Origin of the sequence: Streptomyces sp. NPDC051636 (assembly GCF_044453765.1) — a bacterium.
Lineage (GTDB): Bacteria > Actinomycetota > Actinomycetes > Streptomycetales > Streptomycetaceae > Streptomyces.
In genome coordinates this window covers 417,462-473,859 of record NZ_JBITDA010000001.1, presented here as the reverse complement: position 1 = coordinate 473,859, position 56,398 = coordinate 417,462, and the positions used below count along the sequence as shown (strand labels likewise).

Annotated in this window: 51 protein-coding genes and 1 tRNA gene (1 of these 52 running past the window's edge); 26 read left to right on the top strand and 26 right to left on the bottom strand. The window is 71.6% G+C overall.

The features are described 5' to 3' along the window. The 6 genes from ACIBBH_RS02235 to ACIBBH_RS02210 form a co-directional block, all read left to right on the top strand. Positions 1-435, top strand: the 3' portion of a protein-coding gene (locus ACIBBH_RS02235) for a PaaI family thioesterase (RefSeq protein ID WP_399401025.1). It extends 36 nt beyond the left edge of the window; 435 of the gene's 471 nt are visible here — the last part of the coding sequence; the start codon falls outside the window, past its left edge; its stop codon occupies positions 433-435. A 443-nt stretch (positions 436-878) separates the two neighbouring features. After that, positions 879-2,087, top strand: coding sequence for a branched-chain amino acid ABC transporter substrate-binding protein (locus tag ACIBBH_RS02230; protein WP_399401474.1), 1,209 nt, complete (start codon positions 879-881; stop codon positions 2,085-2,087). A gap of 109 nt (positions 2,088-2,196) precedes the next feature. Continuing rightward, positions 2,197-3,135 (top strand): branched-chain amino acid ABC transporter permease, encoded by a 939-nt coding sequence (locus ACIBBH_RS02225; RefSeq protein WP_399401023.1) that lies wholly within the window; start codon positions 2,197-2,199, stop codon positions 3,133-3,135. A gap of 5 nt (positions 3,136-3,140) precedes the next feature. Further along, the gene (locus ACIBBH_RS02220) at positions 3,141-4,922 is read left to right on the top strand and encodes a branched-chain amino acid ABC transporter permease (protein ID WP_399401472.1); all 1,782 of its coding nucleotides are present in this window, start codon (positions 3,141-3,143) and stop codon (positions 4,920-4,922) included. Positions 4,923-4,928: 6 nt separating this feature from the next. Further along, positions 4,929-5,837 (top strand): ABC transporter ATP-binding protein, encoded by a 909-nt coding sequence (locus tag ACIBBH_RS02215; protein ID WP_399401021.1) that lies wholly within the window; start codon positions 4,929-4,931, stop codon positions 5,835-5,837. After that, the gene (locus ACIBBH_RS02210) at positions 5,834-6,550 is read left to right on the top strand and encodes an ABC transporter ATP-binding protein (protein WP_399401019.1); all 717 of its coding nucleotides are present in this window, start codon (positions 5,834-5,836) and stop codon (positions 6,548-6,550) included. Before ACIBBH_RS02215 ends, ACIBBH_RS02210 begins: the two co-directional genes overlap by 4 nt. Before the next feature lie 72 nt (positions 6,551-6,622). On the opposite strand, the gene ACIBBH_RS02205 is transcribed toward ACIBBH_RS02210, so the two are convergent. After that, positions 6,623-7,279 (bottom strand): ANTAR domain-containing response regulator, encoded by a 657-nt coding sequence (locus tag ACIBBH_RS02205; protein WP_399401017.1) that lies wholly within the window; start codon positions 7,277-7,279, stop codon positions 6,623-6,625. A gap of 98 nt (positions 7,280-7,377) precedes the next feature. Between ACIBBH_RS02205 and ACIBBH_RS02200 the strand changes: the two genes are divergently transcribed. Continuing rightward, positions 7,378-7,452: transfer RNA gene (locus tag ACIBBH_RS02200), tRNA-Leu, on the top strand. A gap of 116 nt (positions 7,453-7,568) precedes the next feature. Further along, on the top strand, positions 7,569-7,802 hold the full coding sequence (locus ACIBBH_RS02195; protein WP_399401015.1) for a hypothetical protein: 234 nt from the start codon (positions 7,569-7,571) through the stop codon (positions 7,800-7,802). Positions 7,803-7,823: 21 nt separating this feature from the next. On the opposite strand, the gene pyk is transcribed toward ACIBBH_RS02195, so the two are convergent. Together pyk and ACIBBH_RS02185 are read right to left on the bottom strand one after the other, a co-directional pair. Continuing rightward, positions 7,824-9,260, bottom strand: a complete 1,437-nt coding sequence (gene pyk, locus ACIBBH_RS02190; RefSeq protein ID WP_399401013.1) for a pyruvate kinase — start codon at positions 9,258-9,260, stop codon at positions 7,824-7,826. A gap of 226 nt (positions 9,261-9,486) precedes the next feature. Continuing rightward, positions 9,487-10,170, bottom strand: a complete 684-nt coding sequence (locus tag ACIBBH_RS02185) for an SIMPL domain-containing protein (RefSeq protein ID WP_399401011.1) — start codon at positions 10,168-10,170, stop codon at positions 9,487-9,489. Positions 10,171-10,319: 149 nt separating this feature from the next. Between ACIBBH_RS02185 and ACIBBH_RS02180 the strand changes: the two genes are divergently transcribed. Further along, complete coding sequence (locus ACIBBH_RS02180; RefSeq protein WP_399401009.1) at positions 10,320-12,125, top strand: bifunctional metallophosphatase/5'-nucleotidase; 1,806 nt, start codon at positions 10,320-10,322, stop codon at positions 12,123-12,125. 130 nt (positions 12,126-12,255) lie between these two features. Here the strand turns inward: ACIBBH_RS02180 and ACIBBH_RS02175 are convergent, their stop codons facing one another. Continuing rightward, entirely contained in the window at positions 12,256-13,677 is a 1,422-nt protein-coding gene (locus ACIBBH_RS02175; RefSeq protein ID WP_399401008.1) for a lysine N(6)-hydroxylase/L-ornithine N(5)-oxygenase family protein, read from the bottom strand. Continuing rightward, positions 13,674-15,032 carry a pyridoxal phosphate-dependent decarboxylase family protein gene (locus tag ACIBBH_RS02170; RefSeq protein WP_399401007.1) on the bottom strand — a complete coding sequence of 453 codons (1,359 nt, stop codon included), beginning with the start codon at positions 15,030-15,032 and terminating at the stop codon, positions 13,674-13,676. The genes ACIBBH_RS02175 and ACIBBH_RS02170 overlap by 4 nt, the downstream gene beginning before the upstream one ends. 170 nt (positions 15,033-15,202) lie before the next feature. On the opposite strand from ACIBBH_RS02170, the gene ACIBBH_RS02165 reads away from it, so the two are divergent. Continuing rightward, positions 15,203-15,751, top strand: a complete 549-nt coding sequence (locus tag ACIBBH_RS02165; protein ID WP_399401005.1) for a GNAT family N-acetyltransferase — start codon at positions 15,203-15,205, stop codon at positions 15,749-15,751. A gap of 16 nt (positions 15,752-15,767) precedes the next feature. Here the strand turns inward: ACIBBH_RS02165 and ACIBBH_RS02160 are convergent, their stop codons facing one another. From ACIBBH_RS02160 to ACIBBH_RS02145, 4 genes are all read right to left on the bottom strand, one after another. Then, positions 15,768-16,601 carry an NAD(P)H-binding protein gene (locus ACIBBH_RS02160; protein ID WP_399401003.1) on the bottom strand — a complete coding sequence of 278 codons (834 nt, stop codon included), beginning with the start codon at positions 16,599-16,601 and terminating at the stop codon, positions 15,768-15,770. Positions 16,602-16,714: 113 nt separating this feature from the next. After that, a complete protein-coding gene (gene pepN / locus ACIBBH_RS02155) occupies positions 16,715-19,204 on the bottom strand; it encodes an aminopeptidase N (protein ID WP_399401001.1) in 2,490 nt (829 codons plus the stop codon). Positions 19,205-19,318: 114 nt separating this feature from the next. Continuing rightward, complete coding sequence (locus tag ACIBBH_RS02150; protein ID WP_399400999.1) at positions 19,319-19,864, bottom strand: two-component system response regulator; 546 nt, start codon at positions 19,862-19,864, stop codon at positions 19,319-19,321. 115 nt (positions 19,865-19,979) lie between these two features. Then, a complete protein-coding gene (locus ACIBBH_RS02145) occupies positions 19,980-20,330 on the bottom strand; it encodes a chorismate mutase (protein ID WP_399400997.1) in 351 nt (116 codons plus the stop codon). 161 nt (positions 20,331-20,491) lie between these two features. Between ACIBBH_RS02145 and ACIBBH_RS02140 the strand changes: the two genes are divergently transcribed. Next, positions 20,492-21,373, top strand: coding sequence for a hypothetical protein (locus ACIBBH_RS02140; protein ID WP_399400995.1), 882 nt, complete (start codon positions 20,492-20,494; stop codon positions 21,371-21,373). A gap of 53 nt (positions 21,374-21,426) precedes the next feature. Here ACIBBH_RS02140 and ACIBBH_RS02135 read toward each other — a convergent pair whose 3' ends face one another. Further along, on the bottom strand, positions 21,427-22,863 hold the full coding sequence (locus ACIBBH_RS02135; protein ID WP_399400993.1) for an MFS transporter: 1,437 nt from the start codon (positions 22,861-22,863) through the stop codon (positions 21,427-21,429). A 117-nt stretch (positions 22,864-22,980) separates the two neighbouring features. On the opposite strand from ACIBBH_RS02135, the gene ACIBBH_RS02130 reads away from it, so the two are divergent. After that, positions 22,981-23,475 (top strand): MarR family winged helix-turn-helix transcriptional regulator, encoded by a 495-nt coding sequence (locus ACIBBH_RS02130; protein ID WP_399400991.1) that lies wholly within the window; start codon positions 22,981-22,983, stop codon positions 23,473-23,475. A gap of 6 nt (positions 23,476-23,481) precedes the next feature. On the opposite strand, the gene ACIBBH_RS02125 is transcribed toward ACIBBH_RS02130, so the two are convergent. Beyond that, the gene (locus ACIBBH_RS02125; protein WP_399400989.1) at positions 23,482-24,387 is read right to left on the bottom strand and encodes an SDR family oxidoreductase; all 906 of its coding nucleotides are present in this window, start codon (positions 24,385-24,387) and stop codon (positions 23,482-23,484) included. Positions 24,388-24,389: 2 nt separating this feature from the next. Then, positions 24,390-25,130, bottom strand: coding sequence for an SDR family oxidoreductase (locus tag ACIBBH_RS02120; protein ID WP_399400987.1), 741 nt, complete (start codon positions 25,128-25,130; stop codon positions 24,390-24,392). A 122-nt stretch (positions 25,131-25,252) separates the two neighbouring features. Here ACIBBH_RS02120 and ACIBBH_RS02115 point away from each other — a divergent pair, with 122 nt between their 5' ends. Genes ACIBBH_RS02115 through ACIBBH_RS02100 form a run of 4 tightly spaced genes read left to right on the top strand, consistent with a single transcriptional unit; the run spans position 25,253 to position 28,649 of the window. Further along, complete coding sequence (locus ACIBBH_RS02115; protein ID WP_399400985.1) at positions 25,253-26,011, top strand: enoyl-CoA hydratase family protein; 759 nt, start codon at positions 25,253-25,255, stop codon at positions 26,009-26,011. After that, positions 26,012-26,860: a CoA transferase subunit A gene (locus ACIBBH_RS02110; protein ID WP_399400983.1), complete on the top strand. Its 849-nt coding sequence runs from the start codon at positions 26,012-26,014 to the stop codon at positions 26,858-26,860. Further along, positions 26,857-27,600, top strand: coding sequence for a CoA-transferase subunit beta (locus ACIBBH_RS02105; RefSeq protein WP_399400981.1), 744 nt, complete (start codon positions 26,857-26,859; stop codon positions 27,598-27,600). Before ACIBBH_RS02110 ends, ACIBBH_RS02105 begins: the two co-directional genes overlap by 4 nt. Continuing rightward, entirely contained in the window at positions 27,600-28,649 is a 1,050-nt protein-coding gene (locus tag ACIBBH_RS02100; RefSeq protein ID WP_399400979.1) for an NAD(P)H-dependent flavin oxidoreductase, read from the top strand. Before ACIBBH_RS02105 ends, ACIBBH_RS02100 begins: the two co-directional genes overlap by 1 nt. Positions 28,650-28,653: 4 nt before the next feature. Here ACIBBH_RS02100 and ACIBBH_RS02095 read toward each other — a convergent pair whose 3' ends face one another. Genes ACIBBH_RS02095 through ACIBBH_RS02085 form a run of 3 tightly spaced genes read right to left on the bottom strand, consistent with a single transcriptional unit; the run spans position 28,654 to position 31,261 of the window. After that, positions 28,654-29,811, bottom strand: a complete 1,158-nt coding sequence (locus ACIBBH_RS02095; RefSeq protein WP_399400977.1) for an acetyl-CoA C-acetyltransferase — start codon at positions 29,809-29,811, stop codon at positions 28,654-28,656. A 23-nt stretch (positions 29,812-29,834) separates the two neighbouring features. After that, positions 29,835-30,446 carry a TetR/AcrR family transcriptional regulator gene (locus ACIBBH_RS02090; RefSeq protein WP_399400975.1) on the bottom strand — a complete coding sequence of 204 codons (612 nt, stop codon included), beginning with the start codon at positions 30,444-30,446 and terminating at the stop codon, positions 29,835-29,837. Between the two features lie 26 nt (positions 30,447-30,472). After that, a complete protein-coding gene (locus ACIBBH_RS02085; protein ID WP_399400973.1) occupies positions 30,473-31,261 on the bottom strand; it encodes an SDR family oxidoreductase in 789 nt (262 codons plus the stop codon). A gap of 47 nt (positions 31,262-31,308) precedes the next feature. Here ACIBBH_RS02085 and ACIBBH_RS02080 point away from each other — a divergent pair, with 47 nt between their 5' ends. Further along, positions 31,309-32,448 (top strand): acyl-CoA dehydrogenase family protein, encoded by a 1,140-nt coding sequence (locus ACIBBH_RS02080; protein ID WP_399400971.1) that lies wholly within the window; start codon positions 31,309-31,311, stop codon positions 32,446-32,448. Then, positions 32,448-33,404: an acyl-CoA dehydrogenase family protein gene (locus ACIBBH_RS02075; RefSeq protein WP_399400969.1), complete on the top strand. Its 957-nt coding sequence runs from the start codon at positions 32,448-32,450 to the stop codon at positions 33,402-33,404. Before ACIBBH_RS02080 ends, ACIBBH_RS02075 begins: the two co-directional genes overlap by 1 nt. Before the next feature lie 12 nt (positions 33,405-33,416). Here the strand turns inward: ACIBBH_RS02075 and ACIBBH_RS02070 are convergent, their stop codons facing one another. Further along, positions 33,417-34,139: a vWA domain-containing protein gene (locus ACIBBH_RS02070; protein ID WP_399400967.1), complete on the bottom strand. Its 723-nt coding sequence runs from the start codon at positions 34,137-34,139 to the stop codon at positions 33,417-33,419. Between the two features lie 149 nt (positions 34,140-34,288). Between ACIBBH_RS02070 and ACIBBH_RS02065 the strand changes: the two genes are divergently transcribed. Then, the gene (locus ACIBBH_RS02065) at positions 34,289-35,200 is read left to right on the top strand and encodes a rhomboid family intramembrane serine protease (protein ID WP_399401470.1); all 912 of its coding nucleotides are present in this window, start codon (positions 34,289-34,291) and stop codon (positions 35,198-35,200) included. Between the two features lie 156 nt (positions 35,201-35,356). Here ACIBBH_RS02065 and ACIBBH_RS02060 read toward each other — a convergent pair whose 3' ends face one another. From ACIBBH_RS02060 to ACIBBH_RS02050, 3 genes are all read right to left on the bottom strand, one after another. Further along, on the bottom strand, positions 35,357-36,820 hold the full coding sequence (locus tag ACIBBH_RS02060; protein ID WP_399400965.1) for a glutamate synthase subunit beta: 1,464 nt from the start codon (positions 36,818-36,820) through the stop codon (positions 35,357-35,359). After that, positions 36,813-41,411 carry a glutamate synthase large subunit gene (gltB, locus tag ACIBBH_RS02055; protein WP_399400963.1) on the bottom strand — a complete coding sequence of 1,533 codons (4,599 nt, stop codon included), beginning with the start codon at positions 41,409-41,411 and terminating at the stop codon, positions 36,813-36,815. The genes ACIBBH_RS02060 and gltB overlap by 8 nt, the downstream gene beginning before the upstream one ends. A gap of 377 nt (positions 41,412-41,788) precedes the next feature. Then, entirely contained in the window at positions 41,789-42,520 is a 732-nt protein-coding gene (locus ACIBBH_RS02050) for a VIT1/CCC1 transporter family protein (RefSeq protein ID WP_399400961.1), read from the bottom strand. Between the two features lie 252 nt (positions 42,521-42,772). Between ACIBBH_RS02050 and ACIBBH_RS02045 the strand changes: the two genes are divergently transcribed. The 7 genes from ACIBBH_RS02045 to ACIBBH_RS02015 are packed head-to-tail and all read left to right on the top strand — an operon-like array spanning position 42,773 to position 50,410. After that, positions 42,773-43,855 carry an ADP-ribosylglycohydrolase family protein gene (locus tag ACIBBH_RS02045; RefSeq protein WP_399400959.1) on the top strand — a complete coding sequence of 361 codons (1,083 nt, stop codon included), beginning with the start codon at positions 42,773-42,775 and terminating at the stop codon, positions 43,853-43,855. Beyond that, a complete protein-coding gene (locus ACIBBH_RS02040; RefSeq protein ID WP_399400957.1) occupies positions 43,852-44,967 on the top strand; it encodes an ADP-ribosylglycohydrolase family protein in 1,116 nt (371 codons plus the stop codon). Before ACIBBH_RS02045 ends, ACIBBH_RS02040 begins: the two co-directional genes overlap by 4 nt. Before the next feature lie 8 nt (positions 44,968-44,975). Further along, positions 44,976-46,151 (top strand): ADP-ribosylglycohydrolase family protein, encoded by a 1,176-nt coding sequence (locus ACIBBH_RS02035; RefSeq protein WP_399400955.1) that lies wholly within the window; start codon positions 44,976-44,978, stop codon positions 46,149-46,151. Beyond that, entirely contained in the window at positions 46,139-47,521 is a 1,383-nt protein-coding gene (locus ACIBBH_RS02030; protein WP_399400953.1) for an ADP-ribosylglycohydrolase family protein, read from the top strand. Before ACIBBH_RS02035 ends, ACIBBH_RS02030 begins: the two co-directional genes overlap by 13 nt. Next, entirely contained in the window at positions 47,518-48,411 is an 894-nt protein-coding gene (gene rbsK / locus ACIBBH_RS02025) for a ribokinase (protein ID WP_399400952.1), read from the top strand. Before ACIBBH_RS02030 ends, rbsK begins: the two co-directional genes overlap by 4 nt. Further along, positions 48,408-49,601 (top strand): CaiB/BaiF CoA transferase family protein, encoded by a 1,194-nt coding sequence (locus ACIBBH_RS02020; protein ID WP_399400950.1) that lies wholly within the window; start codon positions 48,408-48,410, stop codon positions 49,599-49,601. Before rbsK ends, ACIBBH_RS02020 begins: the two co-directional genes overlap by 4 nt. Further along, positions 49,598-50,410, top strand: a complete 813-nt coding sequence (locus ACIBBH_RS02015) for an HpcH/HpaI aldolase/citrate lyase family protein (protein ID WP_399400948.1) — start codon at positions 49,598-49,600, stop codon at positions 50,408-50,410. The genes ACIBBH_RS02020 and ACIBBH_RS02015 overlap by 4 nt, the downstream gene beginning before the upstream one ends. Before the next feature lie 54 nt (positions 50,411-50,464). On the opposite strand, the gene lgt is transcribed toward ACIBBH_RS02015, so the two are convergent. The 7 genes from lgt to ACIBBH_RS01980 all read right to left on the bottom strand — a co-directional run bounded on the left by lgt (position 50,465) and on the right by ACIBBH_RS01980 (position 56,232). After that, positions 50,465-51,427, bottom strand: a complete 963-nt coding sequence (lgt, locus tag ACIBBH_RS02010; protein WP_399400946.1) for a prolipoprotein diacylglyceryl transferase — start codon at positions 51,425-51,427, stop codon at positions 50,465-50,467. A gap of 114 nt (positions 51,428-51,541) precedes the next feature. Further along, complete coding sequence (locus ACIBBH_RS02005; protein WP_399400944.1) at positions 51,542-52,318, bottom strand: DsbA family protein; 777 nt, start codon at positions 52,316-52,318, stop codon at positions 51,542-51,544. Between the two features lie 88 nt (positions 52,319-52,406). Continuing rightward, positions 52,407-53,225 (bottom strand): tryptophan synthase subunit alpha, encoded by an 819-nt coding sequence (gene trpA, locus ACIBBH_RS02000; RefSeq protein WP_399400942.1) that lies wholly within the window; start codon positions 53,223-53,225, stop codon positions 52,407-52,409. Further along, on the bottom strand, positions 53,222-54,505 hold the full coding sequence (gene trpB / locus ACIBBH_RS01995) for a tryptophan synthase subunit beta (RefSeq protein ID WP_399400940.1): 1,284 nt from the start codon (positions 54,503-54,505) through the stop codon (positions 53,222-53,224). The genes trpA and trpB overlap by 4 nt, the downstream gene beginning before the upstream one ends. Positions 54,506-54,636: 131 nt before the next feature. Continuing rightward, complete coding sequence (gene trpM / locus ACIBBH_RS01990; protein WP_399400938.1) at positions 54,637-54,807, bottom strand: tryptophan biosynthesis modulator TrpM; 171 nt, start codon at positions 54,805-54,807, stop codon at positions 54,637-54,639. Between the two features lie 22 nt (positions 54,808-54,829). Next, positions 54,830-55,639 (bottom strand): indole-3-glycerol phosphate synthase TrpC, encoded by an 810-nt coding sequence (trpC, locus tag ACIBBH_RS01985; RefSeq protein WP_399400936.1) that lies wholly within the window; start codon positions 55,637-55,639, stop codon positions 54,830-54,832. Between the two features lie 143 nt (positions 55,640-55,782). Further along, a complete protein-coding gene (locus tag ACIBBH_RS01980; RefSeq protein ID WP_399400934.1) occupies positions 55,783-56,232 on the bottom strand; it encodes a DUF2752 domain-containing protein in 450 nt (149 codons plus the stop codon). Positions 56,233-56,398 lie beyond the last annotated feature (166 nt).

The following is a 56,398-nucleotide window of genomic DNA, read 5'->3' as shown; positions in this document are numbered from 1 at the left end:
GTCCTCGACGAGTACGCCGCGCTCGGCATCGACCTGCAGGCTCTGTTCTCCGCAGGGCACCTCGGCACGCGGATGGGCGTGCAGATCACCGAGGCATCGGCCGACCGGGTCGTGGGGACCATGCCGGTGGAAGGGAACACACAGCCGTACGGCCTGCTGCACGGAGGCGCCTCCGCGGTGCTGGCGGAGACACTGGGCTCGGTCGGCGCCATGCTGCACGGAGGCAGCTCGAAGATCGCCGTGGGCGTCGACCTCAACTGCACGCACCACCGGGGCGTGCGCTCCGGGCTGGTGACCGGCGTGGCAACACCGGTGCACCGGGGGCGGAGCACCGCGACGTACGAGATCGTGATCAGCGACGAGAAGGGCCGACGGGTGTGCAGCGCACGGCTGACCTGTCTGCTCCGGGACGTCCCGGGAGCCGAAAAGTCGTGAGTGCCCCACCGACCGAACGTCCGTGAACACGGATCCTACCCCCTTGACGGCGTAACGCTGCGTAACACAGGTGCAATACAGCGACAGGCCATCACCCGTGACGGCAGGCCGTCCCCGGGCCCGTCCGGACCGCTTCCAGGGGCCTGCGACCAGGCAGGCCCCTCCGCCGAGCCCACGGCCGAGCGGAAGTGCACGTTCTCAAAATGTGGACCGAGAGGAAATTCCGCCAAAACGGCCGAGACGCTCCAGCGCCCGACTTCACCGTCCACCTCGTCATAACAAGAAAGTCACAAGCCAGCGCACTGCGATGCCCATGTCTACACACCGGGCTTAGAGTCACGGCCAGTCACCGCTCCATCGGGAGTTAGGTACCGGCACCGCATCCCCCGTCCCCGCAGGGGCGGACGTGCCTGCGGAAAGGACTGATTGTGCGACAGCGTTCTCTGGTGATTCTTACCTCCGTGCTGACCACCGGAGCTCTGACTCTCACCGCCTGCGGCTCCCGCGACGACAACAGCAAGAGCGGCGACAGCGGCAACGTCACCGTCACCATCGGCGTCGACGCCCCGCTGACCGGTCAGAACTCCGCCACCGGCCTCGGTATCCAGTACGGCGCGCAGATCGCCGTCGACGACGCCAACAAGAACAAAACCGTCCCCGGCGTCACCTTCAAGATCAAGGCCCTGGACGACAAGGCGATCCCCGCCACCGGCCAGCAGAACGCCACCCAGCTGGTCTCCGACAAGGACGTGCTCGGCGTGGTCGGCCCGCTGAACTCCGGCGTCGCGACCCAGATGCAGCAGGTCTTCGCCACCGCCAACCTGGTGCAGATCTCCCCGTCCAACACCGCCCCCGAGCTGACCCAGGGCAAGAACTGGCAGACCAAGAAGGTCCGCCCGTTCAAGACCTACTTCCGCACCGCCACCACCGACGCCCTCCAGGGCGCCTTCGCCGCCGACTACGCCTACAACGGCCTCAAGAAGAAGAAGGCCTTCGTCGTCGACGACAAGCAGACCTACGGCGCCGGACTCTCCAAGATCTTCAAGGAGCAGTTCATCAAGCAGGGCGGCAAGGTCATCGGCACCGACCACGTCAGCGTCGGCGACCGCGACTTCTCCACCCTCGTCACCAAGATCAAGAACTCCGGCGCCGACCTGCTCTACTACGGCGGCCAGTACGACGAGTCCGAGGTCCTGACCAAGCAGCTCAAGGACGGCGGCGCCGACATCCCGCTCTTCGGCGGCGACGGCATGTTCACCCCGACCTACATCAAGACCGCCGGCAAGGCCGCCGAAGGCGACCTCGTCACCTCCATCGGCGTCCCCGTCGACACCCTGCCCGCCGCCAAGGACTTCGTCGCCACCTACAAGGCCAAGAAGTACCCCGGCGACTACGGCACCTACGGCTCGTACTCCTACGACGCCGCCACCGCCATCATCAAGGCCGTCGGCCAGGTCGTGAAGGACGGCAAGGTCCCCTCCGATGCCCGCGCCCAGATCGTCGACGCCGTCCAGAAGACCGCTTTCGACGGCATCTCCGGCAAGATCGCCTTCGACGAGTTCGGCGACACCACCAACAAGCAGCTGACCGTCTACCAGGTCACCAAGGGCGAGTGGAAGTCCGTCAAGAGCGGCGTCGCCAACCCGAAGTAGCCGATCCCAGCACTCCGCACCACCAGGGCCGCGCGGCGCAGACCACCGTCACCGCGCGGCCCGCCTTCTACCTCCCCCTTGACTCTCCCCACCACATGGAGGCCATGCGGTGAACACCCTGCCGCAGCAGCTGGCCAACGGGCTGTTCCTCGGCTCGATGTACGGTCTGATCGCCATCGGCTACACGATGGTGTACGGAATCGTCCAGCTCATCAACTTCGCCCACGGCGAGATCTTCATGACCGGCGGCTTCGGCGCGCTCACGGTCTACCTCGCCCTCCCGGACGGCATATCCATGTGGATAGCGCTGCCACTGATGCTCCTCGGCGGCGCACTCGTCTCCGTCCTCATCGCGGTCGGCGCCGAACGCTTCGCCTACCGGCCACTACGCGGAGCACCACGCCTCGCACCACTCATCACCGCCATCGGCCTCTCCCTCGCCCTGCAGCAGGCCGTCTTCAACTGGTACAACTACCACGGCGACGCCAAGTCCGCCCGCGTCTTCCCCCAGCTCCCCTTCGGGCCCTACCACCTCGGCTCGCTCACGATCCAGAGCGGTGACGTCTTCCTCATCATCGCCGCCCCCATCTGCATGGCCATCCTGGCCTTCTTCGTCCGCCTCTCCCGCACCGGCCGCGCCATGCAGGCCACCGCCCAGGACCCGGACACCGCGCAGCTGATGGGCATCGACACCAACCGCATCATCGTGATCGCCTTCGCCATCGGCGGCTTCTTCGCCGCCGTCGCCGGCCTCTCCTACGGCCTGAAGTACGGCTCCGTCGCCTACGACATGGGCTTCATCGCCGGCCTCAAAGCCTTCACCGCCGCCGTCCTCGGCGGCATCGGCAACATCTACGGCGCCATGCTCGGCGGCCTCGTCCTCGGCCTCGCCGAAGCCATGGCCACCGCCTACATCGCCGACATCCCCGGCATGCAGCAGCTCGGCGGACAGGGCTGGGCGGCCGTGTGGGCCTTCGTCCTCCTCATCCTCGTACTCCTCTTCAGGCCACAAGGCCTGCTCGGCGAACGCGTCGCGGACAGGGCGTGAGCAGCATGACCGACACCACCACCAACACCACGGCCGCGGCCGGGCGCGGGCCCGTCCCGCTGCCGCAGTCCGCCGCCCGCCTGCTCATCGCGGCCGGCGCCGCCGGCACCATCGCCAGCACCTTCCTCAGCTGGACCTGGACCCCCGACTTCCCGGGCGACCTGACGGTCTACGGCTACCCCGCGGGGCTCCAGATCCTCGCGCTCGTGGGCGGTGCCCTGACCCTCCTGTTCGCCCTCACCCTGTGGGACGTGCCGGGACTGCGCTGGCTGAACCCCGGGAAGGCCACCTCCCCCGTCCTGCTGACGGCCCTGTCCGCCTTCGCCGTCTGCTGGTTCACCGCCATCGCCATCGCCGTCGACCTCGGCGGACTCGTCAACCTCGAACCCGGGGCCTACGTGGCGGCCGTGGCCTCCGCACTCCCCGTCGTGGGCGCCCTCGCGCTGCCCCACCCCGACCCCGAGGCCGGCATCCGCGGCTACCTCAGCAAGCCCGACCAGCCGCGCCCCGGCACGCTCTCCCCGCTCGCCGAGCGCGCCGTCATCACCACCGGCACCGCCCTCGCCCTGATCGCCTTCACCTACGGCATCGGCATCGACAACGACGCCAGCGAGACCTTCATCGGCTACATCCTCCTCATCCTCTTCGCCGCCTGGGGCCTCGTCCACACCGGACTCCTGGACCGCTATGCGACGATCTCCGCCCGGCACAAAGGTTTCGCCGCCGCGCTCGCCTTCGCCGCCGCCGTGATCTTCCCCTTCACCCAGAGCGACGACCACAACGCCAACATCGGCGCGAACATCCTCATCTTCGCCACCGTCGCCCTCGGCCTGAACATCGTCGTCGGCCTCACCGGCCTGCTCGACCTCGGATACGTCGCCTTCCTCGGCGTCGGCGCCTACGCCGCCGCCCTCGTCTCCGGCTCCGAGTACTCCCGGTTCGCCGGCGTGCACTTCCCGTTCTGGGCCGCCGCCCTCACCGGCATGGCCGCCTCACTTGTCTTCGGCGTCCTCATCGGCGCGCCCACCCTGCGACTGCGCGGCGACTACCTGGCCATCGTCACCCTCGGCTTCGGTGAAATCTTCCGCATCACCGTCAACAACCTGGACGGCGACTCCGGCCCGAACATCACCCGAGGCCCGAACGGAATCACCCAGATCCCCGACCTCAACATCTTCGGGATCAACCTGGGCGACTCCCACGACATCGCCGGATTCACCCTCGGCCGCTTCGCCAACTACCTCTTCCTGATGCTCATCGTCACGGCCATCGTCGTACTCGTCTTCACCCGCGCCGCCGACTCCCGCATCGGCCGCTCCTGGATCGCCATCCGCGAGGACGAGACCGCCGCCACCGCCATGGGCATCAACGGCTTCCGCGTCAAGCTCGTGGCCTTCGCCCTCGGCGCCTCCCTCGCCGGACTGGCCGGCACCGTCATGGCTCACGTCAACTACAGCGTCAACCCGCAGCCCTACCAGTTCGCCGGCGCCGCCCCGCCCAACTCGGCCTTCCTGCTGGCCGCCGTCGTCCTCGGCGGCATGGGCACCGTCAGCGGCCCCCTCCTCGGCGCCAGCGTGCTCTACCTGGTCCCCGAAAAGCTCCAGTTCCTGCAGAACTACGAGCTCTTCGCCTTCGGCCTCGCGCTGATCCTGCTGATGCGCTTCCGCCCGGAGGGCATCATCGCCAACCGCCGCCGCCAGCTCGAATTCCACGAGACCGGCCAACTCGACGTACCAGAACAGACGACGCTGACCGACGAACCGGCCGTCACCAAGGCAGGGGCGTAAAGAACGATGACAACCACGTCCACTCCCGTACTCGAAGCCCGTGACGTCACCATGCGCTTCGGCGGCCTCACCGCCGTCCGCTCCGTCGACTTCACGGTCAACAGCGGCGAGATCGTCGGCCTGATCGGACCGAACGGCGCCGGAAAAACCACCTTCTTCAACTGCCTCACCGGCCTGTACGTACCGACCGAGGGCACGGTCTCGTACAAGGGCACCGTCCTGCCGCCCAAGCCGCACCTGGTGACACAGGCGGGCATCGCCCGCACCTTCCAGAACATCCGGCTGTTCGCGAACATGACGGTCCTCGAGAACGTCCTCGTGGGCCGCCACACGCGGACCAAGGAAGGCCTCTGGTCCGCCCTGCTGCGCGGGCCCGGCTTCCGGAAGGCCGAGAAGGAATCCGAGGCGCGGGCCATGGAACTCCTGGAATTCGTCGGCCTGGCCGCCAAGCGCGACCACCTCGCACGCAACCTGCCCTACGGCGAGCAGCGCAAGCTGGAGATCGCCCGGGCGCTCGCCTCCGAACCGGGCCTGCTGCTCCTCGACGAACCGACGGCCGGCATGAACCCGCAGGAGACCCGGGCCACCGAGGACCTCGTCTTCGCCATCCGGGACAAGGGCATCGCCGTCCTCCTCATCGAGCACGACATGCGCTTCGTCTTCAACCTCAGCGACCGCGTCGCCGTCCTCGTCCAGGGCGAGAAGCTCGTCGAGGGCACCTCCGACGTCGTCCAGGCGGACGAACGCGTGATCGCGGCCTACCTCGGCGAGCCCTTCGAGGGCGACCCCGGCCAGGCCGAGGTCGCCGAGGTCGAAGCCGCCGAAGCCGCCGCCGAGACGGCACCGGCCGACACCGACACCGATGCGGAGAGCACCAACAGCAGCACCAGCAGCACCAAGGGAGAAGCCCAGTGACCGCTCTGCTCGAGGTCGAGGACCTCAGGGTCTCCTACGGCAAGATCGAAGCCGTCAAGGGCATCTCGTTCAGCGTCGAGGCCGGCCAGATCGTCACCCTCATCGGCACCAACGGCGCAGGCAAGACGACGACCCTGCGCACGCTGTCGGGCCTGCTGAAGCCCACCTCCGGGAAGATCGTCTTCGACGGCAAGCCGCTCAGCGGCGTCCCCGCCCACAAGATCGTCGCCCTCGGGCTCGCCCACTCCCCCGAAGGCCGGCACATCTTCCCGCGCCTCACCATCGCCGAGAACCTCCAGCTCGGCGCCTTCCTCCGCAAGGACAAGGAAGGCATCGAAAAGGACATCCAGCGGGCGTACGACCTCTTCCCGATCCTGGGCGAGCGTCGCAAGCAGGCCGCGGGCACCCTCTCGGGCGGTGAGCAGCAGATGCTGGCCATGGGCCGGGCGCTGATGTCCCAGCCCAAGCTGCTGATGCTGGACGAGCCGTCGATGGGCCTGTCCCCGATCATGATGCAGAAGATCATGGCCACCATCGCCGAGCTGAAGTCCCAGGGCACCACGATCCTGCTGGTCGAACAGAACGCTCAGGCGGCGTTGTCACTGGCCGACCAGGGCCACGTCATGGAGGTCGGCAACATCGTCCTGTCGGGCAGCGGGCAGGACCTGCTGGTCGACGAGTCCGTGCGGAAGGCGTACCTCGGCGAGGACTAGCCCCCACACGCGCGTACGACGAGGCCCGCCCTCCGAAATCGGAGGACGGGCCTCGTCCACGTACCGGGCCGGTCAGCCCCTGGCGGCCTTCTTCTCCTCGCTGTCCGCGATGACCGCCTCGGCGACCTGCTGCATCGACATCCGGCGGTCCATCGAGGTCTTCTGGATCCAGCGGAACGCCGCCGGCTCGGTCAGCCCGTACTCCGTCTGGAGGATCGACTTCGCCCGGTCCACCAGCTTGCGCGTCTCCAGCCGCTGGGTGAGGTCGGCGACCTCCTTCTCCAACTGCCTGAGCTCGTTGAACCGCGAGACGGCCATCTCGATCGCCGGGACGACATCGCTCTTGCTGAACGGCTTCACCAGGTACGCCATGGCACCGGCGTCCCGGGCCCGCTCCACCAGGTCGCGCTGCGAGAACGCGGTGAGCATCAGCACCGGCGCGATGGACTCCTCGGCGATCTTCTCCGCCGCCGAGATGCCGTCCAGCTTCGGCATCTTCACATCCAGGATGACCAGGTCGGGCCTGTGCTCGCGGGCCAGCTCCACGGCCTGTTCCCCGTCCCCGGCCTCGCCCACGACGGAGTACCCCTCCTCCTCCAGCATCTCTTTCAGATCGAGCCGGATCAGGGCCTCGTCCTCGGCGATGACGACACGGGTCGTCAGCGGAGGCACGTGCGACTTGTCGTCGTCGGGCACGTCTACGGGCTGGGGCGACTCGGGGGCGGTCACGGGGGCTCCTCGTTCAGGGGCAGGTACTGCTGACAAGAGCCTACCTAGCTGCGGTAAGGTAGTGGGCACGGAGTCGGGGTTGACCTTCGATTCCTTGGGCCCCGGTAGTCCAATTGGCAGCAGACAATGGTCTCAAACACCATACAGTGTGGGTTCGAGTCCCACCCGGGGCACTTTTCTTTCGATTCCAAGGTTGCGGATCAATAAGCGGATGTCCACATTCTCGTGAACATCCGCTTTTCGCTGCGTGTCACCGCGATCACTCTCACAGAGTGGCCGCATGTACGACGTGAGCACACGCAAGCGAGCTCTCGCCCTGGTCCCAGGGCCCCGCATGGCGCCCCCAGACCCTGGACCACCTTCCGACAAGTCGGACGACATCCGGAAGCTGTTCACGGACACCCTCGACAAGGTCGGCGTCGAGTGGACCACTCTCGCTCGCGGCAGCGACCCCTTCAACATCCCCGTCGCCCGCAAAGCCTCCGTGACCCTCATGGGCACCCACGTAGGCCCCAGGCACTGAAAGGCCTGGGGCCCGCGCCCCCTACTCGGGGCTGTCGTCCTCGCCGATGTGGTGCACCCGGACCATGTTCGTCGAACCGGAGACGCCGGGCGGCGAGCCGGCCGTGATGACCACGATGTCGCCCTTCCGGCAGCGGCCGTACTTCAGCAGCAGCTCGTCCACCTGGTCGACCATCGCGTCCGTGGCGCCGGCGTTGGGGCCGAGGAAGGTCTCGGCGCCCCAGGTGAGGCTGAGCTGGGAGCGCGTCGCCGGTTCGGGGGTGAAGGCGAGGAGGGGAATGGGCGAGCGGTAGCGGGAGAGGCGGCGGGCGGTGTCGCCGGACTGGGTGAAGGCGACCAGGTATGTGGCGCCGAGGAAGTCGCCGATCTCCGCGGCGGCGCGGGCGACCGCTCCGCCCTGGGTGCGGGGTTTGTTGTTCTCGGTCAGCGGGGGCAGTCCCTTGGCGAGGAGGTCCTGCTCGGCCGCTTCGACGATCTTGGACATGGTCCGGACGGTCTCCACGGGGTATGTGCCGACGCTGGTCTCGCCGGAGAGCATCACCGCGTCGGTGCCGTCGATGACCGCGTTGGCCACGTCCGAGGCCTCCGCCCTGGTGGGGCGGGAGTTGTCGATCATGGAGTCGAGCATCTGTGTCGCGACGATCACCGGTTTGGCGTTGCGTTTGGCGAGTTTGATCGCGCGTTTCTGGACGATGGGGACCTGTTCCAGGGGCATCTCGACGCCCAGGTCGCCGCGGGCGACCATGATGCCGTCGAAGGCAGCGACGATGTCGTCGATCGCGTCGACGGCCTGTGGTTTCTCGACCTTGGCGATGACCGGGAGGCGGCGGCCTTCCTCGTCCATGATCCGGTGGACGTCCGCGATGTCCTTGCCGCTGCGGACGAAGGAGAGGGCGATGATGTCGAAGCCGGTGCGCAGCGCCCACCGCAGGTCGGCCTCGTCCTTTTCGGAGAGCGCGGGGACGGAGACGGCGACGCCGGGGAGGTTGAGGCCTTTGTGGTCGGAGACCATGCCGCCTTCGACGACCGTGGTGTGAACGCGCGGGCCGTCGACGGCGGTGACCTCCAGGCAGACCTTGCCGTCGTCCACGAGGACGCGTTCACCGGGAGTGACGTCGTCGGCGAGGCCGGAGTAGGTGGTTCCGCACTGGTGGCGGTCACCCTCGGCGTCCGGTTCGACGGTGATGGTGAAGGAGTCGCCGCGTTCAAGGAGTACGGGGCCTTCGGTGAAGCGGCCGAGTCGGATCTTCGGGCCCTGAAGGTCGGCGAGGGTCCCGACGCTGCGGCCGGTCTCGTCGGAGGCCTTTCGCACGCGCTGGTAGCGCTCCTCGTGCTCGGCGTATCCGCCGTGGCTGAGGTTGAATCGGGCGACGTCCATTCCGGCCTCGACCAGTGCCTTGATCTGGTCGTATGAGTCGGTGGCGGGTCCCAGGGTACAGACGATTTTTGCTCGGCGCATGAATCGAGCCTAGGCCTTACCCGCTGGTAGAGAATTCGTGGGGGTGTGACTACTGAACGACCCTTGGATGAAGGTCTGTTGACAAGTGTTGAATTGTGCGACCGGCTGCTCGGATGAGCATTTTGAAATCCTGGAAAGGGTTACCCACGGCCATGGAGAATGAGCGGCCGGTCACTCGTGCGGGCGTTTTCGGGTAGCCGTGCTCCGCTGTCCTGAAACGCCTGGGTCACAACTGCGGTGGTGTGATGGTGAACTGGGCGCTGACCTGAGCGGTGACGTGGAGGCGCTGCGGTTCGAGGTCGAGGGGTTCAGCGGGCTCGGTGGCGGCGGAGAGGGCGACGCGCTGGGCGCTGCGCGCGAAGGCGGCTCGGGTGGGGCGGGGGCGTTCGGTGCCGGTGTCGGCGAGTTCGATCAGGGCGGCGAGGGTGGTGCCGAGGGCGTCGGCGTATTCGCGGGCGCGTTGGACGGCTTCGCGGACGGCTTGCCGGCGGGCTTCGCGGTGTACGGGTGAGTCGGGGCGGAGCGCCCACCAGGGGCCGTCGACGCGGGTGAGTTCGTGGTCGGCGAGGCGGGTGGTGAGTTCGCCGAGGGCGGTGAAGTCGGTGAGTTCGGCGGTGTGCTGGACGCGGCCGTGGTAGGCGCGGACGCGTTCGCCTCGGCCGTGTTCGGTGAGTTCGGGTGTGAGGGTGAAGGCTCCGGTGGCGAGGTGTTCGACGGCGTTTCCGTAGGACTTGATCAGGTCGAGGACTGCGGTGTTGCGGCCGGTGAGGTCGTCGAGGGTGGTACGGCGGTCGCGGCCGCGGGCGCTGACGGTGACGCTGATGCGGGCGATGTCGGGCTCGACTTCCAGCTCTGCCTCGCCGCGGACGGTGAGGAGCGGGGTGTCCGGGGTGCCGTGGGGGGTGGCCATACGTCCCACTCTGTCATGTCTTTCCTGGTTGGGGGCTTGGAGTTGACCGATTAGGTCACCGGATCGAAACCTCCCGGACCTGTTGTGGCCGGTCATGAGCAGGTCAGAATCTACGCGCGTCATTGACCATTCGCCGAGGAGAACGAGACATGCCGTTGAACCGCCGGAAGTTCCTGAAGAAGTCCGCCGTGACCGGGGCGGGGGTGGCGATCGCCGGCGCGGCGGCGGCTCCGGCGGCGGAGGCGGCCGAGGGGCGGAAGCCCGGGAAGCGGCCCAAGCGTTACTCGCTCACCGTCATGGGTACGACGGACCTGCACGGGCACGTCTTCAACTGGGACTACTTCAAGGACGCGGAGTACTCCGACAAGGCGGGCAACGCGATGGGCCTGGCCCGTATCTCGACCCTGGTGAACCAGGTGCGCGAGGAGAGGGGCCGCTGCAACACGCTGCTGCTGGACGCGGGTGACACGATCCAGGGCACTCCGCTGACGTACTACTACGCGAAGGTGGACCCGATCACCGCCGAGGGCGGCCCGGTGCACCCGATGGCGCAGGCGATGAACGCGATCGGCTACGACGCGGCGGCCCTGGGCAACCACGAGTTCAACTACGGCATCGAGACGCTGCGCCGGTTCGAGGAGCAGCTCCGCTTTCCGCTGCTGGGCGCGAACGCGCTGGACGCGAAGACGCAGAAGCCGGCCTTTCCGCCGTACTTCATCAAGGAGTTCCGTGTGCCGGGTGCGCCGCCGGTGAAGGTGGCCGTCCTGGGTCTGACCAACCCGGGTATCGCGATCTGGGACAAGGCGTATGTGCAGGGGAGACTGACGTTCCCGGGTCTGGAGGAGCAGGCGGCGAAGTGGGTGCCGAAGCTGCGTTCGATGGGCGCGGACGTGGTGGTGGTGTCGGCGCATTCCGGTTCCTCGGGTACGTCGTCGTACGGTGACCAGTTGCCGTACGTGGAGAACGCGGCCGCGAATGTCGCCAGGCAGGTGCCGGGCATCGACGCGATCCTGGTGGGGCACGCGCACGTGGAGATCCCGGAGCTGAAGGTCGTCAACGAGGCCACCGGGAGGACGGTCGTGCTGTCGGAGCCGTTGTGCTACGCGGAGCGTCTCACTCTCTTCGACATCGAGCTGGTGTTCGGCAAGGGTGGGTGGGAGGTGGAGTCGGTGGCCGCCTCGTTGCTGAACTCCAACTCGGTCGCCGACGACCCGAAGATCACCAGGTTGCTGACGGACGAGCACGCGAAGGTCGTGGAGTACGTCAATCAGGTGGTCGGTACCGCGACCGAGACGCTGACCACGGCCGAGGCCCGCTACAAGGACGCCGCGATCATCGATCTGATCACCAGGGTTCAGGAGGACGTGGTCAGGGCGGCGCTGGCGGGCACGGAGTACGCCTCGCTGCCGGTGATCGCGCAGGCCTCGCCGTTCTCCCGCACGTCGGAGATCCCGGCCGGTGACGTGACGATCCGGGACCTGTCCGGTCTGTACGTGTACGACAACACGCTGGTCGCGAAGTTGATGACGGGTGCGCAGGTCCGGGCGTATCTGGAGTACTCGGCGGAGTACTTCGTCCGGACGGCCGCGGACGCGGCGGTGGACGTGGAGAAGCTGACCAACGCGAACGGCCGCCCGGACTACAACTACGACTACGTCTCGGGCCTGAAGTACGAGATCGACATCGCCCAGGCGGCCGGTTCGCGGATCAAGAACCTGACCTTCAACGGGGCCGCTCTGGAAGACGCCCAGCAGTTCGTGCTCGCGGTGAACAACTACCGTGCCAATGGCGGTGGCGCGTTCCCGTACGTCGCCTCGGCCAAGGAGCTGTGGTCGGAGTCGACGGAGATCCGTACCCGGATCGCGGAGTGGGTGACCGCGAAGGGTGTGCTGGATCCGAAGGACTTCGCGTCGGGGGACTGGAAGCTCACGCGGAACGGCACGCCTGTCTTCTAGGCGGTCACGGTTTCAGCAGGGACGGGTCGACGGCGGCGGCGATGTCGCCGACGACCTGGTCCCCGGCGGGGCCGTCCGCGAGAGCAGCGCAACACGGTTGCCGCCCCGCGTCTTCCGCGGTTGGTGATTCTTACCGTTCCTCGACGAGGGGGGTGAGGGTCCGCTCCGGTTGACGTGCGGCGGCGACCTGGGGCTGCGGGTCGAGGCCGAAGGTGGTGAAGGCCGTGCGTGTGGGCAGCGGGTAGGGGTCTTTGCCGGTCAGGGAGTTGAGGATGGTGGCGCTGCGCCAGGCGGCGAGGCCGAGGTCGGGGGCGCCGACGCCGTGGGTGTGGAGTTCGGCGTTCTGCACGTACACCGATCCGGTGACGCAGGGGTCGAGGACCATGCGGAAGTGTTCGTCGATGCGCGGGCGTTCGGCGCTGTCGCGGCGCAGGTAGGGGTCGAGGCCGGCGAGGAGGCGGCCGAGGGGGCGTTCGCGGTAGCCGGTGGCGAGGACGACGGCGTCGGTGGTGAGGCGGGAGCGGGTGCCTTGCTGGATGTGTTCGAGGTGGAGTTCGAGCTTGCTGGTGGCGATGCGTCCGGCGGTGCGGACGTGGACGCCGGGGGTGAGCACGGTGTCGGGCCAGCCGCCGTGCAGGGTGCGGCGGTAGAGCTCGTCGTGGATGGCGGCGATGGTGTCGGCGTCGATGCCCTTGTGGAGCTGCCATTGGGAGGCGACGAGCCGGTCGCGGACGGGTTCGGTGAGGGTGTGGAAGTAGCGGGTGTAGTCGGGGGTGAAGTGTTCCAGGCCGAGCTTGGAGTACTCCATGGGTGCGAAGGCCTCGGTGCGGCCGAGCCAGTGGAGGTGCTCGCGGCCGGCGGGGCGGTGGCGGAGCAGGTCGAGGAAGACCTCGGCGCCGGATTGTCCGGAGCCGACGACGGTGACGTGGCCGGCGGCGAGGATGGTGTCGCGGTGGTCGAGGTAGTCGGCGGCGTGGATGACGGGGACGCCGGGGGCCTCGACCAGGGGTTTGAGCGGGTCGGGTACGTGGGGTGCGGTGCCGGTGCCGATGACGATGTTCTTGGTGTGGGTACGGCCGAGGGCCTGGGCCTCTCCGTCGGTGTCGAGGTGGGTGAAGTCGACCTCGAAGACGTCGTGTTCGGCGTTCCAGCGGACGGCGTCGACCTGGTGGGAGAAGTGCAGTCCGGGGACGTTCTCGGAGACCCAGCGGCAGTAGGCGTCGTATTCGGCGCGCTGGATGTGGAAGCGTTCGGCGAAGTAGAAGGGGAAGAGCCGGTCGCGGGCTCTGAGGTAGTTGAGGAACGTCCAGGGGCTGGCGGGGTCGGCGAGGGTGACCAGGTCGGCGAGGAAGGGGACCTGGATGCGCGCGCCGTCGATGAGCAGGCCGGGGTGCCAGTCGAAGCCGGGGCGTTGTTCGTAGAAGACGGTGTCGAGTTCGGCGAGCGGGTGGGCGAGGGCGGCGAGGGAGAGGTTGAACGGTCCGATGCCGATGCCGACCAGGTCGCGTGGTGCTTCGGGCTCGTGGCGTGGGGGGATGGGCGTCGGGCTCATCGGGGGGTGGTTCCTTCCACGAGCTTCAGGAGGTGGGTCAGGTCGTCGGGCCCGGTGTGGGGGTTGAGGAGGGTGGCCTTGAGCCAGAGGCGGCCGTCGAGGCGGGCCCGGCCGAGGACGGCCCGGCCTTCGTGGAGCAGTCTGCGCCGTACGTCGGCGACGGCGCCGTCGGTGGCCGTCGTGGGCCGGAACAGGACGGTGCTGATGACGGGCCGGTCGTACAGTTCGAAGCCGGGGTGGTCCTGGACAAGGGCGGCGAACTGGCGGGCGCGGGCGCAGACCTGGTCGGTGAGGGCGCCGAGGCCGGTGCGGCCGAGGGTCTTGAGGGTGACGGCGATCTTGAGGATGTCGGGGCGGCGGCTGGTGCGCAGGGACCGGCCGAGCAGGTCGGGGTGGCCGGCTTCGGTGTCGTCGTCGGCGTTGAGGTAGTCGGCGCGCTGGTGCAGGACGGTGAGGTCGCGGGGGCGGGCGACGGCGAGGAGGCCGGCGGCGACCGGCTGCCAGCCGAGTTTGTGCAGGTCGAGGGCGACGGTGTGGGCGGCTTCGAGGCCGGCGAGCTTGTCCCGGTGCCGGTCGCTGAAGGCGAGGCCCGCGCCATAGGCGGCGTCGATGTGCAGGCGGGCGCCGTGGGCGGCGCACAGGCCGGCGATCTCGGGGAGCGGATCGATCAGGCCGGCGTCGGTGGTGCCGGCGGTGGCGGCGACGAGCAGGGGGCGCGGGAGCCGGGTGAGGGCCTCGTCGAGGGCGGCGGGGTCGAGGGTGCCGCCCGGGGCGGGGACGACGACCGGGTCGGGCAGGCCGAGCAGCCAGGCGGCGCGGGGCAGGGAGTGGTGGGCGTTGGCGCCGTGCACCAGCCGGACGCTGCCGCCGTGCGCCTCGCGGGCGAGGAGCAGGGCGAGTTGGTTGGCCTCGGTGCCGCCGGTGGTGACGAGTGAGTCGGCCAGGCCGATCTCCTGGGCGAGGGCGCGGGTGACGAGGGCTTCGAGGGCGGAGGCGGCGGGGGCCTGGTCCCAGGAGTCGAGGGAGGGGTTGAGGGCGCTCGCGGCGAGGTCGGCGGCGGTGGCGACGGCGAGGGGCGGGCAGTGCAGGTGGGCGGCGCACAGGGGGTCGGCGGGATCGGCGGAGCCTGCGGCGAGGGCGTGTACGAGGGTGCGCAGGGCGTCTGGGTCGCCGTCGTCGGGCAGGACGTCGCCCATGGCGTCGGTGATCCGTGCGGCGACGGCCTCCGGTCCGCCCGCGGGCAGCGGGCCGCCGCGCGACCGGCCGCCCTGGTGCAGGGCGTCGAGGACGGTGTCGAGCAGGGGGCCGAGGGCGGCGGGGCCGTCGGGTCCTGAGGCGAGGGGCGGCAGGCTCATGGGCTCTCCTCCGGGGCGCGGGCGAGGGGGCATCCGCGGCGGTGGTTGCAGCGTGTACGCGGATGGGGCGGCGCGTCCGAAAGGCCCAACGATCGATGCCCGGAAGTGGGTACTCCCGTGCGGGGAAAACGTGTTGGGGGTGGGGTCGGAAGGTGGGTGGCTTCGGTCGGATGGTTGACGTGTGGATGGTGGGTGGTCCCGGTGAGCGGGTGGTCGTCCGGGAGCCGGAGCCTTCGGACGAGGCGCCGCTGCCGGCCCTGTTCGAGGCGTGCGAGGACTGGTTCGTGGCCGCGACGGGGCTGCCGTCGGCGCCCGGAGACGTGCAGAGCCTGTTCTACTCGCTGCCGGACGGGGCCCGCCCCGAGGACAAGGTGCTTCTGGTCGTGGAGCGGGACGGTGCGGTGACGGGCCTGGTGGAGGCGGTGCGGGACCATCCGGAGCCCGGCGTGGTGGCGGTGGGGATGTTCCTGCTGGCGCCCTGGGCGCGCGGCCGGGGCCTGGGCCGGGCGCTGGCCGGCTCGCTGCCGGCGCGCGCGGAGGGCGTCACCCGGGTGACGGCGACGGTCCCGCCCGGCTGGCGGCCCGGTGAACGCTTCCTGGAGCGGCTCGGGTTCGCGCTGGACGAGGGGTCCGCGGTGGGCGCCGAGGTGGGCAACCGGCGGGCGGGACCGCGGGAGGGCGCCGTGCGGCGGGCTGAGTTGCGCGTCGGCCGGAGCTGACGCGCGCCCGGTGCGCTCAGCTGCGGAAGTCGTCCGCGTGGTCTTCGGCCCACCGGGCGAAGGTGCGGGCCGGGACGCCGGTGAGCTTCTCCACGGTGGTGGTGATCTCCGGGGGTACGCCGACGGCGGCCTCGAAAGACTTCAGGAGTCCCTTGACGATCTCCGGCGGAACGTGCGGGAACAGTTCGGGGCCGGCCTCCTCAGGCGGTGTCTCCACGAACCGCAGGTCGCGGCCGATCACCCGGCCGATCGCGGCGATCTGCTCGGTGTTGGTGACCGCCTCGGGGCCGGTGAGGCGGTGGACGGCGCCCTCGTGTCCGGGGTCGAGCAGGACGCGTTCGGCGACGGCGGCGATGTCGTCCTCGTGGATGGGGGCGGTGAGCATGCCCGCGTAGACGCCGCGGACCGTGTCCGACGTACGGATCTGGGGGGCCCACTGCAGTGCGTTGATGGCGAAGGCGTTGGGCCGCAGGAAGGTCCACTCCAGGCCGCTGTCGCGGATCTGCTGTTCGGCGGTGGCGTGCATGACGTGGATGGGGTGGGTTTCGTCGGAGCCCTCCTGGATGATGCCGGAGGAGAGCAGCGCCACGTGCCGGACGCCGGCCGTGCGGGCCGCGTCGAGGAGGGCACCGGTCCGGGCGCCGCCGGCCTGTACGTACAGGAACAGCTTCGAGGCGCCGTCGAACAGGGCGGCGCCTTCGTCGGGGTCGAACCGCACCACTTCGGCCCCCTCGGGGAGCCCGGCCCGCTGGGGGTCGCGCGTGAGCGCCCGGACGGGGCGGCCCGCGGCCACGAGCCGTTCCACCAGGGCGCGGCCGACGTTCCCGGTGGCACCGGTCACTACGATCATGGTCTTCTCCTCGGAGGCTGGGGCCGATCGTCCTTTGACTCCGCCGAGCCTAGGAAGGACGACCGGCTCGCCGCATCGTCGGCAGGGACCAGACGCGGCCTACGTCCCCGGTATTACGCCTGCCGCACCTTCAACGCCCTTGCCAGGTCGTCGAGTTCGTCGGCAAGCTTGCGGCGCAGGGCGGTGATCGGGGCGGCGTCGCGCAGGCAGGCCTCGCCGAGGCGGAGGTTGTCGGCGTCGACGGCGTGGGCGGGGAACGCCCAGCGGCCGGTGGCGACGGCGATGGCAGGGCCGCGGCGGGCGGCGACGGCGACCGCGTCGTCGTAGTAGCGCGGCACGTACGCGCGGACCAGGTCGGCCTGTTCGGGCTGCCAGAAGCCCTGGGCGGTGGCCGTGAAGAGGTAGTTGGAGAGGTCGTCGGTGGCGAACATCGCCTCCCAGGCCCGGCGCTTGGCCTCGGGGTCGGGCAGGGCGGCCCGGCAGCGGGCGGCGCCCTCCTGGCCGCTGGCGCTGGGGTCGCGCTGCAGCTCGGCGGCGATGGCGGCCTCGTCGGTGGCGCCGAGGACGGCGAGCCGGCCCAGGATGCGCCAGCGGAGCTCGGGGTCGAGTTCGGGGCCGCCGGGGACGGTGCCGTCGGCGAGCCAGGCGGCGATGGTGTCGGGGTGGGCGGCGACGTCGATGAAGTGGCGTACGGCGATCAGGCGCAGGCCGGGGTTGTCGCCGTCCTCGGTGCGGCGGATGAGGTCGCGGCACAGCGCGGTCAGGGTGGCCAGGGCGACGGGCCGTTCGTCGGGCCGCAGGTAGCGGTCGGCGACCTGGGTGGAGGCGAAGGCGAGCACGCCCTGGACGAGGGCGAGGTCGGTCTCGTGCGGGAGGTGGGCGCGGGCGGTCTCCAGGTAGGCGGCGGGTGGGAGTTCGCCGTCGCGGACGGCGTCCCTGAGGGCGTTCCACACGACCGCGCGGGTGAGCGGGTCGGGCAGGCCGGAGAGGCTGGTGCGGACCGTCTCGAAGGACTGGGGGTCGAAGCGGACCTTGGCGTAGGTCAGGTCGCCGTCGTTGAGGAGGAGCAGCGCGGGGCGTTTGCCGATGGGCTGCGGGGCGGTCTGCGGCACCTCGACGTCGACGCGTTCACGCAGGGTGAGGCGGCCCTCGTCGGTGAGGTCCCGGTCGTACAGGCCGACGCTGATCCGGTGCGGGCGGCTGCCGGTGCCCTCGACGGTCAGGGCGCAGGTGCCGTCGGCGGTGGTCAGGCGCGGAGTGAGCGTGTCGACGCCGGTGGTGCGCAGCCAGGCGTCGGCCCAGGCGTGGACGTCGCGTTCGGTGGCGCTGGCGAGGGAGTCGATGAAGTCGGCGAGGGTGGCGTTGGCGAACCTGTGGCGGGCGATGTGGGTGTTGATGCCGGCGAGGAAGTCCTTCTCGCCGAGCCAGGCGACGAGTTGGCGCAGGGCGGAGGCGCCCTTGGCGTAGGAGATGCCGTCGAAGTTGAGCAGGGCGGCTGCGGTGTCGTCGACGGCCTCGGGGGCGACGGGGTGGGTGGAGGGGCGCTGGTCGGCATCGTAGCCCCAGGACTTGCGGGCGACGCCGAACTCGACCCAGGGTTCGGTGAAGCGGGTGGCCTCGAGGGTGGTCTGGTAACCCATGTACTCGGCGAAGGACTCGTTGAGCCAGATGTCGTCCCACCACTTGAGGGTGACGAGGTCGCCGAACCACATGTGGGCCATCTCGTGGGCGATGACCATGGCACGGGTCTGCCGCTCGGTGTCGGTGACGGCGGAGCGGTAGACGAACTTGTCGCTGAAGGTGACCAGTCCGGGGTTCTCCATGGCGCCCGCGTTGAACTCGGGGACGAAGGCCTGGTCGTAGGAGTCGAAGGGGTAGGGCTCGTCGAACTTCTCGTGGTAGCGGTCGAAGCACGCGCGCGTGACGTCGAGGATCTCGTCGGCGTCGGCGTCCAGGTAGGGGGCGAGGGAGCGGCGGCAGTGGATGCCGAAGGGCAGCCCGCGGTGCTCGGTGCGCACGCAGTGGAAGGGGCCGGCGGCGACGGCGACGAGGTAGGTGGACAGCGGCGGGGTGGGGGCGGCCTGCCAGCGGCCGTCGCCCAGGTGTTCGGTGATGCCGTTGGCCAGCACGGTCCAGTTCTCGGGGGCCTTGACGGACACCTCGAAGACGGCCTTCAGGTCGGGCTGGTCGAAGGCGGCGTAGACACGCTGCACGTCGTCCAGGAACACCTGGGAGTAGACGTACGTCTCGCCGTCGGTGGGGTCGGTGAACCGGTGCATGCCCTCACCGGTGCGCGAATAGCGCATCTCGGCGTCGACGCGCAGTTCGTGCTCGCCGGGGGTGAGGTCCTTCAGCGGCAGCCGGTTCTCGTCCAGGGTCCCCGGGTCGAGGGACTGTCCGTCGAGGGTGACGGAGCGCAGCTCGGCGGGCTTGACCTCGACGAAGGTGTCCACGGTGGCGCTGTCCGACCGCACCGCGAACCGGATCACGGTGCGCGAGGCGAAGGTCTCGTCCCCGGTGGTCAGGTCGAGGTCGATCGTGTAGCGGTGGACGTCGAGAATCTGGGCACGGGTCTGCGCTTCGTCGCGCGTCAGTACGGACATGCACGACATGCTGCCTGATGTCACCGACCGGGCACAGAGGCGGATCGGTACGCGGCCTTTGTTCGCTTGGCGCCGGTCGGTGTGCGGGCGTGCGCCGGGTGGGGGGCCGGTCGGTCAGGGCCGGTCCCGTGCCGCGCCGGTGCGGTGGGCGTCGCGCTGGGGTGGGACGTGGGTGTCGGGGTGGGGCGGGGAGGGGTGCGGGGTGTGTTCGTGGGCTTCGGTGGGGTCCTTGACCAGGGCGCGCAGTTCGCGTATCTCCGCTTCCAGGGCGAGGCGTTGCTGGTGGGCGTTGTAGAGGTAGCGGACCTTGGTGCGCAGGGCCCAGGGGTCGACGGGCTTCAGGACGAGGTCGGCGACGCCGAGGGCGAAGGCGGTGGCGGTCAGTTCCTGGTCGGGGCCGAAGCCGGTGAGCAGGATGACCGGTATGTGCTGGGTCTGCTCCAGGCGGCGCAGGTAGCGCACCACGTCGAGGCCGCTGACGCCGGGCATGCGCACGTCGAGCAGCAGGAGACCGACCTGGCCACGCAGCACCTGCTTGAGCGCCTCGTCGCCGCTGGTGGCACGGCCGAGCCGGTAGCCCAGCGGGGCCAGGGCGCTCTCCAGCGCGTACAGCGTGTCCTTGTGGTCGTCGACGATGAGGATCTTGGCATCCGACGGCATGGCCCGACGTCCCTCCCACGTGGACAACCAGCTTACGTCCCGGCACTGACACCGGGTGCTCGCCGGTTGACGGGGAGTGCGCGCCGGCGGCCCGGCCCGTCTGGCCCGCCGGAGGTCAGTTCGGGCTGGATGCCTGGTGGTTGACGGTGTCCTCGGCGATGCGCTCGTGGTGCCTGATCACCTCGGCGATGATGAAATTGAGGAATTTCTCGGCGAACGCGGGGTCGAGCTTGGCGTTTTCGGCGAGGCTGCGCAGCCGGGCGATCTGCCGCGCCTCGCGGCCCGGGTCGGCCGGCGGCAGCTGGTGGACGGCCTTGAGGCGGCCCACCTGCTGGGTGGCCTTGAAGCGCTCGGCGAGCATGTGGACGACGGCCGCGTCGATGTTGTCGATGCTGTCGCGCAGCCGGTCGAGCTCCGCGCGGACGGAGGGGTCGACGTCACCGGTACCGGTGTTGCGGGTGGTCATGGGCGTCAACCCTAAGGGTCGCCAGGGTCTTCGCTTGTCGGTGGACCGTCGGGGCCGGGCGACGCGGCGGGCGAACAGGCGCCGGCCGCGATCCGGGACCGTGATCGGCCGGACTGGTCCTAAAGTGGAAGGGAGTCCCGGGCGTCTTTGGGGGTACGGACGTGGCGAACGGCGGACCGGTCGAGCACGGCTACCCACACCTGGAGACGGTGCGGGCCGCGATCACCGCGCTGTACAAGCGCCTCTCGTACGACACCATCCAGACCTTCTCCACCAGCGTGGCCCCCGCCGACGTGGCCTTCTGCGACACCGACGACCTCTATGCGGGCGCCCAGCGGGTGGCCCGCGAGATGGTGCGGCACTTCCGGCTGCCGGACGCCCGCCTGATCGTGACCTTCCGGGAGATGACCCACGCGGCGAACGTCGAACTCGCCGCGGGCCCCGAGTACTTCATGGAGCTGAACGACCGCTTCCGCACCCACCGGCGTGACATCGGCGCGGCCCTCGCCCACGAGGTGACGCACGTCTATCTGCACCGTCTGGACCTGTCCTTTGCCAGCACGGCGGAGAACGAGATTCTCACGGACACGGCGGCGACCTATCTGGGCGCGGGGTGGCTGCTGCTGGACGCCTACCGGGAGGACTCCGTGACGTCCCAGAAGCTGGGCTACCTCACCCCGGAGGAGTTCGGCTATGTGCTGGCCAAGCGCGCCCTGGTCTTCCACGAGGACCCCTCCGTCTGGTTCACCAGCCCGCAGGCCTACACGGCGTACGTCAAGGGCATGGCCGAGGCCCGCCGGGACGAGCAGCAGCCGCCGCTGACGGGCGCGGGCTGGGCGGGTCGCCGCCGTTACGCCCGCGACCGCCGCCAGGCCCCCGGCCCGCAGCCGGGCATCGCCTACACCTTCTCCCCCGACGGCGGCGGCCGGCTGCGTGTCTCCTTCCCCTGCCCGACCTGCCACCAGCGGATCCGGGTGCCGGTGCGGGGGCGGGTGCGGGCGCGGTGCTCGCTGTGCCGGACCGTGCTGGAGTGCGACACGTAGGGCGAACGCGGGTGGCGCGGGACCCTCCCCTGGGCCCCGCCGCCACGGTGATGTCACCCCTCGTGCCCGGCCACCGCCCGCCGGGGCAGCGCCGCGCACAGGACGGCGCACACCAGGAATCCGCCGGTCACCCAGGGCATCGCCGAGCCGAGCGCCTCGGTCAGCCCCTGGTCGGCGTGGTCGAAGAACACCGTCCCGACCACCGCCGCCCCGAGCGCGCCCCCGAACTGCTGGGCCGTGGAGAAGATTCCGGACGCACCGCCCGCGAGCTCGCCCGGCACCGCGGACAGCACCACGTTCACCAGCGGCACCACCAGGAATCCCAGCCCGGCCCCCGCTGTCACCAGCCCCGGCACCAGTGGCCACGCCCCGGTGTGCACGGCGGCGGCACGGTCGACCGACGCCCACACCCAGCCGAAGCCGCCCGCCATCAGCAGCGCGCCGACGCCGAGCACCGTCCGCCCGTACTTCACGGCGAGCCCGTCCGCGACGGGAGCGGTCAGGAAGCCGCCGACCGAGAAGGCCACGGTCACCACGCCGGCCTGCATCGGCGAGTACCCCTCACTGCCCTGCAGCCAGATGGCGAAGACCAGGAAGAAGCCCTGCATGCCGACGGAGAACAGCAGCTGGACCAGGACGCCCACCGAGAAGGCGGGGAGCCGGAAGGCCCGCGCGGGTAGCAGCGGCACGGTCCGATCCCCGCGCCGGGCCTCGTACACGCCGAGCCCTACGACCGCGACCGTACCGGCGGCGAGGCAGCACCAGCCCCACAACGGCCAGCCGTTCTCCCGGCCCTGCACGAGCGGCAGCACGATCGCCACCAGGCCGACGGCGAGCACCAGGCTGCCCAGCACGTCGGGGCGCCCGGCCGACCGCTCCTTCGTCGACGGCACCAGCACCAGTGCGGCCGCCAACGTCCCCACCGCCACCGGCACGTTCACCAGGAACACCGACCGCCAGCCCCACCCGAACAGGTCGGCGTCGGTGAGCAGCCCGCCCAGCAGCAGGCCCACCGCCGAGGCGAACCCGGCGACGGCGCCGTACATCCCGAAGGCGGCCCCGCGTTCCTTGCCCTGGAAGAGTGTGCGGAAGGAACCGAGCACCTGCGGCACCAGCACCGCCGCCATCACTCCCTGTACCGCGCGGGCGGCTATCAGCTGGCCGGGCGTCTGCGCCGCCCCGCACGCCAGACTCGCAAGCCCGAAGCCCGCCGTACCGGCGAGGAACAGGGCCCGGCGTCCGAATCGGTCCCCCAGATGGCCGCAGACGATCAGGGCTGCCGCGAAGCCGAGCAGGTAGGCGGAGACCAGCCACTGCAGGTCGCTCGCCGAGGCGTGCAGGTCGTGGCCGATGGAGGGGATGGCGACGTTCACGATCGTCACGTCCAGCAGGTCCATCAGCGCCGCGATCATCATCACGACGGCGGCGGCCCAGCGGCGCGGGTGGGGTTCCGCCGTGGTGGGCGGGGGTGAGGTGAGGGACGTGAACATGGGGTCTCCCGTCGGCTTCGGATTATTTCGTTCGACCTAACGAAATATTTGCAGCGGCACCTCGTCTGCGCAAGTAGTTAGTTCGACCGAACGAAAATTCTTGCTAGCGTGGCCTCCATGACCGGTGCAGACGAGAAGGCAGACGCGGTACGGGGCGACGCGGAGCGGGAGGAGACGCTGCGGCGGCTCATGGAGGTGGGGCGGGCCCACAGCGCCGTCACGGTCATGTTCCACTCGGCGGTCGCCGCGAAGCAGGGGCTGAACGCCACCGAGGAGAAGACCCTCGACTACCTCCAGCGCAAGGGCCCGCTCACCGCGAAGGACCTCGCCGGGCTGACCGGCCTGGTCCCCGCCTCCGTCACCGGGCTGCTGGACCGGCTGGAGGCCAAGGGCTTCGTCCGCCGGGTCAGGCACCCCACGGACAAGCGCCGGGTGCTCGTCGAGCTGAACGAGGAGAAGATCACCGAGCTGGCCGCATTCTTCGAGGACTGGGCCCGTGACGTCGTCGAGGCCTGCGAGGCGTTCAGCACGCAGGAGCTGAAGACCGTGATCCGCTTCCTGGGCGTGATGGCCGAGCGGCAGCAGGCGGCCGCCGCCCGGCTGACCGGCTGAATCCCCCTACGCCCCGTACACCGCCCCCGGAGCCTCCGCCTCCGCCAGCAGTTTCAGCGCCGCCTCCCCCGCCTCGGCCGGCGTCCACCGCGCCCCCTTGTCGGCGGTGGGGCCCGGCCGCCAGCCCTCCATGACGGTGATCCGGCCGCCCTCCGCCTCGAAGATCCGGCCGGTCACCCCGGCGCTCGCGGCGGAACCCAGCCAGACCACCAGCGGGGAGACGTTCCCGGGGGCCATGGCGTCGAAGCCGGAGCCGGGGGCCGCCATGGTCTCGGCGAAGGCGCGTTCCGTCATGCGGGTGCGGGCCGCCGGGGCGATGGCGTTGGCCTGGACCCCGTACCGGCGCAGCTCGGCCGCCGCGACCAGGGTCAGGCCGACGATCCCGGCCTTGGCGGCGCTGTAGTTGCCCTGCCCTACCGAGCCGAGCAGGCCCGCGCCGCTGCTGGTGTTGACGATCCGGGCCACCGGCGTGCGCCCCGCCCTGGCCTCGGCCCGCCAGTGCGCGGCGGCATGCTTCAGGGGCAGGAAGTGCCCCTTGAGGTGGACGCGGAGGACGGCGTCCCAGTCGTCCTCGTCGAGGTTGACCAGCATGCGGTCGCGCAGGAAACCGGCGTTGTTGACGAGGGTGTCGAGACGGCCGTACGCCTCCACCGCGGCCCGGATCAGCGAGGCGGCCCCCTCGGTCGTCGCGATGTCGCCGCCGTGGGCCACCGCCTCGCCGCCCGCCGCCCGGATCTCGTCCACGACGGCGCCCGCCGGGCTGTCGGGCCCGGGCGTCCCGTCGAGCCCGACGCCCAGGTCGTTGACGACGACCCGGGCGCCCGCGGCGGCGAAGGCCAGGGCGTGGGCGCGGCCCAGCCCGCGGCCCGCGCCGGTGACGACGACGACCCGGCCCGCGCAGATTCCGCTCATGGTCATCTCACTCCCTCCCTGTTGACGGTCGCGGCGTCCAGGAACTCCGGCCGCTCCCCGCCTCCGTGCACGAGCAGGCTCGCGCCGCTGATGTAGGCGGCGGCGTCGGAGGCGAGGAAGACGGCGGCTGCGCCCACGTCGGACGGGGCGGCCAGCCGGCCGAGCGGGACGGTGCGGGATACCGCCGCGATGCCGTCGTCGCCGCCGTAGTGGAGGCGGGACAGCTCGGTGCGGACCATGCCGACCACCAGCGTGTTGACCCGGACCTCCGGCGCCCACTCCACGGCCATGGACCTCGCCAGGTTCTCCAGCCCCGCCTTGGCCGCCCCGTAGGCCGCCGAACCGGGTGAGGGGCGGCTGCCGCTGACGCTGCCGATCATCACGACGGCGCCACGGGTGCGCCGCAGCTGCTCGTACGCGGCGAGGGAGGCCGTCAGCGGGGTGACGAGGTTCAGCTCGATCACCCGGGCGTGCCGCTCGGCGTCCGCGTCGGCCAGCCGCCGGTACGGCGCGCCGCCCGCGTTGTTGACCAGCACGTCGAGCCGGGGCAGCGCGGCGAAGAAGGCGCGGACGGCGGGCGGGTCCCGCAGGTCGAGCGGTGCGAACTCCACACCGTGGACCGGCACTCGGGGCGGTCTGCGGGCGCAGGCCACGACCCGGGCCCCGGTCCCGGCGAACGCCCGGGCGATGCCGGCCCCGACGCCCCGGGTGCCGCCGGTGACCACCACGATCCGTTTTTCCACAGGGTCTGCCGCCGGGTTTTCCACAGGGCCTCCCGCCGCGATCCGCCGACTGCTAGCTTCGAAGTCTCACCTAACAAATGTTTGGTGGAAAGGCGTTGAGTGCGAAGGTAGCTGATGCGTCCATGGGTGTCTCCACCTCGTCCCCGGAAAACGGGCCCGAAAATGATGGAATCGCCGTCGTCACGGTCGACTTCCCGCCGGTGAACGCGCTGCCGGTGCGCGGCTGGTTCGCCCTGGCCGACGCCGTGCGCGCGGCCGGCCGCGACCCTCGGGTGCGGTGCGTGGTGCTGGCCGCCGAGGGGCGCGGCTTCAACGCGGGCGTGGACATCAAGGAGATACAGGCAAAGGGGCACCAGGCGCTGCTCGGCGCCAACCAGGGCTGCGCGCAGGCCTTCGCGGCGGTGTACGAGTGCGAGACGCCGGTGGTGACGGCGGTGCAGGGCTTCTGTCTGGGCGGGGGGATAGGGCTGGCCGGGAACGCGGACGCGATCGTGGCGAGCGACGACGCCGTCTTCGGGCTGCCCGAGCTGGACCGGGGCGCGCTGGGTGCCGCCACGCACCTGGGCCGGCTCGTCCCGCGGCACCTGATGCGCGCGCTGTACTACACCTCGCGCACGGTGAGCGCGGCCGAGCTGCACGCGCACGGCTCGGTGTGGCGGGTGGTCCCGCGCGACCGGCTCCCGGCCGCCGCCCTGGAGTTGGCGCGTGAGATCGCCGCCAAGGACGGGCGGCTGCTGCGCCTGGCCAAGGCCGCCATCAACGGGATCGACCCCGTCGACGTGCGCCGCAGCTACCGCTTCGAGCAGGGCTTCACCTTCGAGGCGGCCCTGAGCGGGGTGGCCGACCGGATCCGCGACACGTTCGGGAAGGAGGGCGCGTAGGTGAGGGACAAGACGATGACCGCCGACGAGGTCGTCTCACGGCTGGAGAGCGGCATGACCCTCGGCATCGGCGGCTGGGGGTCCCGGCGCAAACCGATGGCCCTGGTCAGAGCCCTGCTCCGGTCCGGGATCGGTGATCTGACCGTCGTCTCCTACGGTGGCCCGGACGTGGGCGTGCTGGCCGCCGCCGGACGGATCCGGAGGCTGGTCGCCGCCTTCGTCACGCTCGACTCCGTCCCGCTCGAACCGCACTACCGCGCGGCCCGCGAGCGGGGGACCTTCGAGCTGCTGGAGGTGGACGAGGGGATGTTCATGTGGGGGCTGCGCGCGGCGGCGAACCGGCTGCCCTTCCTGCCGGTGCGGGCCGGGATCGGTTCGGACGTGATGCGGGTCAGCCCCGGCCTGCGGACGGTCACCTCGCCGTACGAGGACGGGGAGACGTTCGTGGCCATGCCCGCGCTGCGGCTGGACGCGGCCCTGGTCCACGTCAACCGCGCCGACCGGCTGGGCAACGGGCAGTACCTGGGCCCGGACCCGTACTTCGACGACCTGTTCTGCGAGGCGGCGGACGCGGCCTACGTCTCGTGCGAGCGGATCGTGGACACGGCCGAGCTGACGAAGGAGGCGGCACCGCAGACGCTGCTGGTCAAACGGCACGTGGTGACCGGTGTCGTCGAGGCGCCGAACGGCGCGCACTTCACCTCGTGCGCACCCGACTACGGCCGGGACGAGGAGTTCCAGCGGATGTATACGGCCACGCCCTGGCCGGAGTTCGCCGAGCGGTACCTCGGCGGGGACGAGGAGGCGTACCGGTCGGCGGTGCGGGCCTGGCAGGAGGAACGGCGATGACCGGGCCCACCCGCGCCGAGTACTGCGTGATCGCCTGCGCCGACGCCTGGCGCGGCTCCGGCGAGATCCTGGCCGGCCCGATGGGCCTGATCCCGTCGCTGGGCGCGCGGCTGGCCCGGCTGACCTTCGCTCCCGAGCTGCTGCTGACCGACGGCGAGGCGCTGCTCGTCCGCCCGGACGGGACGCCCGAGGGCTGGCTGCCCTACCGGCAGCACCTGACCCTGGTGGCCGGCGGGCGGCGGCACGTGATGATGGGCGCGAGCCAGATCGACCGGTTCGGCAACCAGAACATCTCGTGCATCGGCGACTGGGCCAGACCCAGGCGGCAACTGCTGGGTGTGCGCGGGGCTCCGCTCAACACACTGAACAATCCGACGAGTTACTGGATCCCGAGGCACTCCCGGCGGGTCTTCGTGGAGCGGGTCGACATGGTGTGCGGGGTGGGGTACGACCGTGCCGCCGAGCATCCGGGCACGGCCCGGTACCACCGGATCCCACGGGTCGTCTCCGACCTCGGGGTGTTCGACTTCGCCACGCCCGACCGCTCGATGCGGCTGGCCTCGCTGCATCCGGGGGTGAGGGTCGCGCAGGTCCAGGAGGCGACGGGCTTCGCGCTGGCGGTGCCGGACGAGGTGCCGGCGACCCGGGAGCCGACGGCTCAGGAGCTGCGCCTGATCCGCGAGGTGCTCGACCCGGCCGGCGCTCGCGCGCGCGAGGTGCCCGAGGGGGTGCGGGACTGATGGAGACCGCGCTGACCCGGCTGGTCGGGGTCCGGCATCCGGTCGTGCAGACGGGGATGGGCTGGGTGGCGGGCCCACGCCTGGTCTCGGCGACGGCGAACGCGGGCGCCCTGGGCATCCTGGCCTCGGCGACGATGACCCTCGACCAGCTGCGCGCGGCGATACGCGAGGTCGCCGCCCGCACGGACGCACCGTTCGGGGTGAACCTCCGGGCGGACGCGGGCGACGCCGGTGACCGGGTCCGTCTGGTCATCGATGAAAGGGTCCGGGTGGCGTCCTTCGCCCTCGCCCCCTCCCGCGAGCTGATCGCCGAGCTGAAGGAGGCGGGCGTGGTCGTCATCCCGTCCGTCGGGGCGCGGCGGCACGCCGAGAAGGTCGCGGCCTGGGGCGCGGACGCGGTGATCGTGCAAGGCGGTGAGGGCGGCGGGCACACCGGTGAGGTGGCGACGACGGTGCTGCTGCCGCAGGTGGTGGACGCGGTGCGGATACCCGTCGTGGCGGCGGGCGGCTTCTTCGACGGGCGGGGCCTGGTCGCGGCGCTGGCGTACGGGGCGGCGGGGATCGCGATGGGCACGCGGTTCCTGCTGACCTCGGACTCGACGGTGCCGGACGCGGTCAAGGCCAGGTACCTCGCGGCCACCGTCAAGGAGGTCACCGTCACCACGGCGGTGGACGGCCTGCCGCACCGCATGCTGCGCACGGACCTGGTGGACGCCCTGGAGCGCTCCGGCCGCACCCGCGCGCTGCTGCGCGCCGTCCGGCGGGCGGCCGGGTTCCGGCGGCTGTCCGGGCTCACCTGGCGGCGGATGGTGCGCGACGGCCTGGCCCTGAAGCACGGCAAGGAGCTGGCCTGGAGTCAGGTCCTGCTCGCCGCGAACACGCCGATGCTGCTGAAGTCCGCGATGGTCGACGGGCGTACGGATCTGGGGGTGATGGCGTCCGGGCAGGTCGCCGGGGTGATCGACGACCTGCCTTCGTGCGCGGAGCTGGTGGGGCGGATCATGAAGGAGGCGGAGGAGGTGCGGGAGAGACTCACGGCGCCCTCGTGACCGTTCAGAGCCGTTCGACGATCGTCACGTTGGCCTGGCCGCCACCCTCGCACATGGTCTGCAGCCCGTACCGGCCGCCGGTGCGCTCCAGTTCGTGCAGCAGGGTCGTCATCAGCTTGGCGCCGGTCGCGCCGAGCGGGTGTCCGAGGGCGATCGCCCCGCCGTTGACGTTGACCTTCTCCGGGTCCGCGCCGGTCTCCTTCAGCCAGGCGAGGACGACGGGCGCGAAGGCCTCGTTGATCTCGACGAGGTCGATGGCGTCGATGGTCAGGCCGGTCTTCTTCAGGGCGTGCGCGGTGGCCGGGATGGGCGCGGTGAGCATGCGGATGGGGTCCTCGCCGCGGACGGAGAGGTGGTGCACGCGGGCGCGGGGGCGCAGCCCGTGTTCCCGTACGGCCTGCTCGGAGGCCAGCAGCAGGGCGGCGGCGCCGTCGGAGACCTGGGAGGAGCAGGCGGCGGTGACGGTGCCGCCGTCGATGACCGGCTTCAGCGCGGCCATCTTCTCCAGGGAGGTGTCCCGGCGCGGGCCCTCGTCGGCGGTGACATCGCCGTAGGCCACGGTCTCCCGGTCGAAGCGGCCCTCGTCGATGGCCCGTACCGCCCGCCGGTGCGAGCGCAGGGCGAACTCCTCCTGGTCCTCCCGGCGGATCCCCCACTTGGCGGCGATCATCTCGGCGCCGGCGAACTGGTTCACCGGCTGGTTTCCGTACCGGGCGCGCCAGCCCTCGCTGCCCGCGAAGGGGCCGTCGGTGAAGCCCAGGGGCTCGGCGGCCTGCCGGGTGGCGAAGGCGATCGGGATCTGAGACATGTTCTGCACGCCGCCGGCGACCACCAGGTCCTGGGTGCCGGACAGCACGGCCTGTGCGGCGAAGTGCAGGGCCTGCTGGGAGGAGCCGCACTGCCGGTCGACGGTCACGCCCGGCACCTCCTCGGGCAGCCCGGCCGCCAGCCAGCAGGTCCGGGCGATGTCCCCGGCCTGCGGACCCACCGCGTCCAGGCAGCCGAAGACGACGTCCTCGACGGCGGCCGGGTCCACGCCCGAGCGGGCGACCAGCTCCTTCAGCACGTGCGCGCCGAGGTCGGCCGGGTGGACCCCGCTCAGTCCTCCCCCGCGCCGTCCGACGGGTGTGCGGACCGCTTCGACGATGTAGGCCTCGGCCATGACAACTCCCTCAAAGATAGGGGTTATTCGCGTACGGCGATCCCGTCCAGCACCATCGACAGGTACTGCCGGGCGATCTCCTCCGGGCTGTGCTGTCCGCCGGGCCGGTACCAGGACGCGGCGACCCACACGGTGTCGCGGACGAACCGGTAGGTGAGCCGGACGTCGAGGTCGGCCCGGAAGACGCGCGCGGCGACCCCGCGCTCCAGCGTGGACAGCCACGCCTTCTCGAACCTGCGCTGCGATTCGACGAGGAACGTGAACCGTTCCTGCGCGACCAGCTGCTTGCTCTCCTTCTGGTAGATCGCGACGGCGCAGCGATGCCGGTCGATCTCCCGGAACGACTCGGTGACCAGCGCCTCGAGCGTCTCGCGCGGGCCGAGCCCGGCGGCCAGGACGGTGTCGTAGCCGCCCCAGAGCTCGTCGAGGAAGGTCCGCAGGATCTCCTCCAGCATCGACTCCTTGGAGTCGAAGTGGTAGTAGAGGCTGCCCGCGAGCATGCCCGCGTGGTCGGCGATCTTGCGTACGGTGGTGGCGTTGTAGCCCTGCTCGGCGAAGACCTCTGCGGCGGTGTCCAGGAGTTCGCGGCGGCGCTGGGCGGCGGCGGTCACCTGGGGCTTCTTCTTGGTCGGCACGAGTCCATTGTGGTCTGCGCCGGCCGTCACGGATGCTGGCTGCTGACGGAGACGACCTCCCCGGTCAGGTACGAGGAGTAGCCGGACGCCAGGAAGACGATCACGTTGGCGATCTCCCAGGGCTCGGCGTACCGCCCGAAGGCCTCCCGAGCGGTCAGTTCCTCCAGCAACTCGGGCGTCGTCACCTTCGCCAGGTGCGGGTGCATGGCGAGGCTCGGCGCGACCGCGTTCACCCGCACCCCGTGCTCCGCGGCCTCGATCGCCGCGCACCGGGTCAGCGCCATCACCCCGGCCTTGGCGGCGGCGTAGTGCGCCTGCCCGGCCTGGGCGCGCCAGCCGACGACGGAGGCGTTGTTGACGATCACGCCGCCGCCGGTCTCCCGCATCGCGCGCAGGGCGGCCCGGGTGCACCGGAAGGTGCCGTTCAGGGTCACGTCCAGCACCCGGGACCACTGGTCGTCGGTCATGTCGACGAGGGCCGAGGTCCCGCCGAGCCCGGCGTTGTTGACCACGATGTCCAGCCGTCCGTGCTCCCGTCGGGCCGTGTGGAACAGGGCCCGCACCTGGTCCTCGTCGGTGACGTCGCACGGCAGCGCGGTGACCGGGGCCGCGCCGAACTCCCCGGCGAGCCGGGCCTCGTACTCCGTCAGCCGCCGCGGGTGCGCGTCGCTGATCAGCACGCGGGCGCCCTCCTCCAGGAAGCGGCGCGCGGTCGCCCCGCCGATCCCGGCCCCGGCCGCCGCGGTGATGACGGCGGTGCGCCCCTTCAGCAGCCCGTGCCCGGGCACGTACGCCGGACTCTCGACGCCTGTCATAGGGCCACGCTAACCTACCAAACACTTGTTAGGGAAGGAGGGCGGCCGTGGACCTCACCCACACCCCGGCCGACGAGGAGTTCCGCGCCGAGGCCCGCGCCTGGCTGGCGGCGCACGTTCCGCGTACGCCCCTGCCCTCCCTGGAGACCGAGGAGGGCTTCACCGCGCACCGCGCGTGGGAGGGGGAACTGGCCGCGGACCGCTGGTCGGTGGTGTCCTGGCCGGCCGCGTACGGCGGTCGGGACGCGGGGCTGATGCGGTGGCTGGTCTTCGAGGAGGAGTACTACCGGGCGGGCGCGCCGGGCCGGGTGAGCCAGAACGGCATCAACCTGCTCGCGCCGACCCTCTTCGACCACGGCACCGAGGAACAACGCGCGCGCGTGCTGCCGCCGATGGCCTCCGGCGAGGTGGTGTGGGCGCAGGCCTGGTCCGAGCCGGAGGCGGGCTCCGACCTGGCCGCCCTCACCTCCACAGCGGTGCGCACGGACGGCGGCTGGCTGCTGACCGGGCAGAAGACCTGGTCGTCGCGGGCCGCCTTCGCCGACCGCGCCTTCGGCCTGTTCCGCAGCGACCCGGACGCGCCGAAACCCCACCAGGGCCTCACCTACCTCATGTTCGACCTGCGCGCGCCCGGCGTCACGGTCCGCCCGATCGGCCGTCTCGACGGCAAGCCCGCCTTCGCCGAACTGTTCCTGGACGAGGTGTTCGTGCCGGACGAGGACGTGATCGGCGAGCCGGGCCAGGGCTGGCGGATCGCGATGGCGACGGCGGGCAACGAACGCGGCCTGACCCTGCGCTCCCCCGGCCGTTTCCTCGCCGCCGCCGACCGGCTCCTCGCCCTGTGGCGGGAACAGGGCAGTCCGCACTCCGCACGCGCGCGCGTGGCCGACGCCGTCACAGGCGCCCGCGCCTACCAGCTGTTCACCTACGCTGCCGCCTCCCGCTTCCTGGACGGCGACACCCTCGGCCCGGACTCCAGCCTGAACAAGGTCTTCTGGTCCGAGTACGACCTGGCGCTGCACGAGACCGCGCTCGACCTCCTCGGCGCCGAGGGGGAGGTGGCGGACTCCGCCTGGTCGGAGGGGTACGTCTTCTCGCTCGCCGGACCCATCTACGCGGGGACGAACGAGATCCAGCGGGACATCATCGCCGAGCGCCTGCTCGGCCTGCCGAAGGGACGCCGCTGATGCGTTTCCTCCTCGACGCCGAGCAGCGCGCCTTCGCCGACTCGCTGCACGCGATGCTGACGGCCGCGGACACCCCGTCGGTGCTCCGGGACTGGAGCCGCGGTGACCACACGAGCGGACGCGCGCTGTGGGCCCGTATCGCCGAGGCGGGGGTGTTCGGGCTGGCGGTTGCCGAGGCGTACGACGGGGTGGGCCCCCTGCCCGTCGAACTGGCCGTCGCCTTCGTGGAGCTGGGCAGGCACGCGGTGCCCGGCCCGCTGGCGGAGACGGTCGCCGCCGCCGCGCTGCTCACCGAGCCGGGCCTGGCCAAGCGGTTCCTGCCCCCGCTCGTCGCGGGCGAGACCATGGCCACGCTCGCCGCCGCGCGGTACGCCCTGGACGGCGACGCGGCAACCCTCCACCTCGCCCTCTCCCCCGACGGCCTGCGCCTGTCCCCGGGCCCCGGGCCGGCCCGCCGCTGCCTGGACCCCGCCCGCCGCCTCACCCCCCTCGCCCCGGGCGGCGAACTCCTCACCCCCGACCCGCCGTTGCGGCAGGCCGTCACCTGGGCCCGCCTGGCCACGGCCGCGCAGGCGCTCGGTGTCGGCCTCGCGCTCCTCGACACCACCGTCGCCTACGTCAGGCAGCGCACCCAGTTCGGCGTCCCCGTCGGCTCCTTCCAGGCGGTGAAACACCGGCTGGCGGACGCGAAGATCGTCCTGGAGTTCGCCCGCCCCCTCGTCTTCGGCGCCGCCCTGACCATGGACCCGGCGGACGTGGCCGCCGCCAAGCTGAGCGCGTGCGAGGCGGCGTACGCCACGGCCCGTACGGCACTGCAGTTGCACGGAGCGATCGGTTACACGGCGGAGTACGACCTGTCCCTCTGGCTGACCAGGGCCCGCGCCCTGCGCACCGCCTGGGGCGGCCCGGACGAGTGCCGGGACCTGGTGCTCGGCGCGGGCAGGGGCCGCTGGTGAGCCCGCGTCACATCACCCCCGCACGATGCCCGCGGCCCGCGCGGCCACCAGCCACGTGGGGAACTCGCCCACCAGACGGTCGTACAGCTCCGTGTCCGGCACGGTCCGCGGATCCGTGCCCGCGTGGAAGAAACCGGCGTTGTCGACGGCCCGCTTCTGCGGCACCGCCAGTTCGTCGAGCCTGCGCAGGAACTGGAACTGCTTGCCGCCCGGCTCGCCGAAGCCGATGAACTGCCAGAACAGAGGCAGTTTCGCCGCCTTGCACAGGTACCGTTCCGCGGCGAGCTTGTTGATCGGGCCGCCGTCGGTCTGGAAGACGACGAGGGCGGGATGGCGGGAGCCGCTGTCGAGGTAGTGGTCGATCACGGCGTCCATCGCCAGGTGATAGCTGGTCCTGCCCATGTGCCCGAGTCCGGCCGCGATCCGCTCGACGCGCCCCTGGTGCTCGGCGAGGGAGATGTCGGTGACGGCGTCGACGTCCGTGGAGAAGAACACCACCGGCACCCGCCCGTCGTCGTGCAGATGGGCGGACAGGCCCAGCACGCGGTCGGCGAGCGCCTGCACGCTGCCGTCGTCGTAGTACGGCTTCATGGAACCGGAGTAGTCGACCACCAGGTAGACGGCGGCCCGCAGCCCGTCCAGCCCGTGCCGGGTGAGGGACACCCCGGCGCTCTTGTACAGGCTGACCAGCGCGGGCGCGGTCTGCTCCATCTTGCTGAGACTGATCGCAACCATGACCCCACCTTCCCACCCGGCCCCCGCCGTTCGTTATTTTGTTCGCCGCCGTCCCCACCGGCTCACCCTGTCCCCATCCTCCCGAGGAGCCGGCCGTGGCGTCAGAATCCACCGAGTCCAGCGAGTCCAGCGAGTCCGCCAAGGCCACCGTGCCCGCGGTGACCACCTGCTACCGCCATCCCAAGGTGGAGTCGCACGTCCGCTGCACCCGCTGCGACCGCTACATCTGCCCCGGCTGCATGCGGGAGGCCGCCGTCGGCCACCAGTGCGTGGAGTGCGTGAAGGAGGGCGCGCGGTCGATCCGGCAGGCGCGGACGGCGTTCGGCGGCCGGATCACGGCGGTGCCGCTGGTGACGTACGTCCTCATCGGGCTCAATGTGCTCGCCTACCTGGCCGAGTTGGTGCGCCCGTCGGTCGTGGGCCGGTTCGGGATGCTGGGCGCCGGGCTGCGGGGACCCGACGGCGGCCACTACCTCTGGCAGGATCCCCACCCCTCCGTCCTGCACCCGGAGGGGCTCGCCGGCGGCGAGTGGTACCGGCTGCTCACCGGCGCCTTCCTGCACAGCCCGCCCACCGAGGGGACCTTCGGGATCCTGCACATCGTGATGAACATGGTGTCGCTGTGGAGCATCGGCCGGGTGGTGGAGGCTCAGCTCGGCCGCGTCCGCTACCTCGCCCTGTACCTGCTGTCCGCGTTCGGCGGCTCGGTCCTGGTCCTGCTGATCGCCCCCGAGGACCTCGTGGTCGGCGCGTCCGGCGCGATCTTCGGACTCGGCGCCGCGTACTGGGTCATGGCCCGCCGCCTCGGCGCCGACATGGACACCGTCAACCGCTTCATGGGCGGTCTCCTGCTGTGGCTGCTGATCTCCGCCGGCCTGACCTCCTGGCAGGCCCACCTCGGAGGCCTGCTCGCGGGCGGCGTGGTGACACTGGCGTACGCGTACGCTCCCCGCGACAGCCGCCGTGCACTGGTCCAGGCGGGCGTGTGCGCGAGCCTGCTGGTGCTGCTCCTGGTCCTCACCTGGGCCAAGGTCTCCGCGCTGACGGGCGGATCGGCCTGAGAAAGCGGTCGGCCCGAGAAAAGCGGCGGCGCCTGCCCCAGCGTCCGGTCGGGGACTGGAGGGGCAGGCGCCGTCTCGGGGGGTCTGGGGGAAGTCCCCAGATTCCCGCCCGTACGCCTTTGTACGGGACGTCTGTTGAGGTTTTTTCCTACGGCCTCAGACCGTCAGCGCACGGTCCGTCGGCCGGATCGGGGCCGGCAGGTCGCTCGCGCCGGTGAGGAAGCGGTCGACACCGCGGGCGGCCGAGCGGCCCTCCGCGATGGCCCAGACGATGAGGGACTGGCCGCGGCCGGCGTCGCCGGCGACGAACACGCCCGGCACGTTGGTCTGGAAGTCGGCGTCGCGGGCGATGTTGCCGCGCTCGTCGAGGTCCAGGCCGAACTGGTCGACCAGGCCGTTCTCACGGTCGGTGCCCGTAAAGCCCATGGCGAGGGTGACCAGCTGGGCGGGGATCTTGCGCTCCGTGCCCGGCTTCGGCGTCAGCCTGCCCTCGACGAACTCCACCTCGGTGAGGTGCAGCCACTGGACGTTGCCGTCCTCGTCACCCTCGAAGTGGGTGGTGGAGACGGAGTAGACCCGCTCACCGCCCTCCTCGTGCGCCGAGGTGACCTTGTACAGCATCGGGAAGGTCGGCCACGGCTGGGCGACCGGGTTCCGCTCGTCGTTCGGGCGGGGCATGATCTCCAGCTGCGTCACCGAGGCCGCGCCCTGGCGGTGGGCGGTGCCCACGCAGTCCGCGCCGGTGTCGCCACCGCCGATGACGACGACGTGCTTGCCCTCGGCCGAGATCGGAGGCGCCACGTAGTCGCCTTCCTGGACCTTGTTGGCCAGGGGCAGGTACTCCATGGCCTGGTAGATGCCCTTGAGCTCGCGGCCGGGGACCGGCAGGTCGCGGGCGGTCGTCGCGCCGGCGGCGATGACGATCGCGTCGTACCGCTTCTTCAGGTCCGTGGCCTTGAGGTCGCGGCCGATCTCGATGCCCGTGCGGAAGCGGGTGCCCTCCGCGCGCATCTGCTCGATGCGGCGGTTGATGTGCCGCTTCTCCATCTTGAACTCGGGGATGCCGTAGCGCAGGAGGCCGCCGATGCGGTCCGCGCGCTCGTACACCGCGACCGTGTGGCCGGCCCGGGTCAGCTGCTGGGCGGCGGCCAGGCCCGCCGGGCCCGAGCCGATGACCGCGACCGTCTTCCCGGACAGGCGCTCGGGGATCTGCGGGGCGACGTCACCGGTCTCCCACGCCTTGTCGATGATCGAGACCTCGACGTTCTTGATGGTGACCGGCGGCTGGTTGATGCCCAGCACGCAGGCCGACTCGCACGGAGCGGGGCACAGACGGCCGGTGAACTCCGGGAAGTTGTTCGTCGCGTGCAGGCGCTCGGAGGCGGCCGACCAGTCCTCCCGGTAGGCGTAGTCGTTCCACTCGGGGATCAGGTTCCCCAGCGGACAGCCGTTGTGGCAGAACGGGATGCCGCAGTCCATGCACCGGCTGGCCTGCTTGCTGATGATCGGCAGCAGGGAACCGGGGACGTAGACCTCGTTCCAGTCCTTGACGCGCTCGGCGACGGGGCGGGTCCTGGCGACCTCGCGGCCGTGGTTGAGAAAGCCCTTGGGATCAGCCATTGGTCGCCGCCTCCATCATCTTCTCGGTGATCTCGGTCTCGGTGAGACCGGCTCGCTCGGCGGCGTCCTTGGCGGCGAGCACTGCCTTGTACGTGCTGGGGATGATCTTGCTGAAGCGCTCCACTGCCGTGTCCCAGTCGGCCAGCAGCTTCTGGGCGACCGTCGAGCCGGTCTCCTCGGCGTGGCGGCGCACCACGTCGTGCAGCCACTGCCTGTCGTCGTCGGTCAGCGCCTCGATCGACTGGAGGTTGCCGGCGTTGACGTTGTCGCGGTTCAGGTCGATCACGTACGCGACGCCGCCCGACATGCCGGCCGCGAAGTTGCGGCCCGTCTCGCCGAGGACCACCGCGTGACCACCGGTCATGTACTCGCAGCCGTGGTCGCCCACGCCCTCGGAGACGACCAGCGCGCCGGAGTTGCGGACGCAGAACCGCTCGCCCGTACGACCGCGCAGGAACAGCTCGCCGCCGGTCGCGCCGTACGCGATGGTGTTGCCCGCGATCGTCGAGTACTCGGCGAGGTGGTCGGCGCCCCGGTCGGGACGGACGATGACCCGGCCGCCGGAGAGGCCCTTGCCGACGTAGTCGTTGGCGTCGCCCTCCAGGCGCAGCGTGACACCGCGCGGCAGGAAGGCGCCGAAGGACTGGCCGGCCGAGCCGGTGAAGGTGATGTCGATGGTGTCGTCGGGCAGGCCCGCGCCGCCGAACTTCTTCGTCACCTCGTGGCCGAGCATGGTGCCGACCGTGCGATTGATGTTGCGGATGGCGACCTGGGCGCGCACCGGCTGGGCGTCGGTCGCCGAGTCGGCGGCCAGCGCGTCGGCGGCGAGCTTGATCAGCTCGTTGTCCAGCGCCTTCTCCAGGCCGTGGTCCTGCGCGATCACCTGGTGGCGCACCGCGCCCTCGGGCAGCTCGGGCACGTGGAACAGCGGCTCCAGGTCCAGGCCCTGCGCCTTCCAGTGCTCGACGGCCCGCTGGACGTCGAGGACCTCGGCGTGGCCGACGGCCTCCTCGATGGAGCGGAAGCCCAGCTCCGCGAGCAGCTCGCGGACCTCCTCGGCGATGAAGCGGAAGAAGTTCACGACGAACTCGGCCTTGCCGGCGAAGCGCTCGCGCAGCACCGGGTTCTGGGTGGCGATGCCGACCGGGCAGGTGTCCAGGTGGCAGACGCGCATCATGACGCAGCCGGAGACGACGAGCGGCGCGGTCGCGAAACCGAACTCCTCGGCACCGAGCAGCGCGGCGATGATCACGTCACGGCCGGTCTTCAGCTGGCCGTCGGTCTGCACGACGATGCGGTCGCGCAGGCCGTTCAGCAGCAGCGTCTGCTGGGTCTCGGCGAGGCCGAGCTCCCAGGGGCCGCCCGCGTGCTTCAGCGAGGTGAGGGGCGAAGCACCCGTACCGCCGTCGTGGCCGGAGATGAGCACCACGTCCGCGTGCGCCTTCGACACACCGGCGGCGACCGTGCCGACACCGACCTCCGACACCAGCTTCACGTGAATCCGCGCCTGCGGGTTCGCGTTCTTCAGGTCGTGGATCAGCTGGGCCAGGTCCTCGATGGAGTAGATGTCGTGGTGCGGCGGCGGGGAGATCAGGCCGACACCGGGGGTGCTGTGCCGGGTCTTGGCCACCCACGGGTACACCTTGTGGCCGGGCAGCTGGCCGCCCTCGCCGGGCTTGGCGCCCTGGGCCATCTTGATCTGGATGTCGTCGGCGTTGACCAGGTACTCGGAGGTGACACCGAAGCGGCCGGAGGCGACCTGCTTGATGCTGGACCGGCGCGCCGGGTCGTACAGGCGCTCCGGGTCCTCGCCGCCCTCACCGGTGTTGGACTTGCCGCCCAGCTGGTTCATGGCGATGGCGAGCGTCTCGTGCGCCTCCTTGGAGATGGAGCCGTACGACATGGCGCCCGTGGAGAAACGCTTGACGATCGACGAGACCGGCTCGACCTCCTCGACGGGGATCGGCTGCCGGTCGGACTTGAAGCCGAACAGGCCGCGCAGCGTCATCAGGCGCTCGGACTGCTCGTTCACGCGCTCGGTGTACTTCTTGAAGATGTCGTAGCGGCCGCTGCGCGTGGAGTGCTGGAGGCGGAAGACCGTCTCCGGGTCGAACAGGTGCGGCTCGCCCTCGCGGCGCCACTGGTACTCGCCGCCGATCTCCAGCGCGCGGTGCGCGGGAGCGATGCCGGAGGCGGGGTAGGCCTTGGCGTGCCGGGCGGCGACCTCCTTGGCGATGACGTCGATGCCGACGCCGCCGATCTTGGTGGCCGTGCCGCTGAAGTACTTGTTGACGAACTCCTCGTCGAGACCGACGGCCTCGAAGACCTGCGCGCCGCGGTAGGAGGCGACGGTCGAGATGCCCATCTTGGACATGACCTTCAGCACGCCCTTGCCGAGGGCGTAGATCAGGTTGCGGATGGCCTGCTCGGGCTCGACGCCGGGGAGGAACGTCCCCGCGCGGACCAGGTCCTCGACGGACTCCATCGCCAGGTACGGGTTGACCGCGGCGGCGCCGTAGCCGATGAGCAGGGCGACATGGTGGACCTCGCGGACGTCGCCGGCCTCGACCAGCAGGCCCACCTGGGTGCGCTGCTTGGTGCGGATGAGGTGGTGGTGGACGGCCGCGGTGAGCAGCAGCGACGGGATCGGCGCGTGCTCGGCGTCGGAGTGCCGGTCGGAGAGGACGATCAGGCGGGCGCCGTTCTCGATGGCGGCGTCGGCCTCGGCGCAGATCTCGTCGATGCGCGCGGCGAGCGCCTCACCGCCGCCGGAGACCCGGTACAGGCCGGAGAGGGTCGCGGCCTTGAAGCCGGGCATGTCGCCGTCGGCGTTGATGTGGATGAGCTTGGCCAGCTCGTCGTTGTCGATGACGGGGAAGGGCAGGGTGACCGAGCGGCACGAGGCGGCCGTCGGCTCCAGCAGGTTGCCCTCCGGGCCCAGGGACGAGCGCAGGGAGGTGACCAGCTCCTCGCGGATCGCGTCCAGCGGCGGGTTGGTGACCTGCGCGAACAGCTGGGTGAAGTAGTCGAAGAGCAGGCGCGGGCGCTCGGAGAGGGCCGCGATCGGCGAGTCGGTGCCCATCGAACCGATCGGCTCGGCACCGGTCTTGGCCATCGGCGCCACGATGACGCGCAGCTCCTCCTCGGTGTAGCCGAAGGTCTGCTGGCGGCGGGTGACCGAGGCGTGGGTGTGCACGATGTGCTCGCGCTCGGGCAGGTCGCCCAGCTCGATCTCGCCGGCCTCCAGCCACTCGGCGTACGGCTTCTCGGCGGCGAGGGACGCCTTGATCTCGTCGTCCTCGATGATGCGGTGCTCGGCGGTGTCCACGAGGAACATGCGGCCGGGCTGCAGGCGTCCCTTGCGGACGACCTTGGCGGGGTCGATGTCGAGGACGCCGACCTCGGAGCTGAGGACGACGAGGCCCTCGTCGGTGACCCAGTAGCGGCCGGGGCGCAGGCCGTTGCGGTCGAGCACGGCGCCGACCTGGGTGCCGTCGGTGAAGGTGACGCAGGCCGGGCCGTCCCAGGGCTCCATCATCGTGGAGTGGAACTGGTAGAAGGCGCGCCGGGCCGGGTCCATGGAGTCGTGGTTCTCCCACGCCTCCGGGATCATCATCAGCACGGAGTGCGGCAGCGAACGGCCGCCCAGGTGCAGGAGTTCCAGCACCTCGTCGAAGGACGCCGAGTCGGAGGCGTCGGGCGTGCACACCGGGAAGATGCGCTCGAGGGCCTTCTCGTCGGAGCCGAACAGCTCCGAGACGAGCTGGGACTCGCGGGCGCGCATCCAGTTGCGGTTGCCCTTGACGGTGTTGATCTCACCGTTGTGCGCGACGAAGCGGTACGGGTGTGCGAGCGGCCAGCTCGGGAAGGTGTTCGTGGAGAACCGGGAGTGCACGAGCGCGATCGCGGAGGCGAAGCGGCGGTCGGACAGGTCCGGGAAGAACGGCTCGAGCTGACCGGTGGTCAGCATGCCCTTGTACACGATCGTGCGGGCCGACAGGGACGGGAAGTAGACGTCCGCCTCGCGCTCGGCGCGCTTGCGCAGCACGAAGGCCTTGCGGTCGAGCGCGATGCCCTCGCTCGACCCGTCGGCGACGAAGACCTGCCGGAAGACCGGCATGGTGGACCGGGCGGTGGCGCCCAGGAGTCCGGGGGCGACGGGGACCTCGCGCCAGCCGAGGACGGTGAGGCCCTCCTCGGCGGCGATCGTCTCGATGTGCGAGACGGCGTCCTCGGTCCCGTCCTCCGGCAGGAAGGCGGTGCCGACGGCGTAGGAGCCGGCCGCGGGGAGGTCGAATCCGGCCACCTCGCGGAAGAAGGTGTCCGGCACCTGCGAGAGGATGCCCGCGCCGTCGCCGGAGTCGGGCTCGGAGCCGGTGGCGCCACGGTGTTCGAGGTTGCGCAGAACAGTCAGCGCCTGCTCGACCAGCGCGTGGCTCGCCTCGCCGGTGAGGGTGGCCACGAAGCCGACGCCACAGGCGTCGTGCTCGTTGCGGGGGTCGTACATACCCTGCGCAGCAGGGCGAGCATCCATGAACGACCAGTTCTGGCCATTCGCGGAGTGCTGGGACGGCTGGCGCGGCGTACGCATCGGCTCTCCCGTCGTCGTCATGTGGCATGTGCAGTGCCGAGGGACGACGTTGGCCCTCTGCGTAAGTGCGAAATTTCGTGCAGATTACATGATGGAGCGGTTCTCGGGAACCGGATACTCCGTTCCAACATGCGGACACCGCGGGTGGCGGTGGGGTGCCGCGCACGGCGGCGGAAGTGGGTGGGGCCGAACCGGACACCATCGATCAGATCGGTGTCCATCGGCCCGAGGGGGCGGGAAAAGCGTCGTCACCCACCCCGCGGGTACGCGGCAGGCGTCATTGCCCGCAGCGCTTACGGCTCATGCCCGGTGATTAAGCATTCGAAACCAGCGAGTAACGGCTACTTATGCGGCCCAACGCATAAGTACCGGTCGCATTATCCTACGGCCGTTCCGAACAAGCTGCCCAGGGCGTACGTCACACCGGCCGCCGCACCGCCGAGCGCGAGCTGCCGCAGACCGCTGAACCACCAGGTGCGCGCGGTCACCCTGGCCACCACCGCACCGCAGCCGAACAGCCCGGCGAGCGCCAGCAGCACGGCCGGCCACAGCACGGTCGCGCCCAGCAGGAACGGCAGTACGGGCAGCAGGGCGCCCAGCGCGAAGGACCCGAACGACGACACGGCCGCGACCAGCGGCGAGGGCAGGTCACCGGGGTCGATGCCCAGCTCCTCGCGGGCGTGTATCTCCAGCGCCTGCTCCGGGTCGCGGGACAGCTGCCGGGCCACCTCGCGGGCCAGCTCCGGCTCGACACCGCGCGACTCGTACAGGGCGGCCAGTTCGGCCTCCTCGTCCTGGGGGTGCTTGCGCAGCTCACGGCGCTCGACATCCAGCTCCGCCTCGACGAGCTCGCGCTGCGAGGCGACGGAGGTGTACTCGCCGGCCGCCATGGAGAAGGCACCGGCCGCGAGCCCCGCGAGCCCGGTGATGACAATGGTCTGATGGCCGACGGAGCCACCCGCGACGCCGGTCAGCAGGGCGAGGTTGGAGACCAGGCCGTCCATGGCGCCGAACACGGCGGGGCGCAGCCAGCCGCCGTTGACGTCGCGGTGCGTGTGGTTGTCGCGGTGCGCCTCGTGCAGCACCGCCTCGGTATCGATGATGGCCACGAAGGGTCCCCCAGGAAAGCTTAGCCAAAGCTAACTTTGGACGAGTTCTACTTTTCGACAACACCGAACGTACGCCTCTGATTCCCTCCCCGCCAGCAAGGAAAGGCTGCGCTAACCTGCGGTTTCGACCATGGCGGACCATGCCGGACGGGTGACTTGGCGGCCTCCCAGGCGCTACCGGCCCGCTCCCGTGGCACACCTGAGCAAAGGGCTCCGCGCTCTGGGCGGAGCTCCCCCGGAGGTGAGGCCCGTATGGCATCGATCCGCGAACGGGCGCGCGGCGCGCTGCTCGGCCTGGCCGTCGGGGACGCGCTCGGGGCGCCGGCCGAGAACATGAAGCCCTCCGAGATCCGCGCCCGCTGGGGCCGCATCACCGGGTACGTCGCCGAGAAACCGGCCGGCACGGACGACACCGAGTACGCCATCTTCTCCGGCCTCCTGCTGGCGCGGCACGGCTCCGCGCTCACCCCCGCCCACGTCGACGCGGCCTGGCACGAGTGGATCGCCGACCGCGAGGAGGGCCCCTTCCGGGGCGCCGGGTTCAGCGAGCGCGGCACGCTGGAGAACCTACGGCGGGGCCTGGCCGCCCCCATCTCCGCCCAGCACCGGCACGCCTGGAGCGACGGCCTCGCGATGCGGGCGGCACCCTTCGGGGTGTTCGCGGCGGGCCGCCCCGCCGAGGCGGCCCGGCTGGTGGCGATCGACGGCTCGGTCAGCCACGAGGGCGAGGGCATCTACGGCGGCCAGGCGGTGGCGGCCGGGGTCGCGGCGGCGATGGCGGGCGCCCCGACCGTCGCCGCGGTGGCCGCCGCCCTCGCGGTGGTCCCGGACGACTCCTGGACCGCCCGTTCCCTGCGTCGCGCCGTGGCCGTCGCCCACGGCGGCGAACGCGCTGTCCGATCCGCCGTCGTCATCGGCGGCTACCCCTGGACCGACCTCGCCCCGGAGGCGGTGGCCCTGGCCTTCGGCGCGTACGCGGCGGCCGACGGCGACTTCCGGGAGGCCGTCCTGACCGCGGTCAACATGGGCCGCGACGCCGACACCACGGCCGCGGTGGCGGGCGCCCTGGCAGGCGCGACCCAGGGTGACTCGGCGATCCCGGCCGAATGGGCGGCGGCGATCGGCCCGGCGCGGGGGAGCTGTCTGCCGTCGATGGCGGGGCACCACGTGCTGGACGTGGCGGAACTGCTGACCCCGGCGGAGGGCGGCAAGTGGGGCGCGGACATGGTCGTACCGGACCTCGCAGAGGGATTCCTGCGGGATGCCGTACGGAGGGAAACGCGGGACCCGGCCGCGTACGTCCTCGCCGCCGACCAGGACGAGGTCCGGCCATGACCCGCCGTATCGAGGGCCTGCTGCTCGGACTCGCCGCCGGGGACGCCGCCGGCTGGCCCGCCGCCCGGCATCGGGCCGCGCGGATGCCCGAGTGGACCCGGCGGCTCACCCGCGAGCTGGACACCTTCGCCGAGCAGAACGCGACGACCACGCTCCCGGTGCCGATCGCGCTCAACCAGCCCCCGGAGCCGCTGCGCCTCGGCCCCTCCGACGACGCCGAGTGGGCGGCGTTCGCGGCCGAGGCGGTCCTGCGCGCCGGGGACGACAGCGCGCTCGGGGACCTGAGCCGGGCCCGCCGGATGCGCGCCGCCATCGACCTGACCTGGACCGCCGTCGCCTCCGAGGTCGCCGCGGCCGCCGAACGCGCCCCCGAGGTCGAGTCGGCGGTGCTGCCCCTGCGCGCCCGGATCTCGGTCCGCGCCGGACTCGGCAACCTCGCCGCCGGCCTGCGCCCGCCCGCCACCGGCCACGACAACCCGCACTACTTCGACGACGCGGCCTGCGTACGGGCCTGTGTGCTCGCCGTGGCCCACCCCGGCGACCCGGCCCGCGCCGCCGACCTGGCCGAGTTCGACGCCCGCTACACCCAGGACGGCGACGGCGTGCACGGCGCGCGGGCGATGGCGGCGGCCCTCGCGCTGGCCCTGGCCGGGGCGGATGCCGGGTCCTGTGTGACGGCGGCGCTCGCCGAGCTGCCCGGCGAGACGGAGATCGGCCGCAACACCCGCCACGCGCTGGCCCTCGTCCAGGACACCGACACCGCCTTCGGAATCGTCCCGCTCCTCGAACACCAGATCGTCGACCACGTTTACAGCTACGGCATCGCCGCCGCCGAGACGGTCCCGGTCGCCCTGGCCCTGGCCACCGCGGCACGCGGCCGGATCGGCGAGGCGGTACCCGCCGCGGCCTGCCTGTCCCGGGTCGCCGACTCCGCCCCCGCGCTGGCCGGCGCCCTGACCGGCGCGCTGGGCGGCGGCGAGGCGATCCCACAAGCCTGGCGCGACGCCTGCCGCACCCTCTCCGGCTGCACCCTCCCCCGCCTCACCGGCACCGACCTGGTGGAACTCGCCGAACTCCTGGAAGCCACACAACCGGGCCGACCAGGAGGATGATTCGGGACATGACCCCCAAAGGAGAAGAAGGCAGCGGGGCCGGTCTCGACGAGCGGATCACCGGGGCGCTGGTCGGGGCCGCCGTCGGCGACGCCCTCGGCGGCCCCGTCGAGGGCTACTCCCCCGACCAGATCGCCGAACGCCACGGTGGCCGCGTGCACGGCATCGTCGGGCCGTGGAACGGCGACGCCTGGCGCACCGCCCGCCCGATCGCGCCGTACCACAAGGGCGACGGACACGTCACCGACGACACCTTGATGACGCACGCGCTGGTACGGGTGTACGCGCGGGTCCGCGACCACCTCGACGCGTACGCGATCGCCGACCACCTGGTCCCCGACCTGATGACGAACCCGCGCTGGATCCCGGAACTGGAAGCGGAGGCGCTCCCCCTGCACCGGGTCTTCCTCGCGGAGAAATGGCTCGTGGCCAGGCTGGCCTACGGCCACGTCGACCCCCGGGAGGCGGGCACCGGCAACATCGTCAACTGCGGTGCGGCGATGTACATGGCCCCCGTCGGCCTGGTCAACGCGGCCAATCCCCGGGCCGCGTACGCCGAGGCACTGGACATCGCCGGTGCGCACCAGTCGTCGTACGGCCGTGAGGCGGCCGGCGTCCTCGCGGCGGCGGTGGCGGCGGCGACCGCGCCGGGGGCGACACCGGAGTCGGTGGTCGCCGCGTGCCTGGACCTGGCGAAGGACGGCACGCGGGAGGCGATCGACCGGGTCTGCGAAGCAGCGGTGCGGTACGGGGACTTCGAACCGGCGCTGACACCACTGCGCGAGGCGGTGGCCCCGTACGACACGGTGGGCCCCGACTACCGGTCCCCTTCCCTGGCGGCCCGCCGCCCCTCCCGCCTCCACTCGATCGAGGAACTCCCCATCGCCCTGGGCATGTTGCTGATCTCCGGCGGCGACTACCGCCAGGCGGTCCTGGGTTCGGTCAACTACGGCCGCGACTGCGACTCCATCGCCACGATGGCGGGCGCCCTCGCCGGCGCCCTCGGCTCACCGGTCCCGGACGACTGGTCGAAGACGGTGGCCGAGGCCAGCCGCCTGGACCTGTGGGAACCGGCCCGCACGCTCACGGAGGTGACCCGCGAGGTCTTCGCCCGGGACGTACGACGCCGCCGGTCCCACGAGGCGGCCTTCGCCCAGCTCGGGGGCCCCGGATGCTCCGCCTGACCTGGGTCCAGCCGGAGGACCTGGTGGGCCACGAGCTGCGCCAGGCGGCTCAGGACGGACGCGAGCCCTCGGTGGTCGCGGCGCGGTGGCGGGCGGCGGGGGGCCGAGAGGCGCCGGCAGGGGCGGGGGCGTCGACGGAACCGGCGTCACGGTATCTGCGGCTGCTGGCGGAGGACCTGCTGGACGAACTGGCGGACCTGCCGAGCAGGCTGGCGGAGGACGAGCCGACTGACCTGGCGAGGATCAAGGCCAGCTGCCCGGCTTGGCCCGCTCCACCCGCGCGAACCGCGCGACCCGCCCCCACCCCGCTCGCCCTCGAAGCCGCCTGGCTCGGGCGAGCCGTAGGCTGCCTCCTCGGCAAACCCGTGGAGAAACTCCCCCTCCACGCCATCCGCCGACTCGCCCGGTCCGCCGGCAACTGGCCCCTGAACACCTGGTTCACGGCAAGGGGCGTCCCCGAAGAACTCCTCGAAGCGCACCCCTGGAACCGCCGCTCGGCACAGACCTCCCTCGCCGAGAACATCGACGGCATGCCCGAGGACGACGACCTCAACTACCCCCTCCTCAACCTCCTCCTGCTCCAGCGCCACGGCAAGACCTTCAGCACGACGGACGTGGCGAGGCTCTGGCTCGACGAGCTCCCACCCGGCCGCACCTTCACCGCGGAACGCCTCGCCCACCGCAACCTCCTCACCGGCATCGAACCCCCGCACACGGCCCGCCACCGCAACCCCTTCCGAGAATGGATCGGCGCCCTGATCCGCGCCGACGTCCACGGCTGGACCAACCCGGGCGACCCGGCCACCGCCGCCGAACAGGCCCACCGCGACGCCACCCTCACCCACACCGCCAACGGCGTCTACGCGGCGATGTTCGCCGCCGCCACCATCGCCACCGCCGCCACCGGCACCCACGACATCCACACCTGCCTGAGCGCCGGCCGCGCGGTGATCCCGCCCCGCTCCCGCCTGGCCGCGGCGATCGACCACGCCATCCGGCTCGCCGCGTCCCACGAGGACTTCGACGAGGTCGTGGACGAACTCCACGCCACCCACGCCCCCACCTACCACTGGGTCCACGCCATCCCCAACACCGCCCTGCTCGCCGCCGCCCTCACCCACGCGAACGGCGACTTCACCGGCTCCGTCTGCCGTGCGGTGTCCGGCGGTTGGGACACCGACTCCAACGGAGCCACGGCAGGCAGCGTCGCCGCCCTGCTCGCCGGCTCCCCCACCGCCCTCCCGGACCGGTGGACGTCCCCGCTGAAGAACCGGCTCGCCACATCCGTCGCCGGCTTCGACGGCACCGGTTTCGACACCCTCGCCCACCTCACCCACACGCTCACCCACCCGGAGGTGCCCCGCCCATGACCCACATCGCCGTACTCGGCAGCACGAACATGGACCTGGTCGCGTACGTCGAGAAGCCCCCGCAGCGCGGGGAGACCGTGACGGGGCGGGAGTTCCGTACGATCCCCGGCGGCAAGGGGGCCAACCAGGCGATCGCCGCGGCCCGCGCCGGCGCGACGGTCTCGATGATCGGCGCGGTCGGCAACGACGCCTTCGGCACCCGGCTGCGCTCCACCCTGGAACACTCCGGTGTGGACACCGACAGCCTGCGCACGGTCGAGGGCCCGTCCGGCACCGCGCACATCGTCGTGGACGACGAGGGCGGCAACGCGATCGTCGTGATCCCGGGCGCGAACGGCACCGTCGACCACCTCACCCCCGGTGACGAGGGCGTCATCGCCTCCGCCGACGCGCTGCTCCTCCAGTTGGAGATCCCCTTGGACGGAGTACTCGCGGGCGCGGACGCGGCCCGCCGGCACGGCGTCCGTACGGTCCTCACCCCGGCCCCCGCCCGGCCGCTCCCGCCCGAACTCCTCGCCGCCGTCGACCTGCTGGTGCCCAACGAGTACGAAGCGGCCACCCTGACCGGCCGCACCGACCCGCTCGACGCGGCAGCCGCCCTGCTCGACCAGGTCCCGGAGGTCGTGATCACCCTGGGCGCGGCGGGCGGCCTGTACGTGACCAGGGGCGCCGAACCGCTCGTGTTCGCCGCGCCCCGGGTGACCGCCGTGGACTCCACCGGTGCCGGCGACACCTTCGTCGGCGCCCTCGCGGTGGCCCTCGCCGAGGAGCGGCCGGTGCGCGAGGCGCTGACCTGGGCGGCCGCGGCGGCCGCGATCTCCGTCCAGCGGGAGGGGGCGTCGGCTTCGATGCCGTACCGCCCGGAGATCGAGGCGCAGTACACCGCATGAGTACTCCACAACCCCTCAGCGGTCTGCGCGTCCTCGATCTCGCCACCCTCTTCGCCGGCCCCCTGGCCGCCACCCTGCTCGGCGACTTCGGGGCCGAGGTCATCAAGGTCGAGCACCCGGCGAAGCCCGACGCCTCCCGCGGGCACGGCCCGGCGAAGCAGGGTGTCGGCCTGTGGTGGAAGCTGCTCGGCCGCAACAAGCGCACGATGACGCTGGACCTGTCCAAGCCGGGCGGCCGGACCACCCTCCTGCGGCTGGCCGCCACCGCAGACGTCGTGATCGAGAACTTCCGCCCCGGCACCCTGGAGAAGTGGGACCTCGGCTGGGCGGAGCTGTCCGCCGCCAACCCGGGGCTGGTCCTCACCCGGGTCACCGCGTTCGGCCAGTTCGGCCCCTACGCCCACCGTCCGGGCTTCGGGACGCTCGCGGAGGCGATGTGCGGCTTCGCCGCGATCACCGGGGAACCGGACGCGCCGCCGACGCTGCCGCCGTTCGGCCTCGCGGACTCCATCGCGGGTCTGGCGACGGCGTACGCCGTCATGACCGCGCTCGCGGCCCGGGACCGCACCGGCACCGGCCAGGTCGTCGACATGGCGATCATCGAGCCGATCCTGACCGTCCTCGGCCCGCAGCCCACCTGGTACGACCAGCTGGGATACGTGCAGGAACGCACCGGCAACCGGTCCGCCAACAACGCCCCGCGCAACACCTACCGCACGGCCGACGGCACCTGGGTCGCCGTGTCCACGTCCGCCCAGTCGGTCGCGGAACGGGTGATGCGCCTGGTGGGCAGGCCGGAGCTGGTCGACGAGCCGTGGTTCGCGACCGGCGCCGACCGGGCCGCGCACGCCGACGTGCTGGACGAGGCGGTCGGCGGCTGGATCGCCGGGCGCACCCGCACCGAGGTCCTGGCGGCCTTCGAGAAGGCGGAGGCCGCGGTGGCGGAGATCCAGGACGTACGGGGCGTGCTGGCCGACCCGCAGTACCAGGCGCTGGACACCGTCACCACCGTCGACGACCCGGAGCTCGGCCCGCTGCGCATGCAGAACGTCCTCTTCCGGCTGTCCGCCACGCCCGGCGCGATCCGCTGGGCGGGCCGTCCGCACGGCGCGGACACCGAGGCCGTCCTGACCGAGCTGGGGCTGACCGCGGACGAGCTGCGCGCCCTGCGCGAGGAGGGCGCCCTGTGAGCCCGTTCCCGCTGACCTGGCTGTACGCCCCCGGCGACCGCCCGCACGTGGTCGCCAAGGCGGTGGCCTCGGGCGCCGATGTCGTGGTGGCCGACCTGGAGGACGCGGTCGCCCCCGACCGCAAGGCGTACGCCCGCGCGGCCACGGCCGAGCTGCTGTCCGATCCCCAGCCGGTTCCGGTGCACGTCCGGGTGAACGCCCTGGACGGGCCGTGGGCGGCGGCGGACGTCCTGGCGGTGGCCGCGCTGCCGGGTGTGGCCGGGCTGCGGCTGCCGAAGGTGACGTCGGCGCAGGCCGTGGTGGGCGTCGCGAAGCGGACCGCGCTGCCCCTGTTCGCCCTGCTGGAGACCGCGCTGGGCATCGAGCGGGCCTACGGCGTCGCCGCCGCCCACCCGTCGCTGCGGGGCATCGCCCTGGGCGAGGCGGACCTGCGGGCCGACCTCGGCGTACGGGACGACGCGGGCCTCGACTGGTGCCGCTCCCGGGTGGTCGTCGCCGCGCGTGCGGCGGGGCTGCAACCGCCGCCCCAGTCGGTCCACCCCGACATCCGCGATCTGGAGGGCCTGGCGGCCTCCTGCGCCCACGGCCGCGCCCTGGGCTTCCTCGGCCGGGCCGCGATTCACCCGCGGCAGCTTCCGGTGATCGAGCGGGCGTATCTCCCCACGCCGGCGGAGATCGAGCAGGCGGAGACGATCATCAAGGCGGCGGCAACGGGCCAGGGCGCCCTGGCCCTTCCCGACGGCCGCTTCGTCGACGCGGCGGTGGTGGCGGCGGCCCAGCGAACCTTGTCGCTGGCGCGCAGGGGGTGAACGCGGAGGGCGCCCGTGAAACCCCGGGCGCCCTCCGTGTCGTACACCGCGCTGTCAGCTCTTCTTCGTCGCCGGCTCGGTCTCGTCCTTCGCCTCCACGGCATCCGGCCCGGCCTTGTCCTTCGCCTCCACGGCATCCGGCCCGGCCTCGTCCCCGGCCCCGGTCTCGGCCCCGGTCTCCCCGTCGGCCGAACCGTCGGAGACACCCGGTTCCACCACCGCTTCCCGCCCCGGCCGCTTCTTCGCCGACACCACGATGTACACCACCGCGAGCAGGAACACGATCATCGCGGTCCAGTCGTTGAGCCTGAGGCCCAGGATGTGGTGGGCGTCGTCGACGCGCATGTACTCGATCCAGCCGCGGCCCACGCAGTACGCGGCGACGTACAGGGCGAACGCGCGGCCGTGGCCCAGTTCGAAGCGGCGGTCGGCCCAGATGACCAGGAAGCCGACGCCGACGCACCACAGGGACTCGTACAGGAACGTCGGGTGGTAGTAGCCCGGCACCCGGCCGCCCTCGGAGGAGGTGATGTGCAGCGCCCACGGAAGGTGCGTCTCGCGCCCGTACAGCTCCTGGTTGAACCAGTTGCCCCAGCGGCCGACGGCCTGGGCGAAGGCGATGCCGGGCGCGATGGCGTCGGCGTACGCGGGCAGCGGGATGCCCCGGCGCCGGCAGCCGATCCACGCGCCGACCGCGCCGAGCGCGATCGCGCCCCAGATGCCGAGACCGCCCTGCCACACCTTGAAGGCGTCCACCCAGTCACGGCCCTCGCTGAAGTACAGCTCGTAGTCCGTGATCACGTGGTAGAGCCGGCCGCCGACCAGGCCGAAGGGCACGGCCCAGACCGCGATGTCGGCCACCGTGCCGGCCCGCCCGCCGCGGGCGACCCAGCGCCTGTTGCCGAGCCAGACGGCAACGAAGACGCCGATGATGATGCAGAACGCATAGCCGCGCAGCGGAATGGGGCCGAGGTGGATCACCCCGCGCGACGGGCTGGGAATGTAGGCAAGTTCCATGGCAGGGTCGACGCTACCGTGCCGGGCCGGGCGCGCGGCAGGCAGCCCGGCTACGGGTGCGTAACAGGGGTGTGAGAAACGCGTGGCCCTGGCCGGCTCTCGTCCGCGGCCGGCTCATCCCTTGTCGGCCGCCTCCACCATCTGCTTCAGCTTCGCCGGGGTCATCGTCCGGTCCTCGACGATGTTCTTGCCGCCCAGCAGCACGGTCGGCGTGCCGGTGAAGCCGCCGGCCTGGAAGGCCTTGTTGGACTTCACCACCCAGCTGGTGTGCGTGCCGTCGTTGACACACGTGCGGAAGGCCGCCGTGTCGAGACCGGGGACCTTGCCCGCCAGCTCGATCAGCTTGGCGTCGCTGCCGTAGGCGTCGTCCGTCTCCTTGGGCTGGTTCTCGTACAGCACGTCGTGGTACGCGCGGAACTTCCCGGCGTCCTGAGCGCAGGCCGCGGCGTTGGCCGCGCGGCGGGAGCCGCTGCCGCGGAGGTTGCCGTCGATCAGCGTGACCAGGTGGTACTCGATTCTGAGCTTCCCGGCGTCGGTCAGCTCGTGAAGCGTCGGCCGGTACACCGTCTCGAAGGCCTGGCAGGCCGGGCAGCGGAAGTCCTCCCACACCGTGAGCGTCGGCTTGGCGCCGTCCTTGCCGACCGGGATGGCGAGACTGTCCTTGCCCTGCGCCCCAGAAGGCGCCACCACCGGGCCCGCCTTGTCGCCGCCCTTGTCCTTGCCCGCGTTGGCGGCGACCACGCCGATCACCGCCGCGAGGCCCAGGACGCAGACGACGCTCGCGCCGACGATCAGCGCGCGCCGTCGCTTCTCCGCGGACTTCTGCTTCTCGCGCTCGACCGCCAGCCGCTCCCGGGCGGTGCGCTTTCCATCACGGTTCTTCTCGCTCACACCCCCAGAACGAACCGGGGAGGCGCAGCGCGCCTCCCCGGCCCCAGGTCCACCCCTTCGAGTGACCGAATGATCACGTACCGCCGCGTCACGCCTGGCCGCGCACGCCCTTCGCCAGCTCACCGGCGAGCGCGCGGACAGCCTCGAGACCCGCCGCGTCGTCCGGCGCGTCCAGCATCCGCTTGACGAAGGCCGAGCCGACGATCACGCCGTCGGCGAAGCCGGCGACCTCGGCGGCCTGCTCGGCGTTGGAGACGCCGAGCCCGACGCAGACGGGCAGGTCGGTGCCGGTGGCCCGGGTGCGCTCCACCAGGTCCTGGGCCTGCGCGCCGACCGATTCGCGGGTGCCGGTGACGCCCATCAGCGAGGCCGCGTAGACGAAGCCGCTGCCCGCCGCGGTGATCCGGGCGAGCCGCTCGTCCTTGCTGCTCGGCGCCACGACGAAGACCGTCGCGAGGCCGTGCTTGTCGGCGTGCTCGCGCCACAGCGCCGACTCCTGGACGGGCAGGTCGGGCAGGATGCAGCCCGCGCCGCCCGCCTCGGCCAGCTCGGCGGTGAAGCGTTCGACGCCGTAGCGGTCGATGGGGTTCCAGTACGTCATCACGAGCACCGGCTTACCGGTGGCGTCGTACGTCTCCCGGACCGTCCGCATGACGTCGGCGATCTTGACTCCGCCGCGCAGCGCGATGTCGTCGGCGGTCTGGATGACCGGGCCGTCCAGGACCGGGTCGCTGTGCGGCAGACCGACCTCGACGACATCGGCGCCGCCGTCGAAGACGGCCTTGATCGCCTCGATGCCGCCGTCCACGGTCGGGAACCCCGCCGGGAGGTAGGCGATGAGCGCGGACCGCTCCTCCGCCTTGGCGGCGGCGAGGGTGTCCGACAGCAGCTGAATGTTCCCGCTCACTTGGCGTCCCCCTCGATCTCGGCGGTGTCGGCCGCGTTGGCGGCGACCTCGGCGTCGGTGTCGTACAGCCCGAAGTAGCGGGCGGCCGTGTCCATGTCCTTGTCACCGCGGCCGGAGAGGTTGACGACGATCAGCCCGTCCTTGCCCAGCTCCCTGCCGACCTCCAAGGCGCCCGCGAGGGCGTGCGCGCTCTCGATGGCCGGGATGATGCCCTCGGTGCGCGACAGCAGGCGCAGGGCCTGCATGGCCGCGTCGTCGGTGACCGCGCGGTACTCGCCGCGGCCCGAGTCCTTGAGGTAGGAGTGCTCGGGCCCGATGCCCGGGTAGTCCAGACCGGCCGAGATCGAGTACGGCTCGGTGATCTGGCCCTCCTCGTCCTGCAGGACGTAGGACCGGGAGCCATGCAGGATGCCGGGCTCGCCCGCGGTCAGGGTCGCCGCGTGCTCCCCGGTCTCGACGCCGTGGCCCGCGGGCTCGCAGCCGATGAGCCGCACGCCCTCGTCCGGGATGAAGGCGTGGAAGAGACCGATGGCGTTGGAGCCGCCGCCGACGCAGGCGATGGCGGCGTCGGGGAGACGGCCGGCGCGCTCCAGGAGCTGGCGGCGGGCCTCGACGCCGATCACGCGGTGGAAGTCGCGGACCATGGCCGGGAAGGGGTGCGGACCGGCGACCGTGCCGAACAGGTAGTGGGTGTGGTCGACGTTGGCCACCCAGTCGCGGAACGCCTCGTTGATCGCGTCCTTCAGCGTGCGGCTGCCCGACTTCACGGCGACGACCTCGGCGCCGAGCATGCGCATGCGGGCCACGTTGAGGGCCTGGCGCTTGGTGTCGATCTCGCCCATGTAGATGGTGCACTCGAGGCCGAACAGGGCGCAGGCGGTGGCCGTGGCGACGCCGTGCTGGCCGGCGCCGGTCTCGGCGATGACGCGGGTCTTGCCCATGCGCTTGGTGAGCAGGGCCTGGCCGAGCACGTTGTTGATCTTGTGGGAGCCGGTGTGGTTCAGGTCCTCGCGCTTGAGGAAGACGCGGGCGCCACCGGCGTGTTCGGCGAATCTCGGCACCTCGGTGAGGGCGCTGGGCCGGCCGGTGTAGTGGACGAGCAGGTCGTCGAGCTCGCGGGCGAACTCGGGGTCGGCCTTCGCCTTGTCGTACTCGACGGCGACCTCGTCCACGGCGGCGACGAGCGCCTCCGGGATGAACTTGCCGCCGAACTCACCGAAGTAGCCTTCGGCGCTGGGGAGTTGACCCTCCGGGTCGGGAATGAAGAACTCGCTGGGCATGCGGAAACCTCACGGTGAGTGTGGGAAGACTGATCGCCGTGGGGGCGGGGGTTGTCAGTCGGCCGCGGGCCGAGTGTGGCTTGTCGCGCCCACGCGGCGGAGCCGCATGATCGGGTACAGCCCCGCGCCCCTTAAGGGGCGCACCATCGCCGTCCGTTTACCTGCCCGGGCTCGTCACCGATGACGTACCGCACCCTGCGGCCGTGCACCCGGCGTGCGGGCGCGCGGCAGCCACGCGGGCGGCAGCCCCGCGCGAGGCGGGCGTACCGGTCCACGGCCGTCACGGTGAGCGAGAGAGTCATCGGCGCCAACTCTACCGGGAGATCAGCCCCGGCCGTGCCGCAGTGCGGGGTGCTCGCCGGCCGCCACCAGGTCGGAGACCGCCGCCCTGGGGTCGCGGCCGGTGACGAGGGACTCGCCGACCAGCACCGCGTCGGCGCCCGCGTTGGCGTAGGCGATGAGGTCGTGCGGGCCGCGGACGCCGGACTCGGCGACCTTGACGATGTGGTCCGGGATCTCCGGCGCGACGCTTTCGAACGTCCCGCGGTCGACCTCGAGCGTCTTGAGGTTGCGCGCGTTGACGCCGATCACCTTGGCGCCCGCGTCCACCGCGCGCTCGACCTCGTCCTCGTCGTGCACCTCGACGAGCGGGGTGAGACCGATGGAGACGGCGCGCTCGATCAGCGACTCCAGGGCCGGCTGGTCGAGGGCGGCGACGATCAGCAGCGCGAGGTCGGCGCCGTACGCCCGGGCCTCCCACAGCTGGTACGACGTGACGATGAAGTCCTTGCGCAGGACCGGGATGTCCACACGGGCCCGGACCGCCTCCAGGTCGGCCAGCGAGCCGCCGAAGCGGCGCTGCTCGGTGAGGACCGAGATGACGGCCGCGCCGCCCGCCTCGTAGTCCGCGGCGAGCCCGGCCGGGTCGGCGATCGCGGCCAGCGCGCCCTTGGAGGGGCTGGAGCGCTTGACCTCGCAGATGACTTTGACGCCCTCGCCGCGCAGCGCGGCCACACCGTCCTTGGCGGCGGGAGCCTTCGCCGCGCGCTCCTTGAGCTCGTCGAGGCTGACGCGCGCCTGCCGCTCCGCGAGGTCGGCACGGACTCCGTCGATGATCTCGTCGAGCACACTCACGCGAGCGGCCCCCTTCCAGACGGTTCTTCCAGGCGGTTGAGAATCCATTGAAAACCCATGGTCACTGCGATGGTATCCGGAGGAGGGCCGAGGCCTCGCATCCGGTTGACGCCGATCCCACCACCTGGACGTTCACCGGCCGGTCAAGGGTGCAGCCAGCCGCCGAACGGCAGGTTCCGGACCACGGTGAAGACCAGCAGCAACGCCCCGGCGGCCCACAGCTGCGCCGGTGCCGGGTCGATCCGCAGGGGCCGTCCGCGTACCGCGCGGACCACCCACACGGTCCACAGCGCCGCGAAGTCCAGGTAGCCGGCCACGGCCGCCGCGTTGTCCTGGAGCGCGGTGAGCAGGTCCCCGTGGACGAAGGCGTGCGCGCTGCGCAGGCCGCCGCAGCCGGGGCAGTACAGGCCGGTGTAGCGCAGCAGGGGGCACACCGGGTAGTGGCCGGGCTGGTTGGGGTCGACGGCCCCGACGTATGCGAAAGCTCCGGCGACGGCGGTGAGGATGCCGGCGGGCACGGCCAGCCGTCCCCGCCGGGCGGCGGGCGGGGCTGTGCCCGGGGCGCTGGGGCTGTCGGCGTTCACGCCTCGCATTCTGCCCCGTAAGGGCCGCACGCGCGCGAGGGGCGGGCGGCCCCCGGGGGGGGGCGGCCGCCCCCCGGGCGGAGGCGGGGGAGCCCGGCGCAGCCCACGACGCGCGCCCGCGCGCGGGGCGCGGCCGCGGCGGGGGGGCCCCCCCCGGGCGGCGGGATAGGGGGGC

Excerpts from the sequence above, each read along its gene's own strand:
- ACIBBH_RS02220 (WP_399401472.1), top strand. The coding sequence starts at position 3,141 with ATGACCGACACCACCACCAACACCACGGCCGCGGCCGGGCGCGGGCCC.
- ACIBBH_RS02215 (WP_399401021.1), top strand. The coding sequence starts at position 4,929 with ATGACAACCACGTCCACTCCCGTACTCGAAGCCCGTGACGTCACCATG.
- pyk (WP_399401013.1), bottom strand. The coding sequence starts at position 9,260 with ATGCGCCGAGCAAAAATCGTCTGTACCCTGGGACCCGCCACCGACTCA.
- ACIBBH_RS02185 (WP_399401011.1), bottom strand. The coding sequence starts at position 10,170 with ATGGCCACCCCCCACGGCACCCCGGACACCCCGCTCCTCACCGTCCGC.
- ACIBBH_RS02180 (WP_399401009.1), top strand. The coding sequence starts at position 10,320 with ATGCCGTTGAACCGCCGGAAGTTCCTGAAGAAGTCCGCCGTGACCGGG.
- ACIBBH_RS02175 (WP_399401008.1), bottom strand. The coding sequence starts at position 13,677 with ATGAGCCCGACGCCCATCCCCCCACGCCACGAGCCCGAAGCACCACGC.
- ACIBBH_RS02170 (WP_399401007.1), bottom strand. The coding sequence starts at position 15,032 with ATGAGCCTGCCGCCCCTCGCCTCAGGACCCGACGGCCCCGCCGCCCTC.
- ACIBBH_RS02165 (WP_399401005.1), top strand. The coding sequence starts at position 15,203 with ATGGTTGACGTGTGGATGGTGGGTGGTCCCGGTGAGCGGGTGGTCGTC.
- ACIBBH_RS02160 (WP_399401003.1), bottom strand. The coding sequence starts at position 16,601 with ATGATCGTAGTGACCGGTGCCACCGGGAACGTCGGCCGCGCCCTGGTG.
- pepN (WP_399401001.1), bottom strand. The coding sequence starts at position 19,204 with ATGTCCGTACTGACGCGCGACGAAGCGCAGACCCGTGCCCAGATTCTC.
- ACIBBH_RS02150 (WP_399400999.1), bottom strand. The coding sequence starts at position 19,864 with ATGCCGTCGGATGCCAAGATCCTCATCGTCGACGACCACAAGGACACG.
- ACIBBH_RS02145 (WP_399400997.1), bottom strand. The coding sequence starts at position 20,330 with ATGACCACCCGCAACACCGGTACCGGTGACGTCGACCCCTCCGTCCGC.
- ACIBBH_RS02135 (WP_399400993.1), bottom strand. The coding sequence starts at position 22,863 with ATGTTCACGTCCCTCACCTCACCCCCGCCCACCACGGCGGAACCCCAC.
- ACIBBH_RS02130 (WP_399400991.1), top strand. The coding sequence starts at position 22,981 with ATGACCGGTGCAGACGAGAAGGCAGACGCGGTACGGGGCGACGCGGAG.
- ACIBBH_RS02125 (WP_399400989.1), bottom strand. The coding sequence starts at position 24,387 with ATGAGCGGAATCTGCGCGGGCCGGGTCGTCGTCGTCACCGGCGCGGGC.
- ACIBBH_RS02115 (WP_399400985.1), top strand. The coding sequence starts at position 25,253 with ATGGGTGTCTCCACCTCGTCCCCGGAAAACGGGCCCGAAAATGATGGA.
- ACIBBH_RS02105 (WP_399400981.1), top strand. The coding sequence starts at position 26,857 with ATGACCGGGCCCACCCGCGCCGAGTACTGCGTGATCGCCTGCGCCGAC.
- ACIBBH_RS02100 (WP_399400979.1), top strand. The coding sequence starts at position 27,600 with ATGGAGACCGCGCTGACCCGGCTGGTCGGGGTCCGGCATCCGGTCGTG.
- ACIBBH_RS02095 (WP_399400977.1), bottom strand. The coding sequence starts at position 29,811 with ATGGCCGAGGCCTACATCGTCGAAGCGGTCCGCACACCCGTCGGACGG.
- ACIBBH_RS02085 (WP_399400973.1), bottom strand. The coding sequence starts at position 31,261 with ATGACAGGCGTCGAGAGTCCGGCGTACGTGCCCGGGCACGGGCTGCTG.
- ACIBBH_RS02075 (WP_399400969.1), top strand. The coding sequence starts at position 32,448 with ATGCGTTTCCTCCTCGACGCCGAGCAGCGCGCCTTCGCCGACTCGCTG.
- ACIBBH_RS02070 (WP_399400967.1), bottom strand. The coding sequence starts at position 34,139 with ATGGTTGCGATCAGTCTCAGCAAGATGGAGCAGACCGCGCCCGCGCTG.
- ACIBBH_RS02060 (WP_399400965.1), bottom strand. The coding sequence starts at position 36,820 with ATGGCTGATCCCAAGGGCTTTCTCAACCACGGCCGCGAGGTCGCCAGG.
- gltB (WP_399400963.1), bottom strand. The coding sequence starts at position 41,411 with ATGCGTACGCCGCGCCAGCCGTCCCAGCACTCCGCGAATGGCCAGAAC.
- ACIBBH_RS02045 (WP_399400959.1), top strand. The coding sequence starts at position 42,773 with ATGGCATCGATCCGCGAACGGGCGCGCGGCGCGCTGCTCGGCCTGGCC.
- ACIBBH_RS02040 (WP_399400957.1), top strand. The coding sequence starts at position 43,852 with ATGACCCGCCGTATCGAGGGCCTGCTGCTCGGACTCGCCGCCGGGGAC.
- ACIBBH_RS02035 (WP_399400955.1), top strand. The coding sequence starts at position 44,976 with ATGACCCCCAAAGGAGAAGAAGGCAGCGGGGCCGGTCTCGACGAGCGG.
- ACIBBH_RS02030 (WP_399400953.1), top strand. The coding sequence starts at position 46,139 with ATGCTCCGCCTGACCTGGGTCCAGCCGGAGGACCTGGTGGGCCACGAG.
- rbsK (WP_399400952.1), top strand. The coding sequence starts at position 47,518 with ATGACCCACATCGCCGTACTCGGCAGCACGAACATGGACCTGGTCGCG.
- ACIBBH_RS02020 (WP_399400950.1), top strand. The coding sequence starts at position 48,408 with ATGAGTACTCCACAACCCCTCAGCGGTCTGCGCGTCCTCGATCTCGCC.
- lgt (WP_399400946.1), bottom strand. The coding sequence starts at position 51,427 with ATGGAACTTGCCTACATTCCCAGCCCGTCGCGCGGGGTGATCCACCTC.
- trpB (WP_399400940.1), bottom strand. The coding sequence starts at position 54,505 with ATGCCCAGCGAGTTCTTCATTCCCGACCCGGAGGGTCAACTCCCCAGC.
- trpM (WP_399400938.1), bottom strand. The coding sequence starts at position 54,807 with ATGACTCTCTCGCTCACCGTGACGGCCGTGGACCGGTACGCCCGCCTC.
- ACIBBH_RS01980 (WP_399400934.1), bottom strand. The coding sequence starts at position 56,232 with ATGCGAGGCGTGAACGCCGACAGCCCCAGCGCCCCGGGCACAGCCCCG.